Raw genomic sequence first — 57,671 nt, 5'->3', positions numbered from 1 at the left:
CGGAATGCGCTGAATTACCTTGGTGAAGTTGCCGCTTGAATTGGAGCTCGACAGGAGGGAGAAGGAGGAATTGGTTCCAAGACCAAGTCGTTCCACATGTCCTGTAATGACAGTACCGGGATAGGCATCAACCTTGATCGTGACCTTGCTCCCGACCTTGACGTCGGCAATTTCCGTTTCTTGAAGGTTTGCAGTCACATACAGCTGATCTAGATTCGCGCTCATCGCGATGGCGCTGCTGGCAGAAACCATCTGGTCCTTAATGCCGTTGAATTGAATAATTGTACCTTCCTCGGCGGCAATAATATCTTGTGTGACAGCGGGTGTATTGCCGCGGGCCGGGGTCGTCTCGACGATTCCCAGCACATCGCCTTTCTTGAAGGAATCACCTTCTTTATAATTCCATTCGATCAATTTGCCTGAACCGGGTGCTCCAATGGCCCTTAAGTCCCCTTGAATCCTTGCATCCTCTGTCGTTATGTATTTGCTGGCAACCGCGTAATAGTAGGTGCCGCCTGCTCCTCCTCCCAGAAGGATCAAAGCTAGCAGGACAAGTAATATGACCTTTTTCTTCATTGCTGAATAAGCTCCTTTCTAAAATGGGAAGCGCGGGACTATCCCAAATCCTTGGCATTGGACAGCATTTTGCGAAATGTTGCCATAAACTGATCGGTTTCTTCCTGGCTTAAGTTGGCCAGCATGGCTTGTAGAATCCTTTTGCGGCGTTGGATGATCTCGCTGACCGTATGGCGGCCGGCTTCCGACAGCTCAAGCCACACCACTCTACGATCTGTAACGTCGCGGGATCGAATAACATGGCCGTCACGAACAAGACGATTAATCGCAATGGTTGTAGCGCTAGGCGAAAGATTCAGCTCCTCTGCCAGCTCGCTTACCGTCATGCGTCCGCCTCCGGACAACGTATGCAGCAGCAGAAACTGCTGTTTGGACACTGCCGGGCATGGCGTCCACTTGTTGGATTGCCGGATCGCAGCATGGATGAGCTTCTCGAACTCATTCAATCTGTCGTCAATGCTTACCAACGATGGAATCCCTCCTTCTCCGAAAACAGGTTTACAGATAAACGTATTATACATAAGCGGTAAAAATGTTTTTCGGAATATATTTTTATAGTAAAAATATTTCATGGAAAAAATATCATGTTGAATATTACATCGTCAACCTATTTTTTTGTAAAAGATTTGAAACAAAACTTCCTCTCGTCCGTATTACCAATCAAACGAGAAACCAGATCTATTGGAAAAAGGAGCAAAACCATGAATGACCATCGCAACCTGTTTGAACTGGAGGAGGTAACAAGACAGCTATTCCGGAAAATGTCGCTTGCCTGGAACCGGTTCAATGAGAAAGGAATGACCTCACCCCAGGGCTATATTCTGGAGAAGCTGGAGACAGAGGGACCGCTTAAGGTGTCCCAGATGGCGGATGCGATGTGCTACACCGCCGGAGCAATAACCACTCTTGCGGATAAGCTGCTGCTGTCAGGTTATGTGGAACGGGAGCGGGACGATGAGGATCGCAGAGTCGTCTATTTGCGCATTACGGAGGAAGGCCGGAAGATGCTGGGAATGATCAGGGAGCAGAGAAAATCGAACATCAATACGTTTTTCGGCGATCTGCCGGATGAAGACATACAGCATTTGATAAGAATTTATAAACATATTTTGGCTCATTCGGATAAAAAGGCTTAGTCAAACCGGCTCCGAATCTCTATAATGAACAGTAGAACGGGGAGGGCGAGTCAGCCGGCTCCCTACTGGAATAAGAATCAAACTGGATTCGGAAAGAGGAGTAACATGGAACAGATGAGTTGGTCGCTGCCGGAAGACACCCTCATATGGGACCGCACGCAGCAGCCGGATGAAGGCGACGTGCTGTATCCTTTTGCGTTGGAGGAGCTGCTGTGCAGGCTGGTAGGGGAAGGGGACGCTCCTATGGTTCATCTATGGAGACATCCGAGAGCCTTCGTCATGGGTCTTCGGGACAGCAGACTCCCCTATGCAAGGAAGGCCAAGCGATGGCTGGAGGACCAAGGGTATTCCGTCGCCGTCAGAAATTCGGGAGGAGCCGCGGTTCCGCTTGATTTGGGTGTCGTCAATGTCTCGCTTATCCTGCCAAAAAGCAGCGGACAGATCGATTTTCATCATGATTTCGAAACGATGTTCAGGCTGATGCGGGATGCTCTGCATTCCGTGACGCCGGATGTAGCTAAAGGAGAGATCATGGGCTCTTATTGCCCTGGAGATTACGATCTTAGTATAGACGGGCGCAAGTTTTGCGGCATCGCCCAGCGGCGTCAAGCGCGCGCTTTTGTCGTACAAGCCTTTGTCGTTGTATCGGGCAGCGGTAAGGCTAAAGCAGGGTTGGCACAGGAGTTCTACCGGATTGCCGCTGAAGGGGCCGAGGCGGGTTCTTATCCATCCGTGTACGAGGATAAGATGGCCAGTCTGGAGGAGCTTGTCGGGCTGAACGACGTACAGCGTTTTATCGATGCAGTGAAGCAAACGGTCAAATCCCATAAGCTAGCGGATACAGGGGCGGAGGGACGGACGCTGCGGATTCCTGACGAAACGCAGATTATCGAAATGATAGCTTCCATGAAGAGCCGTTATGGAATTGAAGGATGATATAAGGCTGCAGGTACAGACTACACAAAAAGGCATAGGAGAGCCCCAGGGCGTCTCTTATGCCTTTTGAATTGTTATTATATGGATTTATTTGAGAAAAAGCTTCATCGCGGCGGGAAGCTCATTTTGCCAAAATCCCCAGAGGTGCTTGCCTGGCTTCTCTTCATACCATAACCGGCATTGCTTCGTATCGATCAAATCCTTGGTGAGCCGGTTCTCCTGAAGGAAATCGAACGTTCCGCGCTCTGTCTTCACTTCCGTTTCGTCCAGACCGATCAGCATGTACATTGATAACCACGACAAATCATCTTCCTGCTCCAGCCTCTTTCTTGTTTCGGCTAAAAATGCTCCTGACAAGGATATAACGTTGCAAAATAGGCTACGATAATCTAAGGCAAGATGTAACGAAACGGTCCCTCCCAAGGAATCACCGGCAAGAATACGGTCCGACGCGTCGGTTCTGACCGAATATCTGGCTTCAATATAGGGAAGAAGCTCTTCAGCAAAAAAACGGGTATATGCGTTAAATCGTTCCCCTTCCGGCGCATATTCGCTTGTACGCACCGCCGTATCCACATCGACACCGACTATTACCGCCGGGCTGACACCTTCATCAAAGATGAGCCGGTTCATATGCGTGACAATGCGGCCGAAATTAAAAAACTGCTCTCCGTCCTGGCAATATATAACCGGATAGGTGACGAGCTCTTGATAGCCCGGAGGTAAAAACACGCGAACCGGACGCTCGCCATCCAGGTATTGGGAGGGGACAAGCTCCTTCACGACAGTACGTTTGTAATAAATGGAATCATCCATGGCAAATCCTCCAAGTGTATTATAATAGTTTGCGGTTATTTTGTGATCTGTATTATATATTTATGTCTGCTGTTATAGTCCATCATACGGAGAGAACGTATATTTTTCAAGTAAGTAGTTGTGTTATTCATGAAAACAGGTTTATAATACTACTATAACAGAAACTCCGGTTTCAAGGCATCAAAATCTATCGCTGAGGTGAATGTACATGAGTAAGCCATATGAAGTGGCAGTGTCTAAGGTGCAGCCTTTGTCTGTGCTAGCGCCAGACGGTACTGTGGTTAACGAGCAAGAAATGCCGAAATTGACTGACGATCAATTAAAAGAATTAATGAGACGTATGGTATTTACCCGTACTTGGGACCAACGGGCCGTTAACTTGACCCGCCAAGGACGTCTTGGTTTCTATGCACCGGTATCCGGCCAAGAAGCGTCAATGGTCGGCAGTGAGTTCGCTTTAAATAAAGATGATTTTATTTGCCCTGGATATCGTGATATGCCGCAAATCGTATGGCATGGTCTTCCGATGTACCAAGCATTCCTATATTCCCGCGGTCATCAGCACGGCGGACAAATTCCTGCCGATGTGCATGTATTGATGCCGCAAATCATTATCGGCGCACAAATTTTGCATGCAATGGGCGTTGCTATGGCATTCAAAAAACGCGGAGAAAAACGCGTAACCATCACTTATACGGGTGACGGCGGTTCCTCCGAGGGCGATTTCTACGAAGGCTTGAACTTCGCAGGCGCATTCAAGCTTCCATCCATTTTCGTTGTACAAAACAACGGCTATGCGATTACAACTCCGTTTGCAAAACAAACGGCTGCTGAATCCGTAGCACACAAAGCAGTAGCTGCAGGTATCAAAGGCGTTCAAGTAGACGGTATGGACGTATTGGCTGTTGTCAAAGCGGTTCAAGACGCTGCAGAGCGCGGACGCAACGGCGAAGGCGCAACCTTGATCGAAGCGATCACTTATCGTTTCCTGCCGCACTCCATGTCCGGCGACGATCCGTCCAAATACCGTACAAAAGAAGAAACAGCTGAATGGGAAGCAACTAGAGACCCGCTGAACCGTTTCCGCACGTTCTTGGTTGGCAAAGGCTTGTGGTCGGAAGAAGAAGAGAACAAAGTAGTTGAAGAAGCTAAAGCTACGGTAGCTGAGCAAATCAAGAAGGCAGAAGAAATCGAAAAAATGACGGTTCCTGGCTTGATCGACAGCATGTTCGAAACGACACCGGCTTACTTGGAAGAGCAAAAAGCGGATTATATCGGGTAAAGGAGAGGAAAGCATACCATGGCTCAAATGACAATGATTCAAGCGATTAAGGATGCAATGCGCGTAGAATTGCAGCGCGATCCTAACGTTGTTATATTCGGGGAAGACGTAGGTAAGGTCGGCGGTGTATTCCGCGCTACAGAAGGACTTCAAGCTGAATTCGGCGAAGAGCGCGTATTCGATACTCCGCTTGCCGAGTCCGCTATCGGCGGTCTGGCAGTAGGTATGGGGATTCAAGGCTTCCGTCCGGTTGCCGAAATCCAATTCGTAGGTTTTATTTATGAAGCAATGGACCAAATCTGTGTACAAGCAGCTCGTATGCGTTACCGTTCCGGCGGCCGCTACAACGCTCCGATCACGTTCCGTACACCTTTCGGCGGCGGCGTAAAAGCAGCTGAGCTTCACACAGACCCATTGGAAGGCTTGCTGGTTCAAACGCCTGGTATCAAAGTGGTTGTTCCTTCGAACCCATACGATGCCAAAGGCTTGCTGATCTCCGCGATCCGCGATAACGATCCGGTCTTCTTCATGGAGCACTTGAACCTGTACCGTTCGTTCCGTGCGGAAGTTCCGGAAGGCGAGTACACGGTGCCTATCGGTAAAGCGAACGTTGTTCGCGAAGGCTCCGATGTAACAATCATCACCTACGGTGCAATGGTTCACACTTCCTTGAAAGCTGCTGAGGAGATTGAAAAAACTCGCGGCGTAAAAGTAGAAGTTATCGACCTTCGTACTTTGATTCCTTTGGATATCGATACGATCGTTGAATCGATCAAGAAAACCAACCGTGCTATCGTCGTTCAAGAAGCACAAAAAACGTCCGGTGTTGCAGCAGAAGTTATCGCTCAAATCAACGAAAAAGCGATCCTTCACCTGGAAGCTCCAGTGCTTCGCGTAACGCCTCCGGACACGGTATATCCTTTCGCGCAAGTGGAAGATCAATGGCTTCCTAACCCGGCTCGTATCGTAGCTGGTTTGAATAAAGTACTTGATTTCTAAGATGGCGCTCCTGTTAAGGAGCGGCATGGTTTAAAGCGAAATGCGCGAATGGGTTTCAGGGAGGAGGGTATATGCTTCCGGCCGCTGTTGAGATTGTGTATTATGAATGTAATTTTAAAGGTAAATACACAATCTCAAAGGCGGACGCAAGCTCCTACAGCATATACCCTTCACTCCCTTACACATTTCGCGTTCGATTTAAACAAAAACGCTCCTTCAAGGAGCGTTTGGGCGGTAAGATGCCGTTTGCGATTGACGCGCAAACGGGTAATTTATTTAAAAGCGCAGCGAGAGCAGCTTTTTGGAAGTGTACTGGTGTTTGAGAGTTCGTGTGAGCTTAAGGTGGAGGGTTGTGTAACTGTCGGAGAGTTTACGCGCCGCCTTTGAAAACGGGTTTCATCCGAGACATGATCATTCAAGAAACCCGTTTTCAATAGCGGCCGGAGGCAGTTGACACAAGCCGGAACCGGTCTGCTCACGAGTAACAAACTCTTTGTTCACTTCCAACCTACATACTCCCGCTGCGCCCACCATTAGGAGGGTCAGAACCGTGGCTATATTCGAATATAAATTCCCTGAGCTCGGCGAGGGCATTCACGAAGGCGAGATCGTCAAATGGCTTGTTAAGCCGGGCGATGCTGTAAATGATGAGACTATCATCATGGAAGTTCAAAATGACAAGTCCACAGTAGAAGTACCTTCTCCGGTAGAAGGTAAAATCGTGGAAATCAAAGTTGGCGAAGGCACGATCTGCACGATCGGCGATCTGATCGCTACGATCGAGGTTTCCGGCGAGGTGCCGCAGCAGGCTAGCCACGGCGGTCACAGCGAGAGCGCAGCACCTGCTGCTCCAGCGGCCCCGGCAGCGGCAGCACCATCGGCTCCCGCAGCAGCACCAGCACCTGCTGCAGCGGCGCCTGCTCCGACCGCGGCTGCAGGCAGCGCGGTCCTGGCAACTCCAAGCGTGCGCAGACTGGCACGCGAGAAAGGCGTGAACATCGCGCAAGTCACACCAACGGGCCGCAACGGCCGTGTGACGAAGGAAGATGTTCTAGCGTTCGCTGCAGGCGGCGGCGCGCCTGCGGCAGCACCATCCGCTGCAAGCGAAGCGCCAGCAGCGGGAGCAGCTCCGGCAGCAGCACCTTCCACAGCTGCTGCGGCAGTATCCGGCGATCGCGTCGAAGAGCGCGTGCCGCTCAAAGGCATTCGCAAAGCCATTGCGAACGCTATGGTTAAATCCGCATTCACCGCTCCTCACGTAACGCTGATGGACGAAGTGGACGTAACTCAATTGGTTGCTTTGCGCAGCAGAGCGAAAGCGGCAGCTGAGAAAAAAGGCGTGAAATTGACTTACCTTCCGTTCATCGTGAAAGCTTTGGTAGCAGCGGCTCGTCAATTCCCTGCTATGAACGCGATGATCGACGAAGAGAAGAACGAGATCGTCTACAAAAAGTACTACAACATCGGTATCGCAACGGATACAGACAACGGCTTGATCGTTCCTGTTATCCAGGATGCAGACCGTAAAAATATTTGGACTATCGCAGAAGCGATCAAGGATTTGGCAGCTCGCGGCCGCGACGGCAAGCTGAGCGCTAACGAAATGAGAGGCAGCACGATCTCCATTACGAACATCGGTTCCGCAGGCGGTATGTTCTTCACTCCGCTCCTCAACTTCCCGGAAGTGGCTATTCTCGGAACAGGCCGTATTTCGGAAAAACCGGTTGTGAAAAACGGCGAAATCGTCGTTGCTCCGGTTATGGCATTGTCCTTGAGCTTCGACCATCGTATCATCGACGGCGCTACAGCTCAAAACTTTATGAATTACATTAAACAGCTGCTGGCTGATCCAGAGCTGCTCATTTTGGAGGTGTAATACAAATGGTAGTAGGAGACGCTTCCGTTGAGATTGACGTTCTGGTCGTAGGTGCAGGTCCTGGCGGTTATGTAGCCGCCATCCGCGCCGCCCAATTGGGTAAGAGCGTATTGGTTGTAGATAAATCCGAACTGGGCGGCGTATGCTTGAACCGCGGATGTATCCCTTCCAAAGCTCTAATCTCCGCTGCTCATCACTATGAAGCAGCAAGCCATAGCTCCGAGATCGGAATTACGGCGGAGAATGTAAAAGTAGATTTTGCCAAAGTTCAAGAATGGAAAGCCGGCATTATCAAAAAGCAAACCGGCGGTGTTACTCAGCTGCTGAAGGGCAACAAAATTCAAGTATTTAACGGCGAAGCTTTGTTCATCAACGATCATGAAGCCCGCGTGTTTAACGATAACGAAACGGCTCGTTACCGTTTCAACCACTGCATCATCGCGACAGGCTCCCGTCCGATCGAGCTGAAGGCATTCCCTTACGGCGGACGCATCCTGTCCTCCACCGAAGCTCTGGAGCTTCCGGAAATTCCGGAAAGCCTCGTTGTGATCGGCGGCGGCTACATCGGTATTGAGCTGGGTCAAACCTATGCGAAGTTCGGTACGAAAGTAACTGTACTGGAAGGCTCCGATGCTGTGCTTCCCGGCTTCGAGAAAGAAATGTCTCAACTGGTAGCACGCAACCTGAAAAAGCTGAATGTGGAAGTATTCACAGAAGCTATGGCTCAAGGCTGCGAGCAAACGGATAAAGACGTAACGGTTACCTTCACAGTAAAAGGCGAAGAGAAGAAAGTAACGGCACAATATGTGCTTGTTACGGTTGGACGTCGTCCTAACACAGACGGAGATCTTTCCTTGGAGCTTGCAGGCGTAGAGGTTGGCGAGCGTGGCTTGATCAACGTTAATGAGCAATGCCAAACGAACGTACCGCATATTTATGCTATCGGTGATATCGTTCCTGGTCTTGCCTTGGCGCACAAAGCTTCTTACGAAGGTAAAGTGGCTGCCGAAGCGATCGCAGGATTGTCCAGCGTAGTAGATTACAAGTGCATTCCGGCAGTTGTCTTCTCCGATCCGGAAATCGCAAGCGTAGGCTTGAATGAAACGGAAGCAAAAGCTAAGGGAATCAACGTTGCCGTAGGCAAATTCCCTTATGGAGCAAACGGCCGTGCACAATCCATGAACGTGAAGGAAGGCTTTGTGAAGCTGGTTAGCGACAAAGATTCCGGTCTGCTCTTGGGTGCTCAAATCGTTGGTGCGGAAGCATCCAACCTGATTGCCGAAATGGCTCTTGCTATCGAGATGGGTGCAACCGTTGAGGATATCGCGCTGACCATTCATGCGCATCCGACATTGGGCGAAATCACGATGGAAGCTGCGGAAGTGGCCATGGGTCATCCGATTCATATTCTTGGAAGCAGTAAATAACCATCGGTAACAGAATCCAAGCTTGGTGCTGCAGTGTACTGCGGCACCAGGCTTTTTTCATTTGCTGTATCGGGCTTCATGGGAATTTGTTGTTTTTGCCATACTAAGAAAATCATTATATAAGGAGCTTCTTATGCCAATTCGGAGCTGGAAGATAGGTTGCTTATTGGTGTTGGCTTTCTCCGCTTCCGCTTGTGACAGCTTCCCGTCTTCACCGTCCCCCGCCGAAGGGGAGCATCCCCCTGTCGTGCTCCGATTCTGGGATGAGAATGCGGGGCCTAGCCGAACACCGTATTATAAAGAGCTGCTGCGGAGGTTTCATGAGCTGCATCCGGACATCGAGGTGCAGTACACCGGTATTCCGGTTAGCATCAATAAAGTCAAGTTCGATGTAGCGATTCATTCGAACGATATGCCGGATGTTGCCGGCTTGAGTGAAGCCTGGCTTGCCGATTACGCGTCCAAAGGCGTACTGCTGCCATTAGATAATTATTTTGAGAGGTGGCCCGAGCATTCGCAAATCGGGGATACCTTTATAACCTATAATCGGTCGCTGGTGCCGGACGGGAAGCTGTATCAGATACCTAACACCTTTAATTTCGATGTATTCTGGTATCGGACGGATTGGTTTCGCGAGGCGGGACTTGCCGCTCCGCGCACCTGGGAAGATTTTTTTGCTGGAGCCAGGAAGCTGACCGATCATTCGCTTCCCCGCTACGGGTATAGCCTAAGAGGGGCTGACGGCAGTATTACGCAGCTGACCTCCTTGCTTTATGCCTACTCGGGGATAACCGAATATTTTACACCCGATGGGAAATGTACGATCAATCATCCGCTGCATGTCCAATTTTTGAAGCAATACCTTTCTTTATACCAGATCAATACGTCCAAGAGCGACATCGCCAACGGGTATAAAGAAATGGTCGCCGCGTTCGATACGGGCCGGGCAGGAATGATTCAGCATAATTTCGGTTCGTATAACGACCATGTTCAAGCTCTGGGGGCAGACAAATTCGGGGCGGAGCTGCTGCCGCCGGGACAAAACGGCAAGAGAGCGATGGTGACGGTAGCGAACGGCTACAGTATTTTCAAGACGAGCCGCAACCCGGATGCGGCGTGGAAGCTGCTGAGCTTCCTCTCCTCGAAGGAGAGCCAGATCTATTGGAATGCCAGTGTCGGCCAAATGCCGACGAATACACAGGCCTGGGACAGCGACTACATCCGGAATACGCCATTCCTTCAAGAGGCACTGGCAGCGATCAAGGACACGAAGACCGGAACGGTTCAAGTGCCCATCTATTTGACGAATTATACAAGTCTGGTGAAACAGCAGCTGGAGCCGGAATTTCAGGAAGTGCTGGCCGGAACGATGCCGGTAGAGCAATTTTTGAACGACTGGGCCGCCATCATGGAAAATGCGAATGATGAATACCGAAACCGAACGAACCGCATTTCATAGCACAGCTTATTATGGGCGAGGAGGGGCAGCATGCGTTGGCTGGCGAATCGATCTCTGAAATCGACGATATTGTGGCTGTTCGTTCCGTTAATCCTCGTCTTTGTGCCAGTAACCGGGATCGTCTCGTACATGCTGGCCTCGCAGCAGCTGAGAGCCAATGCGGAGACGAGCATTAACGATACGCTGTTTCAAACGAAAAATTATATGAATGATCGGCTGACGGCACTTCTTACCGATCTCACGGCATTAGATAACAGCAGCGACATCCGGAGTCTTTTTTACAGGGCAGGGCAGCCGTCCTTTGAATTACAGCCTAGAGACTATATGACCTTGAGCAAGCAGATCGACAAGGTATACTCCGACTTTTACACCATTATTGACTCCATAGGGATATATTACAACGAAGGCCGGATAGCCGTACTCCGCCAAGACTATTTGCAGATGGATGCGGCTTGGGATGTTAAGCCGTTCCTTCAGTACCCGTACGATACCGCATCACAGGTCTATTGGCTGAACATTCATAAAGACGAGCTGGGAGCTCAGCGCGGCGCGAATGTGGCGGGATTATACAAATGGGTAGGCGGACCTCGAGGAGACCGGACCGGGTTGATCCTTATTCAGCTGAAGGAGGATTTTTTCCGCGAGTTGTTAACTGCGCCGAAGATTAGCAACAACGGCTACCTGATGCTCGTCAGTCCGGAAAGCGCCATAAGCTTCAAAGCCGCGCAGAGCCCGTACGAACTGGACCAGAAGCAGCTTCACGAGGAGCTGCAGAAGGCTTCGAATCCGGTATCCGGAAGGATCGATATGAGAAGTTCGGAAGGCAGGAAGATGGTTGTCCTATACGATACGATAGGCATCAACAAATGGAAGATTGCCGCGGTGTACCCGCAGGACGAAATCTACGAGAAGATCAATGACATTCAATATGTCAGCCTGTCCGTCATGGCGGCCGTTCTAATAGTGGTCGTGCTGCTATCGGGTGTTCTGGCCAATATTATAGCAAGGCCTCTTGGAAAGCTGACTCGGCAGATCGACCGTATTGAACAGGGGAATCTGGATGTAGCGGTGCCTGAGCGGCCCAGCCGGGAAATCGGCATTTTGAGCAAGGGCATCCAGGATATGCTGGAGAGAATCAAGCTTCTTCTTGCCCAGGTAGAGCACGAGCAGGAGCAAAAAAGATTGTCTGAATTGGCGGCGCTTCAAGCGCAAATCCAGCCTCATTTTTTGTACAACACACTCTTTTCGATCAAGCAGCTATGCGAAATGAACGAAACGAAAGAAGCCTCGCAGATGATTACGGCACTATCGAATTATTTTCGCATTAGTATCAGTAAGGGCAATGAAATCATTTCGATCGCGAATGAACTGGAGCATGTAAAGCAGTATTTGTATATCCAGCATCAGCGTTACGGCAGCAGGATTTCGTATACGATCAATGTGCCGGAAGAGCTGCAGGACGGTTTGATTGTGAAGCTTACCCTTCAGCCGCTCGTGGAAAATGCGATCTATCATGGAGTCAAAAAGATTCGCCGTCCGGGAGTCATCGAAATTACAGGCTGGATGGACGAGAATAACGTCTATCTCCGGGTTAAGGATAACGGCGCCGGGATGTCGCCTGAGCGACTTGTGCAGCTTGAAAACAGCTTGTCCGCCGCTGCGGAAGGCAATCCGAATGAAGCTCCCCCTGTAGGCTTCGGTGTCAGAAACGTACATCGCCGATTACAGCTTCATTACGGTCAGGACTACGGCTTGTCTTTTGTAAGCGAGGAGGGCGCCGGAACGGCGGCTACTGTTAAGATACCGCTAAGACGCGCTTAGCACGATGGGATGCGGGAGGTTCAGCAAATGTGGAAACTCGTTATAATCGATGACGATCAAATTATACTGAGAGGGCTTACGGGCAGTATTCCTTGGCAGCGGCACGGGATTGAGGTTGCAGCCACTGCAATGGACGGCGAGGAAGGACTGGAGGCGGTAGAGAAGCATCGGCCTCATATCGTCATTACCGACATCCGGATGCCTTTCATGGATGGGCTGGAGTTTACAGAAACGGTTAAGGCTAACTATCCGGATACCAAAATCATCCTGATGACAAGCTACGATGAATTTGAATTCGCCCAAAAGGCGCTAAAGCTAAAGGTGTATGACTTTGTACTGAAGCCTGTTGAAAACGATAAGCTGCTGGAAATCGCCCTGCGTGCCGCGGAGGAGTGGGAGCAGGAGCAGAGCCTCGCGAAGAAAGTGATGGAGGGCATTCCTTTTCTCAAGCAGCGGTTTTACGAGAATTTGCTAAGAGGCAAATACAAGCAGGAGGAAATCGAGAATGAGCTGCGCTTCCTGGAGCTGAAGCTGGAAGGCAGGGTGTATACGGTTATTTTGCTGATTGCCGATGATTATTTTGAGACCGGCTCCAAAAACCGCTTCGGTCAAGAGCTGCTCAAGTACTGTATCCAGAACGTAGCTATGGAGGTCTTAGCCTCGGAGGCTCATAACGCCGGCGGTGTGAACAGCCTAGTGTTTGAGTACATGGAGGACGAAATCGCAATCGTTTACTGCAGTGACGAGGAGGAACAGACCGCGGAGCGGCGGGCGCTCCAAACAGCGGAGTTAATCCGGCAGCATGTTGAGACGTATTTGAAAACGACGATTACTGTCGGTATCGGCTCGATGACTACGGAGCTGTCCTGTATTGCGGGCGCCTATAGGGAAGCGAAGGCCGCAACGGAATTCCGTCATCTGACCGGAACCAATCAAGTGTGGACCTATCGGGATACGCAGATCAAGTCGGAGGAAAGCACGGTACCGGCCATGGCGGAAGGCTGGGAGGCGAATCTAGCGTTGAAGTCGAAGCTGGGTCTGGAGCAGGAGGCCATGCAGATTCTGGAGGCAATCGAGCAGGATATTGTAGGAAAGCAGCCGATGACGCTCGAAAGGCTACGACTGCTCTGTATCGAGATCGTCTTTGTGATTGCCAATGCGTTTCAGGATTGGAGCGAGCCCCCTTATGCGAAGGAGGCGGTGGAGGAGATGTTCCAGGAGCTTCATCAGCTGCGTACGGCGAAGGAGATGTTCGAACGGATCCGGGAGTTTCTGGCTGGTATTACGGCAACGGTGAATGATCGTCGAAGCCGTCAGCAGCAGCAGATGGTTGACCAGGCTATCGCCTTTATCCAGCGGCATTACATGCAGGAGGGGTTATCTCTGCAAGATGTCGCCGATCACGTACATCTCAGCACCAATTACTTAAGCATGATTTTCAAGAAGGAAGCGGGAATTAATTTCAGCGATTTTCTGACGGAGACGCGGATGAAAAATGCTATACGCCTGCTTCGGTCGGAGGAGCTCAAGACTTACGAGGTGGCGCAGCAGGTGGGATACAGCAATCCTCAGTATTTCAGCGTAATTTTTAAAAAGTTCACCGGAAAAACCCCCTCGGAATTCAAACAGTCCCGATGATGCATGATTCACGATAATAAGTGAAACAGGTACGTAAAATCTCAAACAATTTGCGGAATATATTTTATTCTTGAAATTGCGGCCCGCTTTTATAATAAGGACATGTCCACTAGACCTGATGACATCACTTATTGACAAAGAGGGGCTGCAATATGGAAAGAAAAATCGGTTTAAAGCATTCCTTGGCGTACGGCAGCGGCAACCTGCTGGGGAGCGGAGCTCTTGCGGTCAGCGGCGCCTGGCTGTTGTACTTTTATACGACATTCTGCGGATTGTCGGCTATTCAAGCGGCTTCCATTTTCTCGATCGCCAGCATCGTCGATGCGGTGAGCAACCCGATTATGGGCTTTATCAGCGACAATCTGCACCGGACGAAAATCGGACGGAGGTTCGGGCGCCGCAGATTTTTCATTCTGATCGGGATTCCGTTAATGATCGTCTACCCGTTAATGTGGGTGAACGGCTTCGGCTACTGGTATTATTTGGTGACGTACATTTTGTTCGAACTGATCTATACGTCGATCATGGTTCCGTACGAATCTTTGGCGGCAGAGATGACCAAGGATTTTGGCGCGCGCTCCAGATTGACCGGCTTTAAAGCGATTTTCGGTAAAATTGCCAACTTCGCCGCCGCGTTCATTCCAGGCCGATTCATTGCTATGTACGGCAAAGATTCGCCGACTCCATTTTTGTACACAGGGATCGTATTTGCGGTCATTCTGGTGATTGCGATGATCTTCTTGTACAAGTATTCGTGGGAACGTTCCGCGAAGGAAATGGAAGAAGAGCTTAAGAACGAGCCCGAGCTCGGCTTTGTAAATGCGATGAAGAAGCTGTTTATCGATATCACCTCCACCTTCCGGGTCAGAAGCTTCCGCCATCATCTTGGCATGTATCTGGGAGGCTTCTCGGCAGAATGGTTATTCACATCGGCTTTCACGTATTTCATCGTCTTTTCGCTGCACCAAAGCTCCGAGCATGTGTCCAATCTATCGAGCTTCAACTCGGTCATTCAATTGATCGCAACGTACTTATTTATCGGCTACTGCGTGAAAAAAGGGTTCTCAAAGCCCTACATTATGGCCATTTCCATCGTGCTGCTCGCGGTGCTCGGCTACTTCGCGATTTACCTGATTCATCCGTCTAACATGACGCTGTGGCTGTATGTCATTACGTTAGTGATGGGCTTCGGTACCGGAGGGGTTTATTACATCCCTTGGAATCAGTATACATTCATGGCGGATGTGGATGAGGCATTGACCGGCCGCAGAAGAGAAGGGATTTATGCCGGTGTCATGACGTTTGCCGGTAAAATGGTGAGAGCGGTCGTCGTCTTCCTGCTCGGCTGGGTCTTGCAGCAGTACGGCTTCGTTTCCAAGCAGGCTGTACAGCCGCTGTCGGCAGAGCATGCCATCGTTGGTGTATTGATTGTCGGAACGATTGTACTGGGGATCGCAGGGATTATTGCTTCTGTGATGTTCAAGCTGAATGTAGAATCTCATAAAGTGCTGGTTAAAGAAATTGATCGCCTCAAAGAAGGCGGATCCATGGCGGATGCGGATACCGAATCCCGCGCCGTATTTGAAAAGCTGACCGGCTTCCGGTATGAGCAATGCTGGGGCAACAATAATGTCGGCTATAAAGATAAAACAGGCACCAAGGTCGGGGCGAGCGTGTAGGCCGCACCAGCCTGATGCCATAGAAAAAAAGACTGTCCTTTCGGGATTATGTTCCGGGAGGGCAGTTTTTTTTGCAATTTTGCCTGTAAACAAAGGTCCCGCTTTGAGAGATGTTCCTCACGCACCCCACAACCCTATTGACAAAAGACCCGGAACGGTTGTATTATCCAGATATAGCTAATTTGAACGTTTGTTCAAAACAATCGTTCAAAACAATTGTTCAACTTCCATCTGGTTATATTATCTAAGGATGGCACAGGTATACATAACACCAATAATTAATCGCAATTACAAATAACGCGGATGTTTAACAAAGGGAGGAATGACATGAAACAGGACCAGAAGGATGTTAAATTAAAAATTTTGGACGCGGCCAAGAGACTGTTCGCGCGCAAAGGCTTCGACGGAACCACCGTCAGACAAATATGCGATGAGGCCGGGGTGGCCCTGGCGTTAGTATCTTACCATTTCGGCGGCAAAGAAAATGTGTATTACGCTTTGTTCGAAACGTTCACGCCGCAATTCGCGCAGACGACCTATGATCTGAAGGACCCGGAGGCGGACCTGCGAAGCTTTATCCGCGATTTCGTCGAATTTCGGATCGCCGAGCCGGAGCTCATCAATATGCTTCAGCAGGAAGTCATGATGCAAAGTCCGCGGCTGGAGAAGGTTCAGTCCATCGTGTACTCGATATGGATGCAGCTGAGGCTTATTCTGGATGCCGGACGCAAGATGGGCCGGTTTGACTACGAATCGTTGACGCATACGATGCATTTTATATTCGGTACGCTGATTTTCTCCAGGGTCAGCCCGTTTCTGGAGCCTGTATTTGCCTCGGATTCGGCACATGGCAAGGAGGAGAGCCTGGAAGCCGTCGTAGGGTATACGACGCGATTTATTTTTAACGGATTGCAGTGCAAGGATCAGTAGACAGTCAAGTATAGAGAGAAAAGCATCATGTGGGAGGAGAAAGGAATATGAAACGGAATACAGCGGTAATAGCAGTGGTAGCTTTGGCCATAGCATTAGGCAGCGGAGGCTATATGCTGGCTGCGGAAGGGAAGGATGCGGTGACTTTGGCCGCAGGCAAGAAGGCAAGCATCGTCACCGCAGAGCAGGTGAACGTATCCTTCCAGGGGGTCGGCGGCAAGATTATCGATCTGCCGGTTCAGGAAGAGCAGCGGGTAACCAAAGGAACGGTGCTGCTGGCACTCGACCCTACCGATATCGATTTGCAGCTGCAGAAGGCGCAGGCGGATATTGAGGTGACGACCCTGAAGCTCAAGCAGACGGAGGACGGACTTCAAGTTGCCCAGGAAAAACTGAATAACGCCCTGAAGCAAGCCCAAATCGGTGTTGCCCAGGCGCAGACCTCTCAGGAGCAGGTTCATGAGGGGGCTCGTTCGGAGGATATTGAGAGACAGAAGCTCGCGGTTGCAGCGGCGGAGGAATCGTACAATCACGCGTTAAAGCTCTACAATCAATTGTTGAATATGGAAGAGACATATGATAATAATCCATACTCCTACAAGGATCACCGGGACGCTTTGGAAAATGCGCGAAGCCAGTTGGCTGCGCTGCAAAACGCACGTGATCAGCAGAATGCGGCGTTGAACAAAATGCTGAACGGCGCGACGGAGCAGGAGAGGCAGCAGGCAGCCCTCGTTACGGATAAAGCACAGGCCATCCTGGAGCAAAATCAGCTGGGGCAGGAGGATATCAACAACCAGCGGATCGGTCTGGATGCACTGGCCAAGCAGCTGGAGCAGCAAAATATATTATTGCAATCTCTCCAAATCCAGAAAGAAAGAATGACCTTGAAATCGCCGGTAGACGGTAAAGTGGTCAAGATCGTCCCGAAGGTGGGAGAGAACGTAGGTTCGGGTACTCCTGTCATAATTGTAGAAACCGAGAAGCTGTACTTTGATATGTATGTCGATGAGCAGCAGGTAAGCAGGCTGAAGCCGGATATGACGGTACCGGTACATTTTGCCGCTTTACCTGATCAAGTCCAAGGACGCGTGCAATATATTACTGCGGCACCGCAATTTGCAAGCTTAAGAATGACTCGCGAGAAAGGAACGGCCGATCTCAACACCTTCCAGGTGCGAATCAATGTGGATCGAACAGATAAGCTGCTGCCGGGCATGACTGCGGAGGTGCGTGTTGATGAGATCCCAGCTCGATGAATGGCGTATAGCACTCACCGGCAAATTCGTTCCCGCCATACTGATCGCTCCCTTAATCGTAGCGGCATTGTTCGGCTACATGTTCCAGAACAGCCAGATCAATGAGGCGCCGATTGCCGTAGTCGATGAAGATAACAGCATTTACAGCAGGCAGTTCACGGAGAAGGTGAACGCCTCCCAGTACATGCAGGTGACGGATGTATTTCATCAGGCGATGCAGCCTGACACCTTATTGGCGAACGAAAAGTACATGGCCGTTATTTATCTGCCCCGGGGGATGGAGCAGCTCCGTTATCAAGGCAAGCAGGTCAATATCGGCGTGTTGATCGACAATTCAATGCCCTCTGCGGTAGGGAATCTTCGTAACGGGATTCAGGAGCTTATCACGATTGAAAATATGACCTTGTCCGTAGGCAAGCTGAAGGTTATGGGGTTAAGTGATGAAGCGGCTGCAGGCATCGTAGCGCCGTTATCGATGCAGCAAAGGCTGCTGTATAACCCGACATCGGATTTTATAGGCTTCATGGTTATCGGCTTTGTCAATGTAGTCGCGTTGGGGATTACCGCCATAGCAGCGGCATCCATTGTTCCGCGATTAAGAGTGGAAGGGAAGCTTCTGCAGGAGCTGGATCATCCGATTGGACTATGGCTGCGGGTCGTACCTTATGCGGTCATCTCCTGCATCAGTCTCCTGCTCGCTATAGGGCTGTTGAAGCAGCTCGGGGGACTCCGGTTCGCGGGAAGCGCCATAGAATTCATAGTTCCGCTGCTGCTCTACACACTGACCGTATCCTGGATGGGCATGCTTGTCGGATGGTCCGCAGCCGATCCTTCGAAGGTCGCGCTTCGCACCTACGCCATCGTATATCCCTCCTTCATGCTGTCAGGGGTACAGGTAGCGCCGATTGTTTTCCCGTATCCGATCCAGGTGATCAGCCATATGCTCCCTTTGACCTGGCTGTTCAAATTGTTAAGGGGGATGGGCTATCGTGGCGGCAGTATAGCCTACTTTTCAGCTGAGCTTGGTGTGTTTTTATTGATGATCGGCGTTTTGTCTCTGGGCATCGGGCTGATGATGTTCTGGGAAAACCGCAAGTTGAAAGTGAATACGCGATTGGAGGAAGTTGCAGCATGAGAATAAATACGAAAAAAACGTCCTTATCGATACTTATGAGTGTATGTTTAATGACAACGGCCCAGGCAGCATGGGCTGACACGGTGGTCCCATCCGCAGCGATGGCAGAAGCGACAGCGCAGGGTACTAGCATCGTCGCCACGCCTTCTTACAAACTGAACGATAGCTTGAGTGTAGAAATAAAAAGCTTATTGAATGAATCCTCCTCGGACGGAGTCAAGATTGCGGCCGTGATCAGAATGAAAAGCAGCGCAGGGAAAGTCGTCAAAATTCCGGATTTGGATCTGCGGGCACGAACGGCGGAAGGCGATGAATATACACTGCAGGCCAGTGTGTTGAATGCCCACGCGATCCGTCCGAATACAACGGAAGAATTAAACTACTTCGTCACCGTTGACCGGAAAGAAGCGGTAAGCTTGTCTGAGCTTGTCTGGCTGTCTGTCGATTGGTACTCCTTTCCCAAGACCGAGACCGAAGTGCTGACCGTCCCCGTAACGGGTCTTAGCTGGGACGGGCCGTTGTCCCAATTGACGCAGCCTGAGTATATAAAAGCCTGGGGACAGTCGTTTCAGATTCCTGCAATCGATTCCCCTCTGTTCTACACACCAGTAGCTGTAAGCACTGAAAATACGCAGCAGGGAACCATGACCTCCGTCAAGCTGCTGGTGCAGAACCGTTCAGCCAAAAAAGAGACGCTTCCGGAGTTCAGCTTGGACGGCCGGGCTGTTAACGCTTCAGGTACGGACGCTTCCGTCTTCGCCGGCAAAAGGGTAGAGCAGAGCGCCATCTCTCTCGACCCTCAGGAGCAGCGATATATTCACTACGCTATCCCGACCGATAAGAACACGGTGCTGAGCAGCCTGAATCTAGTGACGAACGAGACGTTCAAGCAGCTGGATGCCAAGGGCAATCCGACCGTCATTCCTTATTCTATCGGGAGATTGACCATTACGATGCCGAATGCAGGACAATCGGATATTGCTATTGAAGGAGCTCCATACGAGTACAACACGCCTTTCCGATTCGATACGAATACGGATGCGATCGATTCGAATATGGACGTCTCTCTGGTAGAGCTTCATATGCACGAGAATGAAGGCGAAGGCTATCAGACGGTGATAGGGAAGTATAAGCTGACGAACCACAGCGATCAGCCTCTGCCGATTCCGGTGTTCCAGACCAAATTAATCACCGAAAACGGACAGACCTATTCGGGCAGCCGTCAAAGCACGACGACGCAGGAGATCATGCCGAATACTTCTTACGTGATCAGCTATTCGTATATCATGCCTTCCGAGCTGAAGGACCAAAATTTCATTCTGAAAATCGTAGATACGAAAACGGCGGCGCCGGTTTCGACAACACTCGGAGCCTATCGGCTGGCCCTTCAGCCGAATTCGCTGAATGAGGAAATGCTGACCTTCTACCCGTTCAAGGTGAAGGTGAATCTATGGCAGCTTTCAGCTAAAGCGAATTTGTCATCGGCGGCAGCGCCTAGTCCGACAACCTATTCCTATAAACTAAAGCTGGATCTCGATATTGAACGTCAGGAGCAGGTCATCGTAGACCAGAACTTCTCGAAGATGTCGCTGGAGCTTGTAGATCCTACCGGACGCCTCTTATCCGTCAAAACGCTAAGCTTTACCGGCGTCAACCGGCTTGTCAGCGGAACGCAATTCATTCAGTTCGATAACTTGAAAACCGACGAACAGGAATACCCTCTGACGGTAAACGTCTACGAAACCATCACGACGCCAACAGGCGAAGCCAAGCGGCTCGTGGCATCCTTTAAGGAATAAGTGAGAACCCCACTCGAAGTGGGGCCCAGGGTGTGGGGAAACTGGTTTTAAGTGAAGCCTCGGTATTCATATCAAGCTAAAAAAATGACATTCGAACCATTCAGGCTCGGATGTCATTTTTATTATAGCGGGAAGGGAAGGATTACTTCCAGTCTTAACTCCCGCTTTTATAACCAAGTCCTAAAGAGATGGTACGGGTTGTGTCCAAGACGGCGGCAATCCATTCTTCTTGAGCCGGCACCATGCGATCGGTTGGGCCAATGGTGCTGATGGAGGCTATGACTTGTCCCGAAGCGTCGAAGATAGGGGCTGCAATTCCGGTCACGCCGACATTGCGGAGGTTGGAGCTCATCTCGTAGCCTTTAGCGCGAATCTGACTCAGTCGTTCCTTAATATCCGCAGGATTTTTCAAGGAATACTGCGTAAAGGTGCGAAGCTCCTCGCTCAGTACACCGTCAATAAAGGATTCCGCCTGAAAAGCGAGAATCGACCTCGAAGCGGAGGTGGCGTAAAGAGGGAAACGGCGGTAGACTTCAATATCAAAGCGTATCGGATATTGCGAATCGATTTTATCAACATAAATGGCATCGGTGCCGTCAATGACGCACAGACACACCAATTCCTTGGTCGTAGAAGCCAGACGATGCATATGCGGGCGCGCAAACTCCACCATGTTATGGTCCTTGAGCACTTTATTGCCAAGCTCCAGGAGAGTATAGCCCAAGGCATACTGCTTGTTCGACGGATTTTGCCGGATCAGTCCTTCGCTTTCCAAAGTAATAAGAAGCTTGTGGACGGCACCCTTGGACAGGCCCAGCCGTTTGCTGAGATCCGTAACCCCCAGCTCTTTGGGCGAATCGAGGAACAGCTTGAGTAAGCGGCAGCTGTTTTTGACGGAAGACAAATACGTTTCCATAGAATTCCTTCTCCCTTTGACAAGTACGAAAATATTGGTATTTTATCACAATCGTTGTCATTTTCCTAGTACAAAAATTGAATATTAACAATTGCGCAAAATTTTAAATCATGCTAGAATTTATCCATGGTTCACATATAGTATACAATGTTCACATATGGTGAACAAGTGGTCGGAGCTGTATTTTTAAAAAAATGGTTTTGGAAAGGCGTTTGCTGCAACGGCTGATCGTTCGGGCTGCTGGTCCAGTAAATTCCTATACCATATAATCAGCTATCAAAAAGGGAGGATCTACATCAATGAAAAAAAAGACAATCTCTGTATTATCCGCCGTCGTTCTATTAGGCAGCGTATTGGCGGGCTGCGGCTCCTCGACGGATAAAGCGGCGAAGCCGGCTCCGGCGGCAGAAGGAAAAGCGGGCGAAGGCGCACTAACCCCGGAAAAGCAGCTGGTAGTGGCAGGTAATGGCGCAACGGTTGAGCAGTTGATGAAAGACGAGATTTTCAAGAAATTCAATGAAAAATATCCTGATGTGAAGCTGACCTATGTATCGGGCGTTTCCACCGAGATTGTCGCTAAAGCGAAAGCGCAGAAAGCGTCTCCACAAATGGACGTCACGATTATTGAGGGCGGGGAGCAGGAAGCAGGCCGTGTAGAAGGGCTCTGGGACACGCTGAACGACAAGGACATTCCTAGCATGAAGAAAGTGATCGAGGATCTGAAGACGAAGGACAACAGCGGGGTCGCCGTTAACTTTACTCCGATGGGCATTTCGTATAACGAGGCCATGGTGAAAGAGAAGAACCTGCCGGTTCCAACATCCTGGAATGACCTGGCTCGTCCCGAAATGAAAGGAAACCTGACCATTTCCGAGATTTCGAGCAACTTCGGACGTTCTACCCTCATTATGCTGGCTTACGCCAACGGCGGGAACGAGAAAAATATGGATGCAGGCTTCGCCAAAATGAAAACGATCGCAAGCTACATGCCTACCTTTGCCAAGAGTGCGGCTCAGCTGCAGCAAAACCTGCAAAACAAGAGTGCAGCCTACACCACCTGGACCATGGCGCGCAGCCTTGTGCAGAAGGATGCGGGAATGGAGCTGAAATTCGTCGTTCCTAAAGAGGGCGCGAACCTGGTGCCTAACGTAGCAACGATCGTCAAAGGCGCGAAAAACCCGAATGCAGCGAAGCTGTTCGTAGAATTCCTGCTGTCGGATGAAGTTCAGAAAATGTATGCCAGCAAGCTGTACTATAACCCTGCGACGAATGTGAAGCTGCCGGATGATACGGCGAAGCTGCTTGATTTCGACCGCAGCAAGGTCGTGAAGTTTGATCTGGAAACCGTAGGCGCCAAAACACCGGAATGGATTGACCGATTCAACAAAGAGATTGCACCCAATGTAGGAAAATAGGTGAGAGAACGTGGCAAAAACTTACGATGTAGAGCTTCATGGGATACGCAAAACGTTTGGTTCGAATATAGTTGTTGATAACTTTGATTTGCAAATTGAGCAGGGAGAATGCATCTCCTTTCTCGGCCCGTCCGGGTGCGGCAAGACGACGACACTGAACATGATCGCGGGATTCCTCGATCCGGATCAGGGGGAGCTGATCGTCAAAGGCAAACGGATGAACGGCGTCCCGGCTAACAAAAGGGATCTGGGAATGGTGTTTCAGACCTATTCGCTGTTCCCTCATATGACTGTTGCCGATAATGTAGCTTACGGTTTGAAGCTCCGCAAGGTGCCGAAAGCTGAGATCGCTTCCAGAGTCGCCCGCGTGCTGGAGCTGGTGAAGCTGCCCCATGTAGCGGACCGTTATCCAAAGCAGCTGTCCGGCGGCCAGCGCCAGCGTATCGCCATAGCGCGGGCGCTCGTTACGGAGCCGTCGCTGCTGCTTCTGGATGAGCCTCTCAGCAATCTGGATGCCAAGCTGAGAGAAGAGCTCAGGGATGAACTGAAGCGGCTTCACCAGGAAACGGGAGTGACGACGATTTTCGTTACCCACGATCAAGAGGAAGCGCTGTATTTATCCGACCGCATCGTCGTGCTGGATCACGGGAAGGTCGAGCAGATCGGCACCCCTTGGGAAATCTACAACGAGCCGGCAAGTGAGTTCGTTCATACGTTTATTGGCAAATCGAACCGGATGACCGGGAAAGTAACCGGCTTCTCGGATAACAAGCTTGTTCTGGAAGCGGGCGCCTCCGGCGGAGCCTTTGAGCTGAAGGCGAACCCGAGAGGGAGAAGCTTTACGGCTGGAAATGCCGTATCGATCTATATCCGTCCGGAGAAGCTCATGCTGGCCATGGATGACGAAGCTTCCGCCGATCTTCAACGGAATTCGGAATATGCTCATGGGGAAGCAACCGTTAAGCAGCTGTCCTTCCTGGGCTCCTTTGTAGAGTGTGAGGTGACTCTGGGCAGCGAAACCTTGATGGTCCGCATACAATCGGCTGCTCAGCAGGGCAAGCTTCAACCGGGACAGCGGGTAGTGCTGTACTGGAATCCGGAGGACGTGTTCGTCTTTCCCGGAAAGGAGCGATAAATGATGGCGGGATCATCTGCTCCATCTAAGGGATCGCTTCGCTCGGCGCTCCTGCTGCTGGCACCGGGACTAATCGTGCTTCTGGGCGCATTCCTGCTCCCGATGCTGTATATTTTTTTGCAGAGCGTTCAGGATGAGCATCAGCAGTTCACATTGAAAAACTACTTATTGTTCGTCCAGGACCCGTATTATATCGGGGTGTTATGGCGGACGATCCGGCTCAGCCTGTACACCGTTATCGTCTCTCTGCTATTGGCTTATCCGGTTGCCATGTTTATGGCGAGAACCAGCGGAAGGCTGCGGGGGATCGTCACCTTTCTTATCATTTCCCCGCATTTGATCAGCGTCGTCATCCGGAATTTCGGATGGGTCGTCATTCTGGGGGAAAAGGGCTGGATTAACACGACGCTGCTGCAGCTCGGAATCATCGATAAGCCGCTCCGTCTGCTCTACAACGAGCTGGGAGTCGTAATCGGCTTGACGGATTCGTTCGTCGTCTACATGGTGCTGTCGATTGCAACAAGTTTGTACGCCATCGATTCCTCGCTGTATAAAGCGGCCGGGATCCTGGGCGCTTCGCGGATGCGTTCCTTCTTCACGATCACGCTTCCGCTCAGCTTGCCGGGGATGATCGCGGGAATTACGCTCGTGTTCAGCCTATCGATGAGTGCGTTCGTTACTCCGGCTTTGATGGGGGGAACGGCCGTCAAGGTGCTGCCGGTCATCGCCTACGAGAAAATTATGGCTACGTTGAACTGGCCGCTTGGTGCTGCCTTATCCTTCCTGCTGCTGGCATCGACGTACGCGCTGGTTACGCTGTTCACCAGAATCATCGAAACGAAACGGTATAAAGAGGTGTTCTCATCATGATGCGGCGATTTCCATTGTTAGGCCTTATAACGTTCCTCGTGGTTTTGTTCGTCATTTCGCCGCTTCTGGTCGTTATACCGGTTTCGCTTACTTCCAAGAATGTATTGTCGTTTCCACCGCAGGGATTTTCGTTCAAATGGTATGCGAAAATTGCCGACAGGCCTGAATTTATCGATGCCTTCATCTTCAGCCTGGAGCTTGCGGCCATTACAGCCGTACTGGCTACCCTGGTGGGAATACTGGGCGCTCTCGCGATCCATAAATACCATTTCCGGGGCAAAAAGTTCATCCACGCGCTGATGCTGTCCCCTTTAACGATTCCTTCGTTAATTATAGGGATTGCGGCGCTGTTGTTCTTTACCCGCATCGCCATTGCGGGAACGTTCTGGGGACTGCTGGCTACGCATGTGCTGATCTCGGTTCCGTTCGTTATCCGGCTGACCTTGACAGGACTCAGCGCATACGATTACACGCTGGAAAGGGCGGCCTACATTCTGGGAGCCAAGCCCGGGCAAGTGTTCCGGGATATTACGCTCCCGTTGCTGAAGCCGGCGCTGATCTCGGGGTTTATCTTCTCGTTCTTGACCTCGTTCGATAACGTAACGGTGTCCTTGTTCCTGGTATCCCCGCAGATGACGACGCTGCCCCTGGCGATTTTCAGCTATATGCAGGAAACCTTGGACCCGTTGGTGGCCTCGATTTCCTCGGTCGTTATTTTGTTAAGCCTGGTATTTATTTTGATCCTCGAATTTGTGTATGGGTTGGACCGGTTGTTTGGCTCCAATTCCCAGGCGCACTAACCGAGGTCTGGAGGATTTAAGGAAAGGTTATGGAGAGCGATGTCATTACTTGCTAGAATAGAAAGCTATATGCCGGAGCTGCTCGAGCTGCTCGAGGCGTGTGTGAACATGGACTCGCCCTCGAAAAGTAAATCGCACAATGACCGGATGGCGGATTGGTTTACCGCAGCGGCACACAAGCTGCTCGACGCCAACGTGCTGAGGCTGGCTCACGAAGAGGCGGGGGACCGTCTGCTGATCGAAGTCGGGCAGGGCACGAAGCGGATTCTGCTTGTAGGCCACTACGATACGGTATGGCCTGCAGGAGAAGCGGCGAAACGGCCGTTCGCCATCCGCGACGGCCGGGCGTACGGCCCGGGCGTGTACGATATGAAGTGCGGCGTGCTGCAGGCGATGTACGCCATGAAGGCGCTGCAGGACAGCGGAGCCTGGCCTGCGGACACGCGCGTGTCGCTGTTTCTCAACAGCGACGAAGAGATCGGCAGCCCGACGTCGCGCGGGCTGATTGAGCAGCTCGCGCGCGAATCGAGCGCGGCGCTCGTGCTGGAGCCGCCCATGGCCCCCATGGGCGCGCTCAAAACCGCCCGCAAGGGAAGCGGGCGGTACAAGCTCGAAGTGCGCGGAATCTCCGCGCACGCGGGGGTGGCACCGGATCGCGGAGTGTCTGCGATCCAGGAGCTGGCGCTGCAGATCCAGCGCCTGCACGCGATGTCCGACCCGGCGGTCGGCACGAACGTCAACGTCGGCCTCATCCGCGGAGGCATCGGCACCAATGTGGTGGCCGATTACGCGGAAGCGGAGATCGACGTTCGCGTGCCGTCGGCTGCGGAGGCCGAGCGCGTGCATGCCGAGCTGATGGCGCTGAAGGCGCATCATCCGCAGGCTCAGATCGCCATCAGCGGCCGCATGATGAGGCCGCCTATGGAGCGCACGCCGGCCAGCGCGAGGCTCTTCGAGCTGGCGCAGCGGATTGCCGCCGAGGAGCTGGGATTGTCCCTGACCGAGATGGCAACCGGAGGTGTCAGCGACGGCAATTTCACCGCAGCCAGCGGCATTCCGACGCTGGATGGCCTTGGCGCCAGCGGGGATTTCGCCCATGCGCCCGGGGAATATGTGACGATAGCCGATATTCCCGCCAGGACGCTGCTGCTGGCCCGCTTGATCGAGGTAATATAGCAGAAGTTCCTATATGAAAACAAGCCTGCTCTCCGATTCGATATCATCGGAGGGCAGGCTTATATTTATTAGGGAATGGTGCAGCTGTTGCTGCTCCTCGTGAAAGCTATCCATGGGCTGTTAAGTCGGCTTAACCAACATGAAAACAAACAACACAATGCTCAGAACAGTAATAACAAGCTGTATTCGATTAAGGGCGGACACTTGAAGCTGCAGCGGTTCCGACAGCATCTCCTGATCCTTAAGTAAGGGCTGGTCCAGCATTTCCCTTAATTTCCCTTGCTTCGGTCTGATGACGGCAAACATCAGGATTTGAATAATCACGTACAGCACTAAGGAGCCGATAATCCATAAATCGAGAAAACGTACCGGTGACAAAGCGACTAGAACAACCCCGCTGATTACAGCAATGCTTCCTCCGATATTGGGGAATAAATTAAGCATCGCCCCTAACCTCAGCGATTGCTTCAGCTCGCCTACTGACTGCCTTTTACGGTACAGCACATGAATAAAATACGTCGGTCCAATCCCGATGATCGCTGACAGGACATGCAGCAACACTAACCACTTCAACAACCATACCTCCTAAGAACGAAAGTGAATCCTTTTTTACTATACATGGTTGAAGCGTGGTATAGATACATTAAAAACAATAATTGGATATTAAATTTTCTTTATACATTTTTTTCCTAATGCTTCCTGGCCTTATTTTTTGCTGTTTTTGCCGGCTTGTAATGCTGCAATCTGGCAGATTGTGCTGAACGAACCGTTGAAGCAGAACGCTTCGATTTTCTGCTACTTCCTGCTGTGGTAGAGGAGGCATTGGAAGATATGTTTAATGTCCTCGTATCCTGGTCGTAAGTAAGCTTCCATTTTTTCCTGGGCGTGAGTCCCATCGCTTTGATGTTTGAAGCACTCATGCTAAAGGCTTCATCCAGCTCGTTTTCCGGTACAACGACTTTGAGCTTCTTATTTACCGCCCCCCGGCTCAATGTAATGGCGCTGCCGACGGCATGATCCGGAATCCCCAGCCAGCTTAGTAAGACGTACCCGATCGTAATCACTTCGTCCTTGTTCCTTCGTGAATCGAGAAGCAAGGTCGCTTGTGCGCTGCTGGTGTTTAGACGCTGCATTTGCAATGTTTTTGTTTCTTCATTGTAAGTCAACTGAACACGGTCCCCATGCTGTAAACCGAACGTTCGGGCCGTCTCGGCACTCATTTCCAAATAGTTAAAGGCACATTCATTTCCCTGCTCCTGAACCATCGTGATCTGACTGGAGACATTGCCTCGTTTGACCGTAATGCTCTCTCGATCCGGGATAAGACGAAGATCGTTCGGCCATCCGCCGGCGCAATCCAACACGAGAATGATTCTGTCGTTCTCCATTTCTGCCCATACATTCACGTCCACGATACCCCTCGCCACGGTCTCCACTCCTTTTGGTCAAGCATAATAGCTTGCTGTCTGTCACTACACACGTGGTGTAGAATATGTCCATCCGTCCTGTAATGCTTGTATGGTTGTACCGAAGAAGAGAGAAATCAGCACATACTGCGCACAGTTGAAGTTGGGAAGGGAACAAGGTATACTCGGACATATTTGAGGCGATGCTTTAGTTTTTCATTAAATGAAGGAGAGGGAAGGGAAAGCTGTTGGATAAAGCACATATATTGCTAAGAGCTGCTGAGGACGTACGAAAAGAGCTGGAGTCGGACTCTAGCGGACATGATTGGTGGCACATCGAGAGGGTAACCCGCCTGGCCCGCTATATAGCCGAAAGAGAGCAGGCCGATCCGTTCCTTTTTGAGCTGGCAGCACTGCTGCATGATCTTGCCGATGAGAAGCTGAACCCGTCTGCGGATGCGGGAATGAGCAAGGTACGGAACCTTCTCGCCTCCTATGAAGTCGATACTGAGACTGAGTCGCATGTTCTGGAAATTGTCGGGACGATGTCCTTCAAAGGAGGACACAATCCGCCTGTACGAACCAAGGAAGCTCAGGTCGTTCAGGATGCGGACCGCATTGATGCGTTGGGAGCCATCGGGGTAGCGCGAACGTTTGCCTACGCAGGCTGGAAGGGCAGCTTGATCTACGATCCGGAAAATCCGCCACGTAAGGAGCTGACTTATGAGCAATACCGGAATGGACGGTCGACGGCCATCAATCATTTTTACGAAAAGCTGCTGAAGCTCTCCGACCTGATGAATACCGAGACCGGACGGCGGATTGCCAGAAGCAGACATCGGTATATGGAGTCCTTTTTGGAGCAGTTTTATCTGGAATGGGACGGAAAGGACATCTAGTGTCTATATTTGTGTCATAAAAAGAACATTTTCCACAAAATGACATTTGTTTCGTCTTTTTCTATAAAAAAGCCGTGTGTCTGAGTTTATTTGCAAAGTACAGGCACGTATAGGCTGCCGCCCACATAAAAATAATACTGATCTCTTGAAGCGGAGCCAGTAACCTCATGTTCCGCACAACTTGTAGGGGGTGGCAGCTATGCCCGGCTTCTTTTCCGCAATAGCCTTGTTCATTAAAGAGTTAATGCTCCTCGTTTCCTACGTCAAAAACAATGCGTTTCCCCAACCCTTGACAGAGGATGAAGAAGAAAAGCATCTTCGATTGATGTCCCAGGGAAACCAACATTCCCGAAATTTGCTTATTGAACATAATTTAAGGCTTGTCGCGCACATCGTCAAAAAATTCGACAATACCGGAGAAGATCTGGAGGACCTGATCTCCATCGGCACCATTGGTCTGATTAAGGCGATCGAATCGTTTTCACCGGATAAGGGCACGAAATTGGCGACCTTCGCTGCGAGATGTATCGAGAATGAGATCCTTATGCACTTGCGTTCGCTGAAGAAGACGCGCAAGGACGTATCCCTTCACGACCCCATCGGTACGGACAAGGAGGGGAATGAGATTACCCTCATCGATATCCTCGGCACAGAAGCCGACGATGTCGTAGATAAAGTGCAGCTGAAGATCGAGAAGTCAAAGATATATAAGAATTTGGATATATTGGATGACCGCGAGAAGGAAGTCGTCGTTGGGCGATTCGGGCTCGAGCATGGCGGGGAAGAGCGGACTCAGCGGGAGATTGCGAAGGAATTGGGGATTTCGCGCAGCTATGTGTCACGAATTGAAAAAAGAGCGCTTATGAAGCTGTATCATGAGTTTTATAAGGCGAAGCGGTAAAGGGAAGGGGCCTGCCTGGATGGCAGGCCTTTATTCATTTTTCTAAGAGCTGCTTAAAGCTCAGTATGATAGAGAGCTTCGGCCAGCAACACGATAACTAAAGCCTGTCCATAAGCAGTTGGCGCAAAGACGATCTTTTTATAATCTTCCTTATGTTCGCAGATTGGAGTCCCGGCGGAGACATTTAATACTGTACCATCTTCCGAGATGTTCTCCAACACGGCCGCAACCGCTTTACGGCACGACGACAGGTAACTGGAATCGAGGAGACCCAGACGAATTCCCTTGAGGATCCCGGCTGTTATTGCAGCCGATCCGGATACTTCCGTATAGCTATCCTGATCGTCAAGCAGGGTGTGCCAAAGTCCGTTTTCATCTTGGAGTTCAACCAATTTATCCACTTGAGCCTTATAAACACTGAAAATATGGTCACGAGACTCTTTGGATAAGGAATCCTGCATCAGTTCAAGAAACTCGGGAGCGGCCAATGTAAACCAACTGTTCCCACGGCACCAGTGAGCTTCACTGAAATTGTTTTCATTTTTGAAATCGTAGCCATGGAAGAACAAGGAATTACCAGGATTAAAGATATGTTTAATATGAAGCTCAAACTGATAGGTCGCTTCGTTCATCCATGACAGATTATTATATTTTTTGCCCATCTTGGCGATAAACAGCACAACCATAAACAAAGTGTCAATCCAAATTTCCTGATCGTGCAGGTTTAACTCAAATTTCGAAGTATTACCGGAGGTTACATGCTGAATCCCGTTTTCCTTGGTGCGGGGACATTCATTTTCAACCCAATGCATCCATTCCAAAGCGAGTTTCTCAATGTCCGGCAGGTCCATCAGGGTAAGTAGCGGCGCGGTCGTATTCACATTCTTTAGGGGGAGTCCGCGTTCGATCTGTTCTCTCGACCACTTTACAAAGAAGTTTTGGATTCCGTCATAGCCTTCTTGATTTGTGAGTTTATTTAGGCCATATAAGCCGATGCCCTGCGGCCAGTCCCATTCGTCAATTCCAAAGTCGCGCGGAAAGTAGCCCAGGGCTTTTCCCTCGTCGGTCAATTCCTTTAAATGTCCTTCGTTATCAGGTCTTTTTAAATGCATCAGTTGATTGATGACTTTCTTCAATCCGGAATGTAAGGCTTCTTGCATGGTCGTTGCTCCTTTTTTGTTTTTATTTGTTATAAATATAAATAACAGATAATCAAATACATATCAACAAAAAAACAGGTTTCATATGTCATTTTACCGCCTTTATTCCTTTTGAGCAATGAAAAAGTAAATAGTTCGCTATAGCTATCCCCAATTGTAAAAGAAGGTACATAAACCGGTACGGACAAAATCTCTTATCCTCGAAGGTTCGGAGCTGATAGACTATTGGCATCCCTTCAATTAATATGTATACTAGTATTACTAGTATGTGATTAAAAGGAGGGCTCGAGGATGAAAATGGTTTTTAGGTGGTACGGTGAAGGCAATGATACCGTCACATTATCCCAAATAAAGCAAATCCCCGGCGTGGAAGGTATTGTATGGGCACTTCATGATGTGCCGGCGGGTGAAGAATGGCCGATGGATAAAATTCTGGAATATAAGAATAAAGCCGATGCCTATGGATTTCATCTAGAGGTTGTGGAAAGCGTAAACGTACATGAGGATATTAAACTGGGATTGCCTTCCCGCGACCGATACATTGAGAATTACAAGCGGACCATTGAGAAGCTTGCCAAGGTTGGAGCCAAGGTTATTTGTTATAACTTTATGCCGGTCTTTGATTGGATACGCACCGATCTGTTCAAGGAGCTGGAAGACGGTTCGACGGCGCTTTTTTATGAAAAGGCCAAGGTGGCCAATATGGATCCGATGGAGCTTGTTCAGAAAATCAATGAAAACCCTAATTTTACAATGCCCGGCTGGGAGCCGGAGCGGCTCAAGCATCTTACTTCTTTGTTCGAGGCTTACAAGCAGGTCACGGAAGAAGATTTATGGAATCATCTTCAATATTTTTTGGAACAAATCATTCCTGTGTGCGAAGCGAACGACATCCGCATGGCTATTCATCCGGATGATCCGCCTTGGCCGATCTTCGGTTTGCCGCGCATTATGACGAGCCAGGTTAATATCCGAAGACTTCTCAAGCTGGTCGATAGTCCGTACAACGGAGTGACCTTGTGCAGCGGATCGCTGGGGGCCAACCCGGATAACGACATCCCGGCTATGGTTAGAGAGTTTGCGGGGCGCATTCCTTTTGCCCATATCCGTAACGTCCGAGTCTATGACAACGGTGATTTTATTGAGACGTCGCATCGTGCCCAGGACGGCACCGTAGATATTTGCGGCATTGTGAAGGCTTACTACGATACGGGCTTTACCGGGTATGCAAGACCGGATCACGGAAGACATATATGGGATGAACAATGTCGTGCAGGCTACGGACTTTATGACCGCGCACTTGGCATTATGTACTTGTGGGGCTTGTGGGATTCATTAGCAAATCTAGCCAAGGAGGCAAAAGCATGATTACGCTAAACGATAATTTAAAAGGGAAAGTCGCTGTCATTACGGGTGGCAGCGGTGTCTTGTGCTCGGCAATGGCAAGAGAGCTGGGCAGGCAAGGCGTCAAAGTCGCTATTTTGAACCGGACTCTAGAGAAAGGCGAGCAGGTCGCTCTCGAAATACAAGCGGCAGGCGGTACGGCTATAGCAGTAGCCTGCGATGTGTTGAATGTGGAAAGCGTCAAGGCCGCGGAGAAGGTCGTAACCGAGAGATTAGGAGTATGCGATATTTTGATCAATGGAGCGGGAGGCAACCATCCAAAAGGCAGCACGACAAACGAGACTTTCAAGCCAGAGGACTTGCTCAATAAGGACATCACGACCTTTTATGATCTGACAGAGGAAGGTTTCGGGTATGTGTTCAACTTGAACTTCTTAGGCTCCCTGATCCCTACCCAGGTGTTCTCGCGCGGCATGGTGAATAGAACCGGCGCTATTGTAATCAACATGTCATCCATGAGTGCGCCGAGCCCGATGACCAAGGTGCCTGCTTACAGCGCAGCTAAGGCGGCAATCGAGAACTTTACACAATGGCTAGCGGTGCACATGGCGGATGTGGGGATCCGTGTCAATGCTATTGCACCAGGCTTCTTCTTGACAGAACAAAACCGCAGGCTTTTAACAAATGAGGACGGCTCATTGACGGAGCGCTCGAACAAAATATTGACTCATACACCGATGCGCAGGTTTGGTAAACCGGAGGATCTGCTGGGTACCCTGCTGTGGTTGGCCGATGAGAATTTGTCCGGCTTCGTTACAGGGATAACCATACCGGTAGACGGCGGGTTCATGTCCTACGCCGGGGTGTAGTGAACGAGGAACAAGGCCAGATGATTTATTTGAAGTGAACCGAATAAGCAATAACACATTACGGATGCAGCCAATGTATCCGTTTTTTTAATTTGAAGCGGCCGTTTGCCTCTTCCCAACGCTTCCATTTTTTTCTTGACATGTTAAACGTTTAAGCTTACTCTAAATGTATGTTAAACGTTTAACAAATTGGAGATGAATTGTTGATGAGCAAACCCAAACAAGTCACCATAGTCGATGTGGCGGAGCACGCCGGCGTCTCAATTGCAACCGTTTCCAATGTCCTTAATCGAGGTGGGATTCGTACATCGAAAAAAACGATTCGCAAGGTCGAATTGGCGGCCAATGAACTGGGCTACCGGCGAAACATCATGGCAGCGGGACTAAGCAGACAAAAAACCTTTGAAATTGGGCTCATTATACCAGGCTTTAAAAGCATCTACGGGACGTTAGCGGAGCATTTGCAGCTCGAAGCACATCATGCCGGCTACCATTTAACGGTTTTTTCCTCCAATGGACTAGACCCTGATATTGAACGAAGGCATCTTGAAGTGCTGCTGCAGCGAAGAGTAGACGGCCTTATTTGCCATGGTTTGGCCATGGGGATGGAGGCTACCAGGTCCATTGTGAATCAAGGAACGCCTTTGGTACTGATCAACGGCTGGAACTGGCCTGAGGATATTTCGATCGGTTCTGTTAATTTTGGAATTGCCGGGGCCAATGAGCAATCCTGCAAGGTTCTTGCGGAGCGAGGGTGTACCATGCTCTGTTATGTAGGACACAAAGGCTCGAAGATTATCGATGAACAGAGGCGGATCGGATTTGGGGAAGGGCTCCGGAAATATGGAAGCGGTTTACTTCATGACCTGGCGGATATTCAAGAGCTGGACTATGAAGGCTATTTGACAGACTTGGTACAACGGCACTCAGGACGGATCGGCATCATTGCCTTTGACGATAATATTGCCCTAAGGCTGTTGTCTGCTGCGAACAAGCTGCACATTCCCATTCCTGACCGATTGATGCTGATCGGAATTAATAACGATTATATAGCCATGAACAGCTATCCGGGAATCTCGAGTTGGGATATTCCTTATAGTGATCACGCCCGGTCGGTCATTCACAAATTGGTAAACAAGCTCGAAGGAAAACCGGAGGAGGGCGAGGTTCGGGAGTTGGAATTGCCTCTGACCTTCATGGACCGGGAAACAACCAAATTAACCGAAGAGATGGGGAACGGATAAGTCAGAGATTCTTTGCAATTCAACCCAAATATATGCATCACAACGGAATTTGAATACGGTTACATTCCATGAACAGACATGTGATTCTTTAAAATCTCAAAATCAAGTCACTAAAGGAGGACTTCCATGAGACCGAGGAAGAATTGGACCGTTCGATTGATAATGTTTACGACTTTATCCCTTATAGCGGGGGGATGCAGCAACGGGGCAGCCAACGAGGGGAAAACGGAGGAGGCCAACAAAAATGCAGAGCCGGTTGAGCTTGTATTTTATTCCGTAAGCAAGGATTCCGAGGAGAACTTTAATGAGCGATTCGGGAACGCCATTCGCAAAAAATTTCCCAACTATACCATAAAATATATTCAGCGTGTACCGAACAGTACGGATTTACAGCAGCTATTGACCTCCGGTGCACAAATTGATATTCAGTGGGACTCCATTGCATCGTTCACAGGCTCCGTGCTCGACAGCGGAACGGCGTTCGATATGACGGATTTGATTAAGCAGCATAACCTCGACTTGAACCGTTTTGAACCGAGCATGATTGATTCATTGAAGAAGATGTCCGGCGGTGGACTTTATGGCTTGCCCCTTTATAACGACCGGATGGCCCTCTATTACAACAAAGATCTATTTGATAAGTTTGGCGTACCTTATCCTAAGGATGGAATGACCTGGGACGAAATCATCGAGCTTTCGAACCAAATGACCCGGGAAGAAAGCGGTGTTGTCTATACGGGCTTCTCGCCTTCCCTTAACCAGGTATTCGTTTCCAATCCATACTCTCTTCCGCTTGTAGACAGCTCTACAAATAAAGCCACGATCAATAACGACACTTGGAAAAAAATCATCGATACTATGCTGATCCGCCCTACCCAAAATAATATGTACAAGAAAAAAATCGAGCAATCGAATGGCAAGATTCCTGATTCTAACACCTTCGTCAAGGAAAAAACATTAGCTATGTACACGGCTTCTCCTCTGCTCCCGGTAGTTTTTGCCCAGGATATGTCGTCGATGAACTGGGATGTTGTCACCTTCCCTGCATTCAAGGATTTGCCTGGCGTCGGCGCACAAGCATATCCCGGAGTGATCTCCGTGACGAAGATGTCAAAGAATAAAGATGCGGCTATGGAGGTGATCAAATATCTGACGTCGGATGAGTACCAGCTGGAGTCTTCTAAGAACGGAATCATGACCGTATTGAAGGACAAAGCCATTCAGAAAACACTTGGGCAAAATACGGCGTACAAGGACAAAAACTTTTCGGCGTTCTTCACCAAATTCCCAGCTATGGCAGAAAAGACGGTGAGTGAAAGCAAAGCAGCAGTTTTAGGCAAATATACGACAAACGCGATGAAGGTAGTCAACGAGGAAATGGACATTAATACCATGCTTCGTACGACGGAGGAGGAAGCAAATAAAGCCCTGCAATCCGCAAGTGCGAAATAGGTCAGGAGGGGAGGCGGGATTAGGATTATCGCTCTAGGAAGGTGACTATGAAACTTAAGATTTCTCTACTAACATTTCTGGTTGTTACAGGGATAGCAGCTGCGGGTCTACTATATTTCAGTAGGTCTGGACCAACAGGTGGTGAAATGAATCTGCCAAAAACAGAAATCCTGGATATAGGGCATGGCATCAACATGGAGTTTGTTCTGATTCATCCGGGGTCATTTACAATGGGATCTTCTGTGGAGGTAGGAGAGGGGGACGAAGCCCCAGAGCACAAAGTCACGATTACGAAACCATTTTATCTGGGAAAATATGAGGTGACCCAGGAACAATGGGAAGAGCTTATGGGGAACAATCCAAGTAAGTTCAAAGGGGATAAATGGCCTGTCGACAGCGTTAGCTGGGAGGATACCCAATTATTTTTACAAAAACTTCAAGAAAAGACAGGACGTAAATTCGCTTTACCTACAGAAGCACAATGGGAATTTGCAGCACGTGCAGGCACAAGCACCCGATGGGAATTCGGCGATAATGAATCGATTTTAGGCGAGTATGCTTGGTACCAGGAAAATTCAGATGGGGTGACTCATCCGGTAGGCCAGAAAAAGCCTAATGCATGGGGACTGTATGATATGTATGGGAACATTCAGGAGTGGTGCAAGGATTGGTATGCAGCTCCTTATCCGCAAGGGAATGCTTCTGACCCGCAAGGTCCAAATTCCGGCGATTCTCGTGTTTTACGCGGAGGGGCTTGGGGGGACGACTTCACCATGGTTCGTTCAACCTACCGTAACGCGTCCGGAACGGACGCTAAAACTCCGGGCATTGGTTTTCGGGTTGCAATGATAATGAATTAACAAGAAAAAGGAGGAAGAACTATGGAAAAATCAATAGCTGCCACGTTTAATGCAATGGGTCAGCTTTCCAAAATTTGTGCAGCCACGATCATGCTTAGTTTAGCGGCATTATTTGTAATAACATCCTCAGCATTTGCCGCAAATTACTACATTTCTCCAACGGGGAGTGACAGCAATTCAGGAACGGAAAGCGCACCGTTCAAAAGTATTATGAAAGCGCAATCAGCAGCATCCTCGGGGGATACCGTATATATCCGCGGAGGCGTTTATGATGATTTTGAAATTGCCAATACCGATAGTAATTATAATTATGTCCATGACATTACTAAGAGCGGGATTACCTACGAGGCTTATCCTGGGGATGAAAGGCCCGTTTTTGATTTCAAAAATGTGCCAACCAATTTGCGTGTGGCTGCTTTTCGTGTGGCAGATAAAGTAACGGGTGTCAAATTCAAAGGATTTGATGCGATAGGGGTTAAGGTAGGCAACCAAAAGCAATCCGAGGTGTTCAGAATAATCGGTCAAGCCGATTTCGAGAATGTAGCTGCTCATGATAATGAAGCAAACGGCTTTTACTTTACAACAAGAGGGACAGGAATTGTCCTAAATTGTGATTCTTACAATAACATTGGACCAACGGATACATCAGCGGGAAATACAGATGGTTTTGGTGCACATGCAGGTCCGGTTTCGTTCATTAACTCCCGTGCATGGAATAACAGCGACGATGGATTTGATAGTATCAGCTCGAGTGCGGCAGTGACTTATGACCATTCCTGGTCTTTCAATCATCGGGGGAATCAGAATGGGACAGGCGACAAAAATGGGTTTAAAGTCGGCGGATACTCCCATAGAACAACCGGAATTCCTGATCCAGTGCCGGTTCATACCGTTACTTATTCCTTAGCTGCTAATAACGGAGCGAATGGATTTTATGCTAATCATCAGCCAGGCCAATCAGCTAATTGGATTAATAACACCGCTTACAATAATAGGAATGCTAATTTCAATATGCTTGAGCGCGTTAGTCCAACGGAGGATATCGACATCCCCGGTTACAGAGAAGTGTTACATAATAACATTGCTTATATGGGCACACCTATAGCAAATGATAATAATCCGCCGGAACATGTCACTAACAATTCTTGGACCATGGATGGCGGGCTTAAGCTGACAGATCAAGATTTTGCAAGTTTGGATATGACCCAATTATCTGCGCCTAGAAAACCGGACGGCAGCTTGCCGGATGTTACTTTTATGCGTCCGGTGCCTACCAGTCATCTATACAAAAATGGCTTAGGCTACCTTGCTGACAGGGACGTTGACAAGACGGCTCCAGCCGATGCTACCTTCGCTGCGGACGTTACAGCTCCGACCAATGCCGACGTGACCCTAACGATTAGTTACCCGGATGATGCTGTTGTGAAAGAATACAAGTTAGGCGTCAATGGGGAATGGAAAGCTTATCATGCGCCCATAGCCATATCTGCTAATAGTACGGTGTACGCGAGAGGAACGGATGCTGCAGGCAATGTTTCGAATTTATCGAGCTACAACGTCAGCAATATCGACAAAACCGCTCCGAAATTCTCCATCCAGCTCGATAGAACAACGATTTGGCCGCCAAATCACAAGATGGTTAAGATCAGTGTCTTACCGAATGCGAGCGATGCTGAATCCGGCGTAGATTCAGTGATTCTAACGTCGATCACGAGCAATCAGCCGAATACCGATCGAGACGATATTCAAGCTGAGCTCGGAACGGCAGCAACTTCCTTCAGCTTGCGTGCGGAAAAATCACGTATCTATACCATCACGTACACGGCTTCCGATAAAGCGGGCAACCAAACCGTCGCAACGGCAACGGTCTCCGTACCACACGACCAAGCTGGTCAAAGCAGCGGCAACTCCCCACAATGGAAGTTCGACTTCGGTTCAGCCAAAAATGTGGCAAGTGGTTATACAAGCGTAACGGCTGATATGGAATACACACAGGAAAGAGGGTACGGTTTTTTAGGGTTGGGCCCGAATGGCTACCAAGAGGATAGTCGAAGCGATGGATTTGTGTTGCAAGAAGGACAAGAGATTAAGCTTCAAGAGGTTTCAAAGCCTAATCCGAAAACAGTTGATGATGATGCTGTAGCCGTAACAGAACCAGGTATGCCCATACGTTTTGCAGTAAAGGTAATACCCAATACCTATTATAAAGTGAAGGTTACTTTAACCGGAGCGGATCAGAGCAAGGATGCTAAAGTCAATTTGTTTTCTGAAAAAAGACATTTTCTTTTAACAGAAAAGGTTATTCCTGCCGGCACTCGTTTGACCTATGAATTTCATGTAAATGTTCAAGATGTTTACTCTAAAGTCACAGGGACATATATAGATACGATGCTAAATATTGCAGTAAGCGGTGAAAATGCAGCCATTTCTTCTGCCGAAATCGAGCAGCTGGAACAGGTTACAACGCTCTGGGTTCTTGGGGATTCAACCGTGAATGACCAATTAGCGCCACTCCCTTACTTCAGGCTTCAGAACTATTCGGGTGTCGGGCAAGCGCTGTCTAAATATGCAGGGCCGGATATTGCAGTATCGAATCATGCGGAAAGCGGATTGAATGATTATAGCAGTGTGAAACATTTTGATCAGTTTAAAGATCGTATTAAGCCAGGAGATTTTGTATTCTTTGAGTTTGGGCATAACCATAAAACCGATGGCCCGACAGGTTATTATAATGGTATTTCGTATTATTATGATTTTGTTCACAACAAGGGAGCTAATTTCATTATTGTAGGTCCAATAGATCGGCACAGGGCTTATCAGTACAATGCAGCAACAAACACATGGTCTTCCACCTTGGATGGTTTTTCTGCAATAGGAAAACAATATGTTGAAGAGAAAGTTGCTGCTGGTGCAACGGATATTGCCTTTGTAGATCTTAATGCTCCTTCACTTGCATGGTATTCTCAGCTTTGCGAGTCCTTAGGCAAAAAGGCTACAAGTACGGATTACTATTTCAGGGCAGTGCAAGGCGGGAGTGTGGACGGCACTCATCCGAACGATGCGGGTGTCGATCATTTTGCCAAAATGTTCTTTGATGGTGCAAAAGCCATAGTGAGTGCAGATCCTGGAGCACCGCAAGCTAAAGTATTGGCTAATTTACTAAAAGGTGCAAGAGACGAAGCTCCCTATACGGTTCCTGCTTCCATTACAAGTTTAGGGCCAGCACCGAATAGCGCCTACCCTCAGCCGTACGCAGCTCCAGTTAACTATCCGTTGGTTATAAATAATGTGGCTTTAGATGCAAATGGTAAAATAGTATCTATGTCTGTGACAAAACAAGGCGACCTTACTACGTACGGCCGAGGAATTGTAGAGGCATATAAAGCAAATGGTGAACTAAAAGGAACTGCATATGCAAACGAACAAATTGATAATACGATTGAAGGCACACAGACCGTTACGTTTGCTACAGACTTGACGGTTGGGGCTAACGAAACATTGAAGGCATATGTAATGGAATTTGAAGATAAACCGGGATATCCGCTGACAGATAGACAGCTTTCTGATTTTTATATCCCATAGTAGACTCCAAAAAACCCGGTGCTAGAAATTCGAGCGCCGGGTTTTTTGGGAGGGTCGGGCCGGTGTAAACGGAGATCCTTATGCATGAGAGCTGAAGGTGAAGCGATAAAAATGGGCCTGCCTAGATGGCAGGCCTCAGGATGCTGAGAAACCCTGTTTGCGTGAACTATGCTGCATATGGAGGTGGGGTATGCCTCGGAGGAGTTTACGTCCTCCTTTGAAACCCGTGAAAATACCGCTAAATCTAATCCTATTCACGGGTTCAACAGAGGCTGGGGGAGCATACCCCAGGTTATGAATGGGATGTGCTGTGCCTGAAATATTTCATTATCGGGGATAAAAATATGATAGCATAATGTCATGATCATCTTATATAGCATAGCAAGCGAAACCGAGGAGGAGATAGCATGGCATCCGGTACCGAGACAGGCACATTCGGTTTCCGATTCAAAGTCCCAACGAATTTGTCCATGTGCGAGTTGTTTGCCGTCGGGCGGGACGTAGTAAGGGATACATCTTACTGCTGGGACGGTCTCGAACGGACGGACGGTCCGCTGCTGCTGTTCCAATATACGTTGGAAGGCGAGGGTATTTATGAAAACGGCGGAAACACGTACCGAATCGAAGCAGGACGGGCATTTATGGCGGAAATTCCTGGAAACCACCGTTACTATTTCCCGGAGGACAGCTCCTGTTGGTCGTTTATTTTTGTGCTGCTAAGGCCGTCGCTCATCCTGCCGAATTGGGAGGAAGCAAAACGCAGATTGGGCGAAACGCCATACCTGCAGCAGACAAGCAGGCCTATTCGCTTTTTGGAGCATATCTGGGAGGAGGCGAATGCTGGCAGGATCACAGAACCGTATACCGCATCCTCGTATATGTATCAATTCGTTTCCGAATTGTGCCGGTTGGCGTCCGCGCCGGACGGAGAGGGACAGAAGTGGCCAGTGAAAATAAAGGAAGCCGCAGCGTTCCTGGAGTCCCATTATGACCGGATGATAAGCCTCGATCAGCTGTCTGAACAGCTGGGACTGTCCAAGTATCATCTATTACGTACATTCACCGCCACAGTCGGTATTTCGCCCAATGACTATTTAAATCGCGTGCGGATCGAGCAGGCGATGCGCCTGCTGCACCAGACGGATTGGAGCGTCGAGGAGATCGCAGAACGGGTCGGGTACTCTAGCGGAAGTTATTTTATCAAAGTGTTTCGAAAAGTGACGGGCCGGACGCCGGGGAGCTTCCGTTCCGGTGAGGGGCAATTGACATTCAACCGCATGTTCTTCGATTAACGAGATGAGGCGTGAACCGCAATATTTTACCATCGAATGATCAAGATTACTGTAGAAAAGCTGTATCTCCGAATCGTATGATGTAGATATAAGAGCAATTCATTCCAACATCGTACTGGAGGTTCGTCATGCAGCATCACTTCCTTGCCCCAACGCCCCCAATGGGGTGGAATAGCTGGGATTGTTACGGCGCGGCCGTAACGGAAGCCGAGATCCGCGGGAATGCGGATTATATGGCACAACATTTGAAGGACTATGGCTGGGAATACATCGTCGTAGACATCCAATGGTATGAGCCCGGCGCCGTCTCGTCACAATACCGGCCTTTCGTCCGGCTGGAGATTGACGAGTACTCGCGTCTTATGCCGGCCGTGAACCGCTTTCCTTCTGCGGAGGGCGGTGTGGGCTTCAAGCCTTTGGCAGACTACGTACATGGGCTAGGGCTGAAATTCGGTATTCATATCATGCGCGGTATTCCACGTCAGGCAGTTCATGACAATATGCCGATCAAAGGCACAGCCGCTACGGCACGCGAGATTGCACATCCGAATTCAATCTGTCCGTGGAACACGGATATGTACGGCGTTGACGTCAACAAGGAGGGCGCTCAAGCCTATTATGATTCATTGTTCGAGCTGTACGCCGAGTGGGACGTCGATTTCGTCAAGGTCGATGATATTGCCGCGTCAAGACTATATGGCACCCATCTGGCAGAGATCGAAATGATCCGGAAGGCGATGGACCGCTGCGGACGGCCTATGGTACTGAGTCTTTCCCCTGGGCCGGCGCCTGTCGAATACTCCGACCGCTTCGAGGCGAACGCCAACATGTGGCGGATGACCGACGATTTCTGGGATCAGTGGCCATTGCTGTACGACATGTTTGATCGCTGCGAGAAATGGGAAGGAAGTCCGAAGCCAGGATGCTGGCCTGATTGCGACATGCTGCCGCTTGGGCATATCGGCATCCGCTCCGTAGACGGCGGAGGGACTGATAGATGGACGCGTTTCACACGGGACGAGCAGATGACGATGATGACGCTTTGGACCCTCTTCCGTTCGCCGCTCATGTTCGGCGGAGAGCTTCGTGATAACGACGATTGGACGTTATCACTTCTGACAAACCGTGAGGTGCTTCATATGCACCGCTCCAGCTTCGGTGCCCGCCAGGTCATTCGGGAAGGTGCCCGCATCGTCTGGAAGGCCGAAGGCCCAGAGGGTGTGCACTACGCCGCGCTGTTTAACACCGGTGAGGATCCTATTGTTATATCCGTACCACTGGCCCGGTTAGGCATAAGCGGAGCCGCACAAGCGAAGGAGCTGTGGAGCGGCCGGGAGATCGGCTCGGTGGATCATGAGCTGGCCGTAGAGGTTCCGCCGCACGGAGCGGCACTCTTCGCCCTAACGTAGCATACACAATAAGCCGTAGTCGTGTTGACTTCACTCTTCACAATAGGGCCCAACATCTCCATAAGCACTAAGCTTAGTAGAATCAAGCTGGACGTACCATTATGCTCTCTTTCCTATTGGGATTGAGGGCATTCCTTTTTAATTGAGCTTTCCTCCCATTGACGATGAAATGGCACGGCAAAATGTGATATATTGGGTTAAATCATAGCTTAAAAGGTGCTTAAAGGAAGGAATCGCCATCCATGATCATCGCTGTCGATGTGTATTATGAGGAGCATAGAGCGAAAGCAGTGGGAGTTATTTTTCAACGCTGGGAAGATCCCGAACCACTCGAAATCATCACGTCTAATACGGAAAACCCTCACGAATACGAAGCGGGATCTTTCTATAAACGAGAGCTCCCCTGCATACAGGAGCTGTTAAAGCTTACGAACATTAATCAAATACATACTATTGTTGTGGATGGCTACGTGTACCTAAACAATGAGAGAAAGCCCGGGCTCGGATATTATGTTTACAGCAATTTTTCAGGTGAAATTCCAGTAATCGGTGTTGCAAAAAGCTCCTTTCACGGCAACGAAGCCTATGTCAAGGAGATTTATCGAGGCAGCAGTTTGAAGCCTTTGTATATAACCTCTGTAGGCATAGAATTGGAGGCTGCTTCCAGGCACATTCAGAGTATGTACGGAGAATACCGATTTCCGCATCTGTTGAAATTGCTGGATAAGCAAACAAAGGAAGCTCGGCTATAGAAGAGAAGGGGGATTCCCTATGTTCTTTTGGAAGAAAGAAACGCAACTAGATCGAATAAAAAGCAAGCTCGAAAAGGCCCTTCACAAAGATGCGAATTTTTCAGTTTTTGGGTCGTCCTCCCATAAATACAGGGTTAATGATAAGCTCTCGGTAAAAGAGCTTGAGGAATGGCAAGCGGCAAATCAGGTCACACTGCCGGAGCCTTATGCGCAGTTTTTGACGAAAGTTGGAAATGGAGGCGCCGGGCCGTATTACGGGATGTATTCTATAGAAAAGGCAGCTTCCTATACCGATAGCAATGCGCTCGCAGCAAAATGCGTTCTGCACCCCGGAATGAGCAAGGAGGAGTGGAACCATCTGGTTGATCCCTTGATCAGTGATGAGGACATCTCCGATCCGGAATACGACGCAGCCTGTAATAGAGTGATGGGAGGCATGTTGTGCATTGGCACACAAGGATGCGAATACGATATGTATCTCGTCCTAGAAGGGGAACACAGGGGGAGAATCGTATACACTTCCGATTTTTATCCTGATCATCCCTTTTTCTTCGTCTATGAAGACAGCTTTCTGGACTGGTATGAGCGCTGGTTGGATGAAATTATACTGGATTACGATATTGCGTGGTTTGGCATCAAAATGCCGGGCGACGAAAATGCATTGATACAGGTATATCAAAACACCACAGACGAAGATATCCAATTAAAAGCGCTTGATGGCATGTTCAAGTTTAAGAACATCTCGCAGCCAACCATGGATTTTTTAAACCATGTTGCCGAGCAAAAACAAAAAGGCCGCGCCACAGCCATTCGGTTAATCTGCAAAACCTCTGTAGAAGCAGGAAGAGACTATCTTCTGGAGCTGCTGCATTCGGATAGTGATGAAGATTTTGTTCAAGCTTTAATGATTCTGAACTCTTACGGAAAATCTGCGGATATCACGGAATTTATAAAAGTCATATTGCACAGTCTTGACAGGGTTCATAATCAGGAAACATTACGTTATGTGGGATATGTTTTAGAATCCTCCGGCGCAATCACACTCCAAAATTTTGCACCCTTTTTGTGCCATGCTGACTCGAATATGCAAGCCGCCGCAATCTATGCGACACGCAGCTGCAACGACAAATCGGAAAGCTGGGAGATCATTGAACAGATGTTCAAAGATGGCGGCAGGGAGGTAATGAAAAACTCCATTTTATTTTGGGGTATTGTCCCTCACGCTAAGCTATTGCCGTATTATAAGGCCGCATGGCCGGAATATAAACACAATCCTAATTTTAGAGAAAAATTTATAGGCTGTTTGAAAGAATTGAATTTGCCGGATGATTATTTTGACCAACAATAATTTCATAGTACAACCGGGATTCCCCATGAAGTTATCAGGCAAGTGAAACATTTAGAAACATACAAAAGGTGGTAGGTGGGGTATCCCTCGTAGGAGCGATAGCGTCCGCCATTATTCCCGGAAAATACCCGCTGTAAAGCGATATAATCAAAATTTTTCTGGGAACAACAGTGGCTGGAGGGGGATACCCCACCGGGGTACCGATGCTATTTTTCAAGCTTTACAGGTTTTTCGACAGACTCAGAGGCCGCCTAGGACAACTAGACTGCCTCTATTTGTTGTTCGGCCAACAAGTTATTGGAAAAAAGGATAAATAAACGGTACATGAAACAAAGACAGCACTTAAACTCAAGACTATAATTATGTAAACGGTCTTTGCATTAGGCCCAATTAGGAGGGAGGTAACGCTCCAAATGGTCAGAATCCGTAACGCATCGATCTTGGTGCTGAGCAGTTTGTGCTTCATCTCGGCACTCTCGGGTTGCAGCCCGCAAGCGGGCAGTCAGGCGGACGGGAACACGGCAAATACAGCCGGGGAGAACGAAAAAGCCGGTACAATGAATTTCGATCCTAATTTGTCAGCACAGCTCAGCATATACACCGATTTGGGCATGACCGACGAGTGGTTTGAAAGGTTTATCATAGCCCCGGTTAGAAAGAAATTTCCTAATATCACCTTGGAAGTGGTTCGGAAGCAAAAAGGAACCAACCCGGACGAGCTTGTCATTGCGGGGACATTTCCGGATATTTTGTACAACAGCACGCCTCGATTAACGCAGTACAAAGATTTGAACCTGCTCTATGACATGAGGGAGCTCATCAAGAAGCATCATTTCGATTTAAACAGTTTGAACCAGCCTGCTCTGGATGCCATCAAGCAGTGGGGGGATAAGGGCGAGCTTTACGGGCTTCCGTTCTGGGTAAATTTCTCCGCTCTGTACTATAACAAAGATATTTTCGACCGTTTCGGCGTACCGTATCCGAAAGACGGGATGACCTGGGACGAGGCGATTGAGCTATCTAAGAGTCTGACAAGAAATGAAGGCGGAGTCGCTTACCGAGGGCTTGATATCCATTCGTTGAATGATTTTTACAGCCAGCTATCGCTTCCGTACGTGGATGCCCAGACAGACAAACCGTTGCTGGAAACAGAAGGATTTAAGAAGGTTTACGAAACGATGATGAAGCTGTATAAGATTCCAGGCAATGAAATCCGGAAACCCGCCAAGGATGCATTTTTAAAAGATAAAAATCTGGCCATGTGGCCGATGTACGCGGACGTTCCGACCTTGATCAATGATCTGGAATTAAACGGTGACCCGTTTAACTGGGATATGGCACAAATGCCGAGCTTTCCGGATTCGCCGGGAGTTGCCTGGCAGGCGGATTCCCACAATCTCCACGTGACAAGTACAAGCAAAAACAAAGAAGCGGCTTTCCAGGTGATCATGTACCTGCTGTCACAAGAACCGCAGATGGAGCTCGTTAAGAGCGGGCTGCTATCTTCCTCTGCCGATCCGGAGATGAATAAGCGATTCGGTGAAAGCATTGGCGTGTTCAAAGGGAAGCATCTGGATGCCATCCTGAAATCGAAGCCGGCCCCCAAGTATACGATGAGCAAATACGATTCCATCGCTTCGGGCGAGTTTAATGCGGCGTTCAAAAACGTGGAGTCGGGAGCAAAAGATATGAATACGGCATTAAGGGAAGCGAATGAAGCTGCCGAGAAGAGAATACAGGAGAAAAAGGCAACCCAGAAATAGCAGAAAAAAAAACTAATCGTTACAAATAAAGAATTATGGAAACGGTTTCTTTGCGAGATAGAGATGGAGATGCAATATCGCGGATGCGAAGAAGTAAGGACAAGGAGAACAATTGGATGATTGGATCATTACCGCAGCCTATATCGCTTCACGGAGTTTGGCGTTTTCAGCTTGATGAGAATAATGTTGGTATCCAGGAAACATGGTATAACCGGCATAGCTTTGACCATACGATCCTGCTGCCGGGCACGTTACAGGCTCAAGGCTTTGGTCACAAAATTTCGGCCGATACGCCATTCGTTGACGGCTTGCACGACCGCTTATGGTTTTTGCGAGAGGAATACAAGGAATTTACCGAAAAGGATCATACCAAGGTTCCTTTTTTATCACAACCGGTTAGGCATTATATTGGGGCAGCCTGGTACCAGACCGACATCGATATTCCTCCGGAATGGGAACATAAGCGTGTGGAGCTTCATCTTGAACGCGCCCGTTGGAAAACTTCGGTTTGGATTGATGATCAGAGCTTTGGCGATTACGATAGTCTTTGCGCTGAACACATCTACGATCTTGGTATATTACGAAAGGGGAAGCATGTATTAACTATTAGGGTAGATAACAGTATGATTTATCCCTATCGCCCTGATGCCCATGCTGTGTCAGATTCCGTGGGAAACACATGGAACGGGATCGTCGGCACTATGGAGCTTGTTCCTAAGTCTCTCGCAGGGTTCGACGATATTTCCGTATACCCGGATTATTCAACCAAGAGCGCGCTTGTTAAAATCCATATTACCAATCGAAGCGGAAGCCGGCATCATGGTGCTATTGTCATAAAAAAGACGATAAACCTTAATTGCTCAGACAATGACAAATACCCGACGATTAGCGATAACGAGACCTTTCATGCCGATATTGACCACGAAGGTGGGATTATAGAGTATACCGTGCAGCTTGGGGAGAACGCCTCCCTGTGGGATGAATTTAATCCCGCTCTGCATCAATTGGATATTACCCTGACAGATCGGCAAAGCGGTGAGATCGTTGATACGAAATCCATAACATTTGGTCTTAGAAATATTACAGCTCAAGGGAGAAATTTCGTACTCAACGGAAGAAATATTAGCTTTAGAGGTACCCATGATGCAGGCTGCTTTCCTTTGACAGGCTCCCCTTCAACGGATGTAGAGGAGTGGAGAAGAATCATGTCTATATGTAAACAATGGGGCATGAATCATATCCGCTATCATTCCTGGTGTCCGCCTGAAGCGGCATTTGTTGCAGCCGACGAGGCGGGCATATACCTTCAGATAGAAACCGGCATGTGGAATTATTTTATTCCGGGAGGCGTTATTGAACAGCAGCTGCATGTTGAGACGGATAGAATTATCATAGCGTACGGCAACCATGCATCCTTTCTTCTGTTGTCATCAGGCAATGAGCCGCATGGGAATTATAAACCTTGTGTGAGAAGCTGGGTTGCAAAGTACAGGAAGCTGGACAACCGACGTCTCTACTGCGCCCAGTCAGGCTGGTTTTGGCCCAGGGACGGTGAACCTGTTGACGGAACGGATTATTATTACACGTGCAGCCGTGGGGAAGGAAGAATGAGAGGCATCCACGGCTGGTTTGGCCGTGATTATTCCAAATACCTCGAAGATATGGAAGTTCCTTTCCTGTCTCACGAAGTAGGCCAATATTGCGCCTATCCTGATTTTTCAATCATCCCTAAGTTCACAGGTTATTTGCGTGCCGGAAACTATGAAATATTCAAGCATTCTCTGGAAAAACATAACATGCTCCATAAGAATGCGGACTTTGTGCAGGCATCAGGAATACTTCAAGCTGCGGCTTATAAGGAGGAAGTGGAAGCCAATCTTCGTACGTTCGGCTATTCCGGTTTTTCACTACTGGATCTGCATGATTATCTTGGCCAAGGAAGTGCCCTTGTCGGTTTGCTGGATGCCTTTTGGGAACCCAAGCCTTACATTAATCCGGAGCAGTTCAGACGTTTTTGTGCTCCGGTCGTTCCGCTTGCAAGAATAAACAAATTGGTATATACAGCGAGTGATACTTTGTGCGCGGACCTCGAAATCGCATGCTTCGCCGAGGAGGATTTACTTGGGGCAGCCATATATTGGAAAATTATAGATGAAAGCGGTAATGTGTATATCAACGGCAGTTTTGATAAGCAAGAGATTAGAACGGGAAGAAATTCTTTCATCGGGACAATAGAGACCGATTTAGGCGGCCTTCCAACACCTTCAGCTTATAAACTCGTCGTTGGCGTCGAGAATACAGCTATTGAAAACGACTGGAAGTTCTGGGTCTACCCGGCGAAGAGCGATTTTTCAAGCTTCGATAGTGTCCATGTTACAAAAAGCTTTAGCGAGGCTGTGCGTTTATTAAAAAACGGCGAAAAGGTTTTATTCTTGCCGGCAGCGGAAAGTCTGGATTATCATTGTCCGCCGCTCTCGATATTGCCGCCGTTTTGGAATACGCAGATGGGTCCGAAATGGTCAAGAAGTCTCGGGCTTTGGTGCGATACGGCACACCCGGCACTCGCGGAATTTCCCACCTCCTGCGGTATGGAATGGCAGTGGGCTGAGATCGTTGATAATGCCCGCGGTATCAATATCGAAGCATTGCCTGATGAAGTAGAGCCTTTCATCTGGCCTATAGACGATTGGAACCGTAATTATAAGCTCGCTTTGGCGTTCGAATGCAATCTTTATAACGGCAAGCTGATGGTATGTTCCGCCAATCTTGTAAAAGACCTTGATCAAAGACCGGCGGCAAGACAGCTCCTATACTCCATTCTAAAATATATGGATAGCACTGACTTTCAACCTAAAGTCAAAGTAACCAAGAAGCATCTCCAATCGTTTCTATTTGATACGGCGGTCATGAAAAGATTGAATACAACAGTGAAGCTCGTTGAAGAGGAAGCAAGTGATAGCAGGGATATTAAGGTGGATTTGACAGCACCCGACACTTCAATTGACCGTATACTAGACGGCGACCCTAACACGTATTGGCTTGCAGGCGGACCCTACGGCGGGAAGTATCCTTTTGTTCTCGAATTTGAGGTGGACCGGCCTGTCTCGGTACGGGGAATCCATGTGATGCCCAGACAAAATCATAGGGATGCGGAAGGGGCAGTAAGAAAATATGAAGTATACACTTCGCTGGACGGCAATGAATGGATTCATGCTGCATCCGGAGAGCTCTCGGCATCGTTCGACTTAAAAAGAGTATACTTCGATAGCAGTATGATGCTCCGGAAGCTTCGGCTTAAATTAATGGGGGGCTTCGGAGCCGAGGACGTATTTTATTGGATAAGAGATAACGGTTTCAGATCAACCCGCGCCTCATATCAGGATGAATGCGCATCGTTAGCTGAGGTTTCGTTTATCTGTGATGAAGGTAGTGACTCCATGCATTCAGATAATATAAAGATTCATTATAAACAAGTGGGCACTGCATCGGAGGAGATCTACTAGGAGATAGAACCCTCACCAGCTCCGGCGTCAAATAAAGTGTCCCGAAAAAACAGTCGCAGATTACTGGCGGTCAAGCCGGTGCCCTGCGGCTTTTTGTCGTTACTGCCTTTCCTCGTCGGCCGATGGCGTATTTCCTGCTGAAATTTCCATGCTGCCGGAATCAAATTCAATCGGCCATACAGTTAAGGAGTGAAGGAAATGAAAAAATTAATCGTTGGTTTTACGGCAGGAATGCTGATCGGCTCTGCTGCAACGGCGTTCGCGGACAACATCCCAAGCTCTCCTCCTGCCGCAGGCGCTGCGCAAGGAAAGCCGAAGGCCGCCGAGGAAGAGGCATAGGGCAATAGGATGGAAAACAATCGGGAACCAATGGCCGGCGAGGGCAACTGGGTCGACTTCCACGATCTGATGGAGACGTTGAATAGAAAAAAACTCCATAGTTTTGGCGGTGGGGGAGGCAGTACAACCATCTTTACCATTAACGGAACAGACTATAAGCTGCCTCAATCGCAAAAAGGCGACGATCCCGTTTTGATCGATATCACTCCACTGATCGAAGCGAAATTGATGACATTGGATGAGGCGAGGAAGCGTGGATTGGCAAATCCACAATTCGCCGTAGCATGATGTTCTATCAAAGCTTAGAGGCTATCGGTTCATGGTGGATGTACGGATTTACACCGATTTGCCCGTACACCATGCTAATGACCACTTTAGAACCAAACCGGTAAGAAGTAGTCACCTGGCATGTTGAGTTGCCCCTAGCTTCGTTTAAACTAAAATTTATCATCAGATATACGCTTTTTACTCAGTCGGCAATTATTTCGGATTCAGTGCCCTTTGACGAATTTGAACGATAAGTAAAACGCATTTTAATATGCTCCACAATTTCAAACATACAAGGCACAACAACCAACGTTAATAATGTAGATGTAGTTAAACCGCCCATAACCACTAATGCCAATCCTTTAGAAATCACCGCCCCTCCACCGTGTCCCAGGACCAGGGGCAACAAGGATATGATTGTAGCTGCCGCTGTCATAAGGATGGGCCTTAATCGGGTAGTCCCTGCTTCAAGAAGCGCAGTTCTTGTTTCCATACCCTCTTCCTGGAGCTGCTGCACGCGATCGATAAGTACAATGGCATTGGTTACAACAATCCCGATTAACATAAGAAATCCGAATAGCGAGGATATACCAAGCGGTTCATCGAATATAACCAAGCTTCCAATACCCCCGATGGTCGCAAACGGTAATGAAAAGAGGATAGCAAAAGGCGAGCCTGCATTGCCAAAGGTGAGAACCATAATGACATATATGACAAAAATGGAGGCCACCATTACACCCAACATCTCTCCGAACGGTTTGGCGATATCCAAACTTGCCCCTTGAACCTTAGAGACGACACCGGCGGGAAGCTCCAGGGCATCTAGTTCTGCTGTTACTTTGTTGCTAATTCCTCCGGTATCCTGACCATTAATCGTAGCCGTAACTGCAGCATATTGTTGTTGATTCTCTCGAAAAATGGAAGTAGGAGAAGCTATGCGCTTAATTTTGGCTATATCATGCAATTCCACCGTCACTCCGTTAGCCGTCTTGATTCTCAGTTCACCAAGCTTCCTAACATCATTGACGTGCAAGGGGTCCACTCCGACATACGTTTGAAACTCGGTGTTATCAAACATTATTTTTTTCATTTCAATTTCATCAATCCAGCTATGAACGGTCTGCAACACTTGAGCCGCTGTCACACCATATATTCGCGCTTTATTCAGATCTACCAGTACCTCTAACTCAGTTTTGGAGTCGCTGAAGCTATCTCTTACATTGGAAAGATCAGGATTGTTTCTCATGGCATTCGATATCTTCTCAGACGCTTCCCTTAAATTAGCCGAGTTGTTTCCTATTAACCGATATTCATAGCTGTTGGAAGGAGAGATTCCGAGAGCCGATATGATTCGGCTGTACACCTTATAATCGGCTGGCAGTTCATACTGAATTTTAGTCTGAAATTGCTTCATCATTTCTCTGGCCGGTAAAGAATCATTAACTACAGCAATAAGAACAGCCCGGTTGGGGAAATCTTTTTCTTCCCAATTGAATCCAATTAATACTTCTATTTTGCTAAAAACAGGCTCCCCCTTCGGATCTTTCACCTCGATTAACATCGTTTCCAGTTGCTTCATTCTATCATCCATAGCACTCAGGGATGTATCATGCGGAGCCTGTATTTCGAAGCTTACTGTCTTGTCAATCTCACTGTCCGGGAGAAAAACGATTTTTACAAAAGGAGCTGCGATTCCGATCGAACCGACTAGTAGAATTACGGCGACAGTCAGTGTTTTGACCTTATGATTTAGGCTCCAGAGTAACAGGCGAGAATACTTAGCAGTAAACCGTCCCGCCTTCTCTTCGTGAACAGGAAGCTTCTTTTGACGTAAGACAAACACCTTCGCCATCAGCGGTATGATGGACAATGCTACAACAAGCGAAGCCATCAGCGCACAAGTCACTGTTAATGCGAACTGGGCCAAAATAGTTCCAGCCGGATCGCTAACTAGGCCAAGCGGCAAGAATACAGCCACCGTAGTAATGGTTGAAGAAGTAATGGCGGCAGAGACTTGTTTCGTGGCGAACAAGATCACGGAATCCTCTCGTTCCTGCTTCTTTTGCAGTTGGGAATAAATATTCTCAATAACCACAATGCTGTCGTCAACCACCCGACCTATAGCAATTACCATACCACCCAATGTCATAATATTAAGCGTGATGTCAAATACTTGCATCAAAATAAATGTAATTAACATGGATAGTGGGATCGAAACAAGCACAATACTTGTCATTCGAATATTACGCAAAAACACCAGAATGATGAACGCTGCCAGTAGCGCTCCAAGTATTCCTTCCCTCAGCATGCCAGAAACAGAATTGTTAATTTCGACAGCCCCATTGATTACAATATCAAAAGAAAGAGCCGGATACTGTTGCTTCCAAATTTTGATAAGCTGATCTGCTTGTTTTGTAAATTCAACGACATTGGCAGAATCAGTTTTATACAGATGCACAGCAATGGCAGGAGAACCGTTTAAACGGCTTATAAACTTGGAATCGTCAATAGCTTCAATTTTTGCAATTTGGTTCAAATTGAGCAGATCACCGCTAGGCGAAGTTACCTTCATCAAAGTTAAAGCATATAGAGTGTTTAGGCCCCCTTTGACACGAATCATCTCTGAACTGCCATCAAACTCAACCTCACCCGCTGGCTTGGAGATGAGCCAAGCTTCTATGTACTGCGCTACTTGCGATGGAGTCATGTCAAACTGGTTAATCGCATCGGCATTCAACTTAATTTTTACGGTCGCCTCGCTATTGCCGATAGTTTCAATCCGATCCAGGCCGCGAATAGTTCTAAACCCCGGAAGGAACACATCGTCCAACAATCGGCTTAGTTCCGCCTGACTGACATCCTCCTTACCATATAAGGACAAGTAATAAACGGGTACCGATACGATTCCTTGGTTTAAAACCTTGGGCTTCTCTGCATCATCAGGCAATTTAACCGATTGAATGAGGCTTTCTACTTCCTTCTTGGCTTCTTTGGCAGAAACACCATCTTCTAATTCTAATGTAATTTGAGAAAAGTTATTGCTGGAGACCGAGCTTAATTTTTTCAGGCCATCCAGCCCCTGCACCTTTTCCTCCAATTTTTTCGTCACATCCTTAAGAACGTCTTCAGGCGGTGCAGGGTACGCCGTTTCAATAAAAACCAAGGAGTTTTCCATCCGGGGAAGACTTTCAATTTTCAATAACGTTGCTGAATACATCCCACCTATGGTTAGCATGATGGCAATAATTAAAATAGCAGATAAATTTTTCATAGAAAATTGAGTAATTCTAAGCATATGTAACACTCCATCACTTAATTTTGGAAAGCTTTTTATCATAAGTACAACTGCAGCAACCAAAAATCACATTAAACCAAAAAGACCAAAAAGACCAAAAAAGTAAGCAAAAAAAGTGCTTTACACTTTATGCAAAGCCTTCAGCAGAAAATCATTTAGTATTGTTTTTTCGTTTTCAGCAAGTTCCACAATCGATTTTAAATATTGAGATACCAATTCACTTAGTTCTACGCCTATTTCCTCATCTAGCGACGCAAACGCCATTCCAAGAACCGTTCCGACAAACACAGTCATCCCTGTTTCTTTATTTGGCGCTGTACTGACAAGGTGATAGATCGAGTATGCATTTTTCCCGTCAAGCTTACGCAAGTAAATAAGCAACAAACCGATAATGTATGCACAAAAATCAATGCGGGTAGCAGCTTTCGATGTTTCCTCGAACATTTTTTGAAGTGCTTTATCAAAATCCATGCTTTTCAAGCGCGTAAGAAGTGCATTGATTTTTGCAATAGTTGCCTTCCACTCCATTGGATTAAATGCTTCATTGCGCTTCTGTTCAAATAATTCGAATGCTTTGCTCGTTGGAATATACACAACTTGAGATCTTCCGGTATCCTTGGCATTCACCTCGTAGCTTCGGGACAGGAAGCCCAGCTTTTCAATTTCCTTCAGCATATCATATGCTGTCCACTTACTGACACTCAATGACTGAGCCAATGTTTCATAATGAACAGGTAGGTTCGTCTTTTTATACAAATCCATTAGCAATTGTAAAAATTGCATACGCCGCCTGGTTAGTAACATTTCGCCCCCCCTTCCATCATCATTCAATTACAAAAACTGTTTTTGGGTCTTTTGTGTTTTTTATATCATACTCGTATTCCCTTCAATTGTCAATTAAAATCACTTTATCAAGAAACTCAATATGGCAAGTCCCAATCTGGATTATGCTATGCGACAAGCCTGCTGAAGCTCATTTAAGCCGAGGTCATAAAAGCAGCTCACACACAGGATATTCTGCAACAACTGCTTTCCCAATTTAGGACCCTCATCAAATATCGCAATTTTTCTGAAATCAAAATCGGTTGTTATATTGGAAAGGTGATTATCTACACAGAACGTGTAGAAGTCATCTTTAAGGTCCAGATACAAATTAAAGACAGGACTTAACGAGAAGGGGGAGCTTATGGTCGATATGACTCCTCTTATCGAAGCGGATCAAATGACCTTGTATGAAGTGACAGGAGGAAAGTAAGGCAGCTGTTAGAAAGCTTATACGAATAATTAAAAACACAATGCGACTCTCTCGTGTGAACTGCCCCCCATTATTAGTCAAAACCTAAAAATGGGAGTATAGCTCATAGTTATGTTTTTTTCTTAAACCGATATAGCGGCTGAAGTACGAAGGGGATATCAGAACCGCCCATCCCTGCTTGAAGACTTTCTGTACTGGGTGGGTGACATCCCTGTGTGCTCTTTGAACTTTTTGCAAAAATAACTGCTCGATGAATATTCGGCCGAGCGCGCTACCTCATCTATGGTGAGCTTTGTCCCGGTCAGCAGCTTCTTGGCAATTTCCAGCTTTTCGTGCGATAGCTTTTGCTTGAAGGTCATTTGAAATTGTTTTTTCATAAGCCTATGCAAATGGCGCTTACTGACCTTTAGCTCGCTCGCCATTTGCTCCAGCGACATATCCGGTGTTTCTGCGTTCATAAGCGCATCGAGCAGATGCTCTCTTTTTTCGTTTAAGGTTTTGCGGGGCAGCGTGTAATCAGCTTTATTCTGGCCGCGGTAGCTGCGAACCGCGTTGACGATAATCTGGGACACGTAACTTCGGATGTTATGGTAGTAGCCGATCAGCCGGTTATCTAATTCGTTCATAATTTTCTGGAACAGCTCCATGCTGCCGTACTCGTCCTCTCCGAACCAGAATCGCGTAGAAGTTAGCGTTTCGATCATCAGGTCGGCTTCGATGCGGAGGTACTCGTTGTCCTGCTTTCTTTTCTTCAAAACAGTAATATCGAATGTAATACAGCATTCCGCAAGCGGGTTATCGGCAGAGGTCGTTTGCTCATGATAGATCATCGGGCCGGTCAGATAAAACGTATTGGGCTTCAGTGTGTAATGCTCTCCCTCGGCGATGAGCCGGCCGTACCCGTATGGTATGAAATGCAGCTCGTAGCCACCGTGCGCATGGTTCCTATTAACCCGTTGGGAGGCAGGAACGAATCGGATATACCATACGTTAATTTGCAAATGTCCCATCTGAATCCGTAAGTCCAGCTCGTCGTAATCCCGGCGAAATTGAATGTCCATCTCACACTTCTCCCTGAATTGTACAGTTAGGACATTTGGATTACAAAATTGTCCATTATGTCTATTTTAAACCAAATAAACGTCTGATACCATAACAAAATGTAAGGGTTTACAAGTTAACACATACGATGTCATGCCAGAGCTTTAGAACGAAAAGGGAGGTAGGGTCCAATGGTTCTTCCATTTATGAAGAAAACAGCGGTCATCTTTACACTAGCTGCCATATCTGCTTCATGCAGCAACGCGGTCAGCCCGCCTAAGGAACCAACAGTCGAGGCGCAACCGGTCACACTGAAAATTTACATGTGGGATGCGATTTTCCAGGAAGATGCGTTTCAGAAGCTGATTGCTGAGCCTGTCAAGAAAAAATACCCGAACATAACCCTGCAGCAGATAGTGCGTGGACCGGGCATGCAGCCAGAGAACCTTGTAGCCAGCGGCGACAATGAAGTGGATATCATTATGGCCTGGAACGACGTGTTAGTCCAGTTTCAGGATTTAAAGCTGATCGGCGATATGACAGCGGACATCAAGAAAGCGGGAATGGACCTCGGTCGATTCGACGAACAAGTGTTAGACGGGATGCGGGA

The 57,671-nt window shown here is 48.5% G+C and carries 47 protein-coding genes (2 of these 47 cut by a window edge); 37 read left to right on the top strand and 10 right to left on the bottom strand.

Annotation, left to right across the window (positions count from 1 at the left end):
• Both GGC63_RS00440 and GGC63_RS00435 read right to left on the bottom strand, forming a co-directional pair.
• Positions 1–576, bottom strand: partial view of an efflux RND transporter periplasmic adaptor subunit gene (locus tag GGC63_RS00440; RefSeq protein WP_079912959.1) — the 5' portion only. It extends 78 nt beyond the left edge of the window; 576 of the gene's 654 nt are visible here — the first part of the coding sequence; its start codon is at positions 574–576; its stop codon lies off the left edge, out of view.
• 38 nt (positions 577–614) lie between these two features.
• Complete coding sequence (locus tag GGC63_RS00435) at positions 615–1,043, bottom strand: MarR family winged helix-turn-helix transcriptional regulator (protein ID WP_179136179.1); 429 nt, start codon at positions 1,041–1,043, stop codon at positions 615–617.
• Positions 1,044–1,277: 234 nt separating this feature from the next.
• On the opposite strand from GGC63_RS00435, the gene GGC63_RS00430 reads away from it, so the two are divergent.
• Together GGC63_RS00430 and GGC63_RS00425 are read left to right on the top strand one after the other, a co-directional pair.
• The gene (locus GGC63_RS00430; RefSeq protein WP_079912961.1) at positions 1,278–1,712 is read left to right on the top strand and encodes a MarR family winged helix-turn-helix transcriptional regulator; all 435 of its coding nucleotides are present in this window, start codon (positions 1,278–1,280) and stop codon (positions 1,710–1,712) included.
• A gap of 105 nt (positions 1,713–1,817) precedes the next feature.
• Entirely contained in the window at positions 1,818–2,648 is an 831-nt protein-coding gene (locus tag GGC63_RS00425) for a lipoate--protein ligase family protein (RefSeq protein WP_192700665.1), read from the top strand.
• An 87-nt stretch (positions 2,649–2,735) separates the two neighbouring features.
• Here the strand turns inward: GGC63_RS00425 and GGC63_RS00420 are convergent, their stop codons facing one another.
• Entirely contained in the window at positions 2,736–3,464 is a 729-nt protein-coding gene (locus tag GGC63_RS00420) for an alpha/beta hydrolase (RefSeq protein ID WP_192700664.1), read from the bottom strand.
• 208 nt (positions 3,465–3,672) lie between these two features.
• Here GGC63_RS00420 and pdhA point away from each other — a divergent pair, with 208 nt between their 5' ends.
• The 13 genes from pdhA to GGC63_RS00355 all read left to right on the top strand — a co-directional run bounded on the left by pdhA (position 3,673) and on the right by GGC63_RS00355 (position 20,768).
• Positions 3,673–4,746 (top strand): pyruvate dehydrogenase (acetyl-transferring) E1 component subunit alpha, encoded by a 1,074-nt coding sequence (gene pdhA, locus GGC63_RS00415; protein ID WP_192700663.1) that lies wholly within the window; start codon positions 3,673–3,675, stop codon positions 4,744–4,746.
• An 18-nt stretch (positions 4,747–4,764) separates the two neighbouring features.
• The gene (locus tag GGC63_RS00410; RefSeq protein WP_079912965.1) at positions 4,765–5,745 is read left to right on the top strand and encodes an alpha-ketoacid dehydrogenase subunit beta; all 981 of its coding nucleotides are present in this window, start codon (positions 4,765–4,767) and stop codon (positions 5,743–5,745) included.
• A gap of 71 nt (positions 5,746–5,816) precedes the next feature.
• The gene (locus tag GGC63_RS00405) at positions 5,817–6,068 is read left to right on the top strand and encodes a hypothetical protein (RefSeq protein WP_192700662.1); all 252 of its coding nucleotides are present in this window, start codon (positions 5,817–5,819) and stop codon (positions 6,066–6,068) included.
• Between the two features lie 227 nt (positions 6,069–6,295).
• The gene (locus GGC63_RS00400; RefSeq protein ID WP_192700661.1) at positions 6,296–7,621 is read left to right on the top strand and encodes a dihydrolipoamide acetyltransferase family protein; all 1,326 of its coding nucleotides are present in this window, start codon (positions 6,296–6,298) and stop codon (positions 7,619–7,621) included.
• A 5-nt stretch (positions 7,622–7,626) separates the two neighbouring features.
• Positions 7,627–9,048, top strand: coding sequence for a dihydrolipoyl dehydrogenase (gene lpdA / locus GGC63_RS00395; RefSeq protein WP_192700660.1), 1,422 nt, complete (start codon positions 7,627–7,629; stop codon positions 9,046–9,048).
• Between the two features lie 133 nt (positions 9,049–9,181).
• On the top strand, positions 9,182–10,507 hold the full coding sequence (locus tag GGC63_RS00390; protein ID WP_192700659.1) for an ABC transporter substrate-binding protein: 1,326 nt from the start codon (positions 9,182–9,184) through the stop codon (positions 10,505–10,507).
• A 30-nt stretch (positions 10,508–10,537) separates the two neighbouring features.
• Positions 10,538–12,328 carry a sensor histidine kinase gene (locus tag GGC63_RS00385; RefSeq protein ID WP_192700658.1) on the top strand — a complete coding sequence of 597 codons (1,791 nt, stop codon included), beginning with the start codon at positions 10,538–10,540 and terminating at the stop codon, positions 12,326–12,328.
• A 27-nt stretch (positions 12,329–12,355) separates the two neighbouring features.
• A complete protein-coding gene (locus GGC63_RS00380; protein WP_192700657.1) occupies positions 12,356–13,966 on the top strand; it encodes a response regulator in 1,611 nt (536 codons plus the stop codon).
• A gap of 152 nt (positions 13,967–14,118) precedes the next feature.
• Entirely contained in the window at positions 14,119–15,645 is a 1,527-nt protein-coding gene (locus GGC63_RS00375) for an MFS transporter (RefSeq protein WP_192700656.1), read from the top strand.
• 327 nt (positions 15,646–15,972) lie between these two features.
• The gene (locus GGC63_RS00370) at positions 15,973–16,575 is read left to right on the top strand and encodes a TetR/AcrR family transcriptional regulator (RefSeq protein WP_192700655.1); all 603 of its coding nucleotides are present in this window, start codon (positions 15,973–15,975) and stop codon (positions 16,573–16,575) included.
• Positions 16,576–16,622: 47 nt separating this feature from the next.
• Positions 16,623–17,834, top strand: a complete 1,212-nt coding sequence (locus tag GGC63_RS00365) for an HlyD family secretion protein (protein WP_192700654.1) — start codon at positions 16,623–16,625, stop codon at positions 17,832–17,834.
• Entirely contained in the window at positions 17,815–18,969 is a 1,155-nt protein-coding gene (locus GGC63_RS00360; RefSeq protein WP_192700653.1) for an ABC transporter permease, read from the top strand. The genes GGC63_RS00365 and GGC63_RS00360 overlap by 20 nt, the downstream gene beginning before the upstream one ends.
• On the top strand, positions 18,966–20,768 hold the full coding sequence (locus tag GGC63_RS00355; protein WP_192700652.1) for a hypothetical protein: 1,803 nt from the start codon (positions 18,966–18,968) through the stop codon (positions 20,766–20,768). Before GGC63_RS00360 ends, GGC63_RS00355 begins: the two co-directional genes overlap by 4 nt.
• A gap of 154 nt (positions 20,769–20,922) precedes the next feature.
• Here the strand turns inward: GGC63_RS00355 and GGC63_RS00350 are convergent, their stop codons facing one another.
• On the bottom strand, positions 20,923–21,684 hold the full coding sequence (locus GGC63_RS00350) for an IclR family transcriptional regulator (RefSeq protein ID WP_192700651.1): 762 nt from the start codon (positions 21,682–21,684) through the stop codon (positions 20,923–20,925).
• 299 nt (positions 21,685–21,983) lie between these two features.
• Here GGC63_RS00350 and GGC63_RS00345 point away from each other — a divergent pair, with 299 nt between their 5' ends.
• From GGC63_RS00345 to GGC63_RS00325, 5 genes are read left to right on the top strand one after another with little or no spacing between them, the layout of a single operon-like run.
• The gene (locus GGC63_RS00345; RefSeq protein ID WP_079912977.1) at positions 21,984–23,099 is read left to right on the top strand and encodes an ABC transporter substrate-binding protein; all 1,116 of its coding nucleotides are present in this window, start codon (positions 21,984–21,986) and stop codon (positions 23,097–23,099) included.
• A gap of 10 nt (positions 23,100–23,109) precedes the next feature.
• On the top strand, positions 23,110–24,234 hold the full coding sequence (locus tag GGC63_RS00340; protein WP_192700650.1) for an ABC transporter ATP-binding protein: 1,125 nt from the start codon (positions 23,110–23,112) through the stop codon (positions 24,232–24,234).
• Complete coding sequence (locus GGC63_RS00335) at positions 24,235–25,104, top strand: ABC transporter permease (RefSeq protein WP_079912979.1); 870 nt, start codon at positions 24,235–24,237, stop codon at positions 25,102–25,104.
• Positions 25,101–25,904 carry an ABC transporter permease gene (locus GGC63_RS00330; protein ID WP_079912980.1) on the top strand — a complete coding sequence of 268 codons (804 nt, stop codon included), beginning with the start codon at positions 25,101–25,103 and terminating at the stop codon, positions 25,902–25,904. Before GGC63_RS00335 ends, GGC63_RS00330 begins: the two co-directional genes overlap by 4 nt.
• Positions 25,905–25,943: 39 nt before the next feature.
• Positions 25,944–27,080 (top strand): M20 family metallopeptidase, encoded by a 1,137-nt coding sequence (locus GGC63_RS00325; RefSeq protein WP_192700649.1) that lies wholly within the window; start codon positions 25,944–25,946, stop codon positions 27,078–27,080.
• Between the two features lie 120 nt (positions 27,081–27,200).
• Here GGC63_RS00325 and GGC63_RS00320 read toward each other — a convergent pair whose 3' ends face one another.
• Entirely contained in the window at positions 27,201–27,653 is a 453-nt protein-coding gene (locus tag GGC63_RS00320; RefSeq protein WP_192700648.1) for a DUF2269 family protein, read from the bottom strand.
• A 116-nt stretch (positions 27,654–27,769) separates the two neighbouring features.
• Positions 27,770–28,507, bottom strand: a complete 738-nt coding sequence (locus tag GGC63_RS00315) for a hypothetical protein (protein WP_192700647.1) — start codon at positions 28,505–28,507, stop codon at positions 27,770–27,772.
• Positions 28,508–28,734: 227 nt separating this feature from the next.
• Here GGC63_RS00315 and GGC63_RS00310 point away from each other — a divergent pair, with 227 nt between their 5' ends.
• Together GGC63_RS00310 and sigK are read left to right on the top strand one after the other, a co-directional pair.
• A complete protein-coding gene (locus GGC63_RS00310; RefSeq protein WP_192700646.1) occupies positions 28,735–29,385 on the top strand; it encodes an HD domain-containing protein in 651 nt (216 codons plus the stop codon).
• A gap of 199 nt (positions 29,386–29,584) precedes the next feature.
• A complete protein-coding gene (gene sigK, locus GGC63_RS00305) occupies positions 29,585–30,286 on the top strand; it encodes an RNA polymerase sporulation sigma factor SigK (protein WP_192700645.1) in 702 nt (233 codons plus the stop codon).
• A 53-nt stretch (positions 30,287–30,339) separates the two neighbouring features.
• On the opposite strand, the gene GGC63_RS00300 is transcribed toward sigK, so the two are convergent.
• Complete coding sequence (locus GGC63_RS00300) at positions 30,340–31,446, bottom strand: glycoside hydrolase family 105 protein (RefSeq protein WP_192700644.1); 1,107 nt, start codon at positions 31,444–31,446, stop codon at positions 30,340–30,342.
• A 291-nt stretch (positions 31,447–31,737) separates the two neighbouring features.
• On the opposite strand from GGC63_RS00300, the gene uxuA reads away from it, so the two are divergent.
• From uxuA to GGC63_RS00230, 14 genes are all read left to right on the top strand, one after another.
• Complete coding sequence (uxuA, locus tag GGC63_RS00295) at positions 31,738–32,814, top strand: mannonate dehydratase (RefSeq protein WP_079913070.1); 1,077 nt, start codon at positions 31,738–31,740, stop codon at positions 32,812–32,814.
• The gene (locus GGC63_RS00290; RefSeq protein WP_079913071.1) at positions 32,811–33,659 is read left to right on the top strand and encodes an SDR family oxidoreductase; all 849 of its coding nucleotides are present in this window, start codon (positions 32,811–32,813) and stop codon (positions 33,657–33,659) included. Before uxuA ends, GGC63_RS00290 begins: the two co-directional genes overlap by 4 nt.
• Before the next feature lie 206 nt (positions 33,660–33,865).
• A complete protein-coding gene (locus tag GGC63_RS00285; RefSeq protein WP_192700643.1) occupies positions 33,866–34,903 on the top strand; it encodes a LacI family DNA-binding transcriptional regulator in 1,038 nt (345 codons plus the stop codon).
• Between the two features lie 126 nt (positions 34,904–35,029).
• A complete protein-coding gene (locus tag GGC63_RS00280; protein ID WP_192700642.1) occupies positions 35,030–36,355 on the top strand; it encodes an ABC transporter substrate-binding protein in 1,326 nt (441 codons plus the stop codon).
• A 47-nt stretch (positions 36,356–36,402) separates the two neighbouring features.
• Positions 36,403–37,215, top strand: coding sequence for a formylglycine-generating enzyme family protein (locus GGC63_RS00275; protein WP_192700641.1), 813 nt, complete (start codon positions 36,403–36,405; stop codon positions 37,213–37,215).
• A gap of 21 nt (positions 37,216–37,236) precedes the next feature.
• Positions 37,237–40,797 carry a right-handed parallel beta-helix repeat-containing protein gene (locus GGC63_RS34220; RefSeq protein WP_225947842.1) on the top strand — a complete coding sequence of 1,187 codons (3,561 nt, stop codon included), beginning with the start codon at positions 37,237–37,239 and terminating at the stop codon, positions 40,795–40,797.
• A 407-nt stretch (positions 40,798–41,204) separates the two neighbouring features.
• On the top strand, positions 41,205–42,089 hold the full coding sequence (locus tag GGC63_RS00265) for an AraC family transcriptional regulator (protein WP_192700640.1): 885 nt from the start codon (positions 41,205–41,207) through the stop codon (positions 42,087–42,089).
• Between the two features lie 128 nt (positions 42,090–42,217).
• Positions 42,218–43,498: a glycoside hydrolase family 27 protein gene (locus GGC63_RS00260; protein ID WP_192700639.1), complete on the top strand. Its 1,281-nt coding sequence runs from the start codon at positions 42,218–42,220 to the stop codon at positions 43,496–43,498.
• A 242-nt stretch (positions 43,499–43,740) separates the two neighbouring features.
• Positions 43,741–44,250 carry an endonuclease V gene (locus tag GGC63_RS00255; RefSeq protein ID WP_192700638.1) on the top strand — a complete coding sequence of 170 codons (510 nt, stop codon included), beginning with the start codon at positions 43,741–43,743 and terminating at the stop codon, positions 44,248–44,250.
• A 19-nt stretch (positions 44,251–44,269) separates the two neighbouring features.
• Entirely contained in the window at positions 44,270–45,598 is a 1,329-nt protein-coding gene (locus tag GGC63_RS00250) for an SMI1/KNR4 family protein (RefSeq protein ID WP_192700637.1), read from the top strand.
• A 413-nt stretch (positions 45,599–46,011) separates the two neighbouring features.
• Positions 46,012–47,361, top strand: a complete 1,350-nt coding sequence (locus GGC63_RS00245) for an ABC transporter substrate-binding protein (protein ID WP_192700636.1) — start codon at positions 46,012–46,014, stop codon at positions 47,359–47,361.
• A gap of 116 nt (positions 47,362–47,477) precedes the next feature.
• The gene (locus tag GGC63_RS00240; protein ID WP_192700635.1) at positions 47,478–50,864 is read left to right on the top strand and encodes a discoidin domain-containing protein; all 3,387 of its coding nucleotides are present in this window, start codon (positions 47,478–47,480) and stop codon (positions 50,862–50,864) included.
• A 198-nt stretch (positions 50,865–51,062) separates the two neighbouring features.
• Positions 51,063–51,203: a hypothetical protein gene (locus GGC63_RS00235; protein WP_192700634.1), complete on the top strand. Its 141-nt coding sequence runs from the start codon at positions 51,063–51,065 to the stop codon at positions 51,201–51,203.
• Positions 51,204–51,212: 9 nt separating this feature from the next.
• The gene (locus tag GGC63_RS00230; RefSeq protein WP_192700633.1) at positions 51,213–51,491 is read left to right on the top strand and encodes a hypothetical protein; all 279 of its coding nucleotides are present in this window, start codon (positions 51,213–51,215) and stop codon (positions 51,489–51,491) included.
• Between the two features lie 181 nt (positions 51,492–51,672).
• Here GGC63_RS00230 and GGC63_RS00225 read toward each other — a convergent pair whose 3' ends face one another.
• The 3 genes from GGC63_RS00225 to GGC63_RS00215 all read right to left on the bottom strand — a co-directional run bounded on the left by GGC63_RS00225 (position 51,673) and on the right by GGC63_RS00215 (position 57,081).
• On the bottom strand, positions 51,673–54,765 hold the full coding sequence (locus tag GGC63_RS00225) for an efflux RND transporter permease subunit (RefSeq protein ID WP_192700632.1): 3,093 nt from the start codon (positions 54,763–54,765) through the stop codon (positions 51,673–51,675).
• A 120-nt stretch (positions 54,766–54,885) separates the two neighbouring features.
• Positions 54,886–55,569, bottom strand: a complete 684-nt coding sequence (locus tag GGC63_RS00220; protein ID WP_192700631.1) for an Lrp/AsnC family transcriptional regulator — start codon at positions 55,567–55,569, stop codon at positions 54,886–54,888.
• A gap of 609 nt (positions 55,570–56,178) precedes the next feature.
• Positions 56,179–57,081 carry an AraC family transcriptional regulator gene (locus tag GGC63_RS00215; protein ID WP_192700630.1) on the bottom strand — a complete coding sequence of 301 codons (903 nt, stop codon included), beginning with the start codon at positions 57,079–57,081 and terminating at the stop codon, positions 56,179–56,181.
• A 171-nt stretch (positions 57,082–57,252) separates the two neighbouring features.
• Here GGC63_RS00215 and GGC63_RS00210 point away from each other — a divergent pair, with 171 nt between their 5' ends.
• Positions 57,253–57,671, top strand: partial view of an ABC transporter substrate-binding protein gene (locus tag GGC63_RS00210; RefSeq protein ID WP_192700629.1) — the start only. Its footprint extends 868 nt past the window's final position; the window shows 419 of its 1,287 coding nt (coding positions 1–419); its start codon is at positions 57,253–57,255; its stop codon lies beyond the right edge, outside the window.

The organism is Paenibacillus sp. OAS669, from assembly GCF_014873645.1.
Lineage (GTDB): Bacteria > Bacillota > Bacilli > Paenibacillales > NBRC-103111 > Paenibacillus_S > Paenibacillus_S vulneris.
This window is presented reverse-complemented; position numbering and strand designations above follow the sequence as displayed.

What these genes read in the sequence shown, in the direction of transcription:
- GGC63_RS00430 (WP_079912961.1), top strand. Translation starts at nt 1,278, where the DNA reads ATGAATGACCATCGCAACCTGTTTGAACTGGAGGAGGTAACAAGACAG.
- GGC63_RS00425 (WP_192700665.1), top strand. Translation starts at nt 1,818, where the DNA reads ATGGAACAGATGAGTTGGTCGCTGCCGGAAGACACCCTCATATGGGAC.
- GGC63_RS00420 (WP_192700664.1), bottom strand. Translation starts at nt 3,464, where the DNA reads ATGGATGATTCCATTTATTACAAACGTACTGTCGTGAAGGAGCTTGTC.
- pdhA (WP_192700663.1), top strand. Translation starts at nt 3,673, where the DNA reads ATGAGTAAGCCATATGAAGTGGCAGTGTCTAAGGTGCAGCCTTTGTCT.
- GGC63_RS00410 (WP_079912965.1), top strand. Translation starts at nt 4,765, where the DNA reads ATGGCTCAAATGACAATGATTCAAGCGATTAAGGATGCAATGCGCGTA.
- GGC63_RS00405 (WP_192700662.1), top strand. Translation starts at nt 5,817, where the DNA reads ATGCTTCCGGCCGCTGTTGAGATTGTGTATTATGAATGTAATTTTAAA.
- lpdA (WP_192700660.1), top strand. Translation starts at nt 7,627, where the DNA reads ATGGTAGTAGGAGACGCTTCCGTTGAGATTGACGTTCTGGTCGTAGGT.
- GGC63_RS00390 (WP_192700659.1), top strand. Translation starts at nt 9,182, where the DNA reads ATGCCAATTCGGAGCTGGAAGATAGGTTGCTTATTGGTGTTGGCTTTC.
- GGC63_RS00385 (WP_192700658.1), top strand. Translation starts at nt 10,538, where the DNA reads ATGCGTTGGCTGGCGAATCGATCTCTGAAATCGACGATATTGTGGCTG.
- GGC63_RS00380 (WP_192700657.1), top strand. Translation starts at nt 12,356, where the DNA reads ATGTGGAAACTCGTTATAATCGATGACGATCAAATTATACTGAGAGGG.
- GGC63_RS00375 (WP_192700656.1), top strand. Translation starts at nt 14,119, where the DNA reads ATGGAAAGAAAAATCGGTTTAAAGCATTCCTTGGCGTACGGCAGCGGC.
- GGC63_RS00370 (WP_192700655.1), top strand. Translation starts at nt 15,973, where the DNA reads ATGAAACAGGACCAGAAGGATGTTAAATTAAAAATTTTGGACGCGGCC.
- GGC63_RS00365 (WP_192700654.1), top strand. Translation starts at nt 16,623, where the DNA reads ATGAAACGGAATACAGCGGTAATAGCAGTGGTAGCTTTGGCCATAGCA.
- GGC63_RS00360 (WP_192700653.1), top strand. Translation starts at nt 17,815, where the DNA reads ATGAGATCCCAGCTCGATGAATGGCGTATAGCACTCACCGGCAAATTC.
- GGC63_RS00355 (WP_192700652.1), top strand. Translation starts at nt 18,966, where the DNA reads ATGAGAATAAATACGAAAAAAACGTCCTTATCGATACTTATGAGTGTA.
- GGC63_RS00350 (WP_192700651.1), bottom strand. Translation starts at nt 21,684, where the DNA reads ATGGAAACGTATTTGTCTTCCGTCAAAAACAGCTGCCGCTTACTCAAG.
- GGC63_RS00345 (WP_079912977.1), top strand. Translation starts at nt 21,984, where the DNA reads ATGAAAAAAAAGACAATCTCTGTATTATCCGCCGTCGTTCTATTAGGC.
- GGC63_RS00335 (WP_079912979.1), top strand. Translation starts at nt 24,235, where the DNA reads ATGATGGCGGGATCATCTGCTCCATCTAAGGGATCGCTTCGCTCGGCG.
- GGC63_RS00330 (WP_079912980.1), top strand. Translation starts at nt 25,101, where the DNA reads ATGATGCGGCGATTTCCATTGTTAGGCCTTATAACGTTCCTCGTGGTT.
- GGC63_RS00325 (WP_192700649.1), top strand. Translation starts at nt 25,944, where the DNA reads ATGTCATTACTTGCTAGAATAGAAAGCTATATGCCGGAGCTGCTCGAG.
- sigK (WP_192700645.1), top strand. Translation starts at nt 29,585, where the DNA reads ATGCCCGGCTTCTTTTCCGCAATAGCCTTGTTCATTAAAGAGTTAATG.
- GGC63_RS00300 (WP_192700644.1), bottom strand. Translation starts at nt 31,446, where the DNA reads ATGCAAGAAGCCTTACATTCCGGATTGAAGAAAGTCATCAATCAACTG.
- uxuA (WP_079913070.1), top strand. Translation starts at nt 31,738, where the DNA reads ATGAAAATGGTTTTTAGGTGGTACGGTGAAGGCAATGATACCGTCACA.
- GGC63_RS00290 (WP_079913071.1), top strand. Translation starts at nt 32,811, where the DNA reads ATGATTACGCTAAACGATAATTTAAAAGGGAAAGTCGCTGTCATTACG.
- GGC63_RS00285 (WP_192700643.1), top strand. Translation starts at nt 33,866, where the DNA reads ATGAGCAAACCCAAACAAGTCACCATAGTCGATGTGGCGGAGCACGCC.
- GGC63_RS00280 (WP_192700642.1), top strand. Translation starts at nt 35,030, where the DNA reads ATGAGACCGAGGAAGAATTGGACCGTTCGATTGATAATGTTTACGACT.
- GGC63_RS00275 (WP_192700641.1), top strand. Translation starts at nt 36,403, where the DNA reads ATGAAACTTAAGATTTCTCTACTAACATTTCTGGTTGTTACAGGGATA.
- GGC63_RS34220 (WP_225947842.1), top strand. Translation starts at nt 37,237, where the DNA reads ATGGAAAAATCAATAGCTGCCACGTTTAATGCAATGGGTCAGCTTTCC.
- GGC63_RS00265 (WP_192700640.1), top strand. Translation starts at nt 41,205, where the DNA reads ATGGCATCCGGTACCGAGACAGGCACATTCGGTTTCCGATTCAAAGTC.
- GGC63_RS00260 (WP_192700639.1), top strand. Translation starts at nt 42,218, where the DNA reads ATGCAGCATCACTTCCTTGCCCCAACGCCCCCAATGGGGTGGAATAGC.
- GGC63_RS00255 (WP_192700638.1), top strand. Translation starts at nt 43,741, where the DNA reads ATGATCATCGCTGTCGATGTGTATTATGAGGAGCATAGAGCGAAAGCA.
- GGC63_RS00250 (WP_192700637.1), top strand. Translation starts at nt 44,270, where the DNA reads ATGTTCTTTTGGAAGAAAGAAACGCAACTAGATCGAATAAAAAGCAAG.
- GGC63_RS00245 (WP_192700636.1), top strand. Translation starts at nt 46,012, where the DNA reads ATGGTCAGAATCCGTAACGCATCGATCTTGGTGCTGAGCAGTTTGTGC.
- GGC63_RS00240 (WP_192700635.1), top strand. Translation starts at nt 47,478, where the DNA reads ATGATTGGATCATTACCGCAGCCTATATCGCTTCACGGAGTTTGGCGT.
- GGC63_RS00235 (WP_192700634.1), top strand. Translation starts at nt 51,063, where the DNA reads ATGAAAAAATTAATCGTTGGTTTTACGGCAGGAATGCTGATCGGCTCT.
- GGC63_RS00230 (WP_192700633.1), top strand. Translation starts at nt 51,213, where the DNA reads ATGGAAAACAATCGGGAACCAATGGCCGGCGAGGGCAACTGGGTCGAC.
- GGC63_RS00225 (WP_192700632.1), bottom strand. Translation starts at nt 54,765, where the DNA reads ATGCTTAGAATTACTCAATTTTCTATGAAAAATTTATCTGCTATTTTA.
- GGC63_RS00220 (WP_192700631.1), bottom strand. Translation starts at nt 55,569, where the DNA reads ATGTTACTAACCAGGCGGCGTATGCAATTTTTACAATTGCTAATGGAT.
- GGC63_RS00215 (WP_192700630.1), bottom strand. Translation starts at nt 57,081, where the DNA reads ATGGACATTCAATTTCGCCGGGATTACGACGAGCTGGACTTACGGATT.